The sequence below is a fragment of the Pseudomonas sp. zfem005 genome, assembly GCF_032621735.1.
Lineage (GTDB): Bacteria > Pseudomonadota > Gammaproteobacteria > Pseudomonadales > Pseudomonadaceae > Metapseudomonas > Metapseudomonas solani.
Map to the genome: position 1 here is coordinate 55,676 of NZ_JAVYJE010000017.1, position 54,905 is coordinate 110,580.

The 54,905-nt window shown below is 65.8% G+C and carries 53 protein-coding genes and 1 tRNA gene (2 of these 54 running past the window's edge); 35 read left to right on the forward strand and 19 right to left on the reverse strand.

Annotated elements, in window-relative coordinates; translation table 11 throughout:
- From RTW82_RS29200 to RTW82_RS29275, 16 genes are all read left to right on the forward strand, one after another.
- Positions 1 to 1,311, forward strand: partial view of a hypothetical protein gene (locus RTW82_RS29200; RefSeq protein ID WP_316927274.1) — the 3' portion only. 129 nt of this gene lie to the left of the window's left edge; only the last 1,311 of its 1,440 coding nucleotides appear in the window; its start codon lies beyond the left edge, outside the window; it ends in the stop codon at positions 1,309 to 1,311.
- A gap of 9 nt (positions 1,312 to 1,320) precedes the next feature.
- On the forward strand, positions 1,321 to 2,079 hold the full coding sequence (locus RTW82_RS29205) for a phage baseplate protein (protein ID WP_021218488.1): 759 nt from the start codon (positions 1,321 to 1,323) through the stop codon (positions 2,077 to 2,079).
- Positions 2,076 to 2,393 (forward strand): phage baseplate plug protein, encoded by a 318-nt coding sequence (locus tag RTW82_RS29210; RefSeq protein WP_316927275.1) that lies wholly within the window; start codon positions 2,076 to 2,078, stop codon positions 2,391 to 2,393. The genes RTW82_RS29205 and RTW82_RS29210 overlap by 4 nt, the downstream gene beginning before the upstream one ends.
- Entirely contained in the window at positions 2,390 to 3,250 is an 861-nt protein-coding gene (locus tag RTW82_RS29215; protein ID WP_316927276.1) for a phage protein, read from the forward strand. The genes RTW82_RS29210 and RTW82_RS29215 overlap by 4 nt, the downstream gene beginning before the upstream one ends.
- Entirely contained in the window at positions 3,243 to 3,884 is a 642-nt protein-coding gene (locus RTW82_RS29220) for a Gp138 family membrane-puncturing spike protein (protein ID WP_316927277.1), read from the forward strand. Before RTW82_RS29215 ends, RTW82_RS29220 begins: the two co-directional genes overlap by 8 nt.
- Positions 3,885 to 3,894: 10 nt before the next feature.
- The gene (locus RTW82_RS29225; protein WP_031287383.1) at positions 3,895 to 4,248 is read left to right on the forward strand and encodes a hypothetical protein; all 354 of its coding nucleotides are present in this window, start codon (positions 3,895 to 3,897) and stop codon (positions 4,246 to 4,248) included.
- Positions 4,249 to 4,313: 65 nt separating this feature from the next.
- Positions 4,314 to 5,459 carry a baseplate J/gp47 family protein gene (locus RTW82_RS29230; protein WP_316927278.1) on the forward strand — a complete coding sequence of 382 codons (1,146 nt, stop codon included), beginning with the start codon at positions 4,314 to 4,316 and terminating at the stop codon, positions 5,457 to 5,459.
- The gene (locus RTW82_RS29235) at positions 5,456 to 6,094 is read left to right on the forward strand and encodes a DUF2612 domain-containing protein (protein WP_316927279.1); all 639 of its coding nucleotides are present in this window, start codon (positions 5,456 to 5,458) and stop codon (positions 6,092 to 6,094) included. The genes RTW82_RS29230 and RTW82_RS29235 overlap by 4 nt, the downstream gene beginning before the upstream one ends.
- Positions 6,091 to 7,725 (forward strand): phage tail protein, encoded by a 1,635-nt coding sequence (locus RTW82_RS29240; protein ID WP_316927280.1) that lies wholly within the window; start codon positions 6,091 to 6,093, stop codon positions 7,723 to 7,725. The genes RTW82_RS29235 and RTW82_RS29240 overlap by 4 nt, the downstream gene beginning before the upstream one ends.
- On the forward strand, positions 7,725 to 8,222 hold the full coding sequence (locus RTW82_RS29245) for a DUF4376 domain-containing protein (protein ID WP_316927281.1): 498 nt from the start codon (positions 7,725 to 7,727) through the stop codon (positions 8,220 to 8,222). The genes RTW82_RS29240 and RTW82_RS29245 overlap by 1 nt, the downstream gene beginning before the upstream one ends.
- A gap of 241 nt (positions 8,223 to 8,463) precedes the next feature.
- Positions 8,464 to 10,425, forward strand: coding sequence for a hypothetical protein (locus tag RTW82_RS29250; RefSeq protein WP_316927282.1), 1,962 nt, complete (start codon positions 8,464 to 8,466; stop codon positions 10,423 to 10,425).
- A gap of 333 nt (positions 10,426 to 10,758) precedes the next feature.
- The gene (locus RTW82_RS29255; protein WP_316927283.1) at positions 10,759 to 12,132 is read left to right on the forward strand and encodes a hypothetical protein; all 1,374 of its coding nucleotides are present in this window, start codon (positions 10,759 to 10,761) and stop codon (positions 12,130 to 12,132) included.
- Complete coding sequence (locus tag RTW82_RS29260; protein ID WP_316927284.1) at positions 12,129 to 12,626, forward strand: phage tail protein; 498 nt, start codon at positions 12,129 to 12,131, stop codon at positions 12,624 to 12,626. The genes RTW82_RS29255 and RTW82_RS29260 overlap by 4 nt, the downstream gene beginning before the upstream one ends.
- 18 nt (positions 12,627 to 12,644) lie before the next feature.
- Positions 12,645 to 13,289, forward strand: a complete 645-nt coding sequence (locus RTW82_RS29265) for a glycoside hydrolase family 19 protein (protein ID WP_316927285.1) — start codon at positions 12,645 to 12,647, stop codon at positions 13,287 to 13,289.
- Positions 13,286 to 13,669, forward strand: coding sequence for a hypothetical protein (locus RTW82_RS29270; RefSeq protein WP_316927286.1), 384 nt, complete (start codon positions 13,286 to 13,288; stop codon positions 13,667 to 13,669). Before RTW82_RS29265 ends, RTW82_RS29270 begins: the two co-directional genes overlap by 4 nt.
- Complete coding sequence (locus RTW82_RS29275; protein WP_316927287.1) at positions 13,666 to 13,926, forward strand: hypothetical protein; 261 nt, start codon at positions 13,666 to 13,668, stop codon at positions 13,924 to 13,926. Before RTW82_RS29270 ends, RTW82_RS29275 begins: the two co-directional genes overlap by 4 nt.
- Before the next feature lie 37 nt (positions 13,927 to 13,963).
- Here RTW82_RS29275 and bamE read toward each other — a convergent pair whose 3' ends face one another.
- Positions 13,964 to 14,473: an outer membrane protein assembly factor BamE gene (bamE, locus tag RTW82_RS29280; protein ID WP_316927288.1), complete on the reverse strand. Its 510-nt coding sequence runs from the start codon at positions 14,471 to 14,473 to the stop codon at positions 13,964 to 13,966.
- A gap of 316 nt (positions 14,474 to 14,789) precedes the next feature.
- On the opposite strand from bamE, the gene mgtE reads away from it, so the two are divergent.
- Positions 14,790 to 16,232, forward strand: a complete 1,443-nt coding sequence (gene mgtE, locus RTW82_RS29285) for a magnesium transporter (RefSeq protein ID WP_021218504.1) — start codon at positions 14,790 to 14,792, stop codon at positions 16,230 to 16,232.
- Between the two features lie 128 nt (positions 16,233 to 16,360).
- On the opposite strand, the gene RTW82_RS29290 is transcribed toward mgtE, so the two are convergent.
- Positions 16,361 to 16,687 carry an Arc family DNA-binding protein gene (locus RTW82_RS29290; protein ID WP_031287390.1) on the reverse strand — a complete coding sequence of 109 codons (327 nt, stop codon included), beginning with the start codon at positions 16,685 to 16,687 and terminating at the stop codon, positions 16,361 to 16,363.
- Between the two features lie 524 nt (positions 16,688 to 17,211).
- Here RTW82_RS29290 and phnN point away from each other — a divergent pair.
- Positions 17,212 to 17,781, forward strand: a complete 570-nt coding sequence (gene phnN / locus RTW82_RS29295) for a phosphonate metabolism protein/1,5-bisphosphokinase (PRPP-forming) PhnN (RefSeq protein ID WP_316927289.1) — start codon at positions 17,212 to 17,214, stop codon at positions 17,779 to 17,781.
- A 1-nt stretch (position 17,782) separates the two neighbouring features.
- On the opposite strand, the gene RTW82_RS29300 is transcribed toward phnN, so the two are convergent.
- The 4 genes from RTW82_RS29300 to RTW82_RS29315 form a co-directional block, all read right to left on the reverse strand.
- Positions 17,783 to 17,968, reverse strand: coding sequence for a PA3371 family protein (locus RTW82_RS29300; RefSeq protein WP_316927290.1), 186 nt, complete (start codon positions 17,966 to 17,968; stop codon positions 17,783 to 17,785).
- A 31-nt stretch (positions 17,969 to 17,999) separates the two neighbouring features.
- Positions 18,000 to 18,176: a hypothetical protein gene (locus tag RTW82_RS29305; protein WP_316927291.1), complete on the reverse strand. Its 177-nt coding sequence runs from the start codon at positions 18,174 to 18,176 to the stop codon at positions 18,000 to 18,002.
- 9 nt (positions 18,177 to 18,185) lie between these two features.
- Positions 18,186 to 18,422, reverse strand: coding sequence for a hypothetical protein (locus tag RTW82_RS29310; protein ID WP_148304211.1), 237 nt, complete (start codon positions 18,420 to 18,422; stop codon positions 18,186 to 18,188).
- A 228-nt stretch (positions 18,423 to 18,650) separates the two neighbouring features.
- Positions 18,651 to 19,118 carry an Lrp/AsnC family transcriptional regulator gene (locus RTW82_RS29315; RefSeq protein WP_184487916.1) on the reverse strand — a complete coding sequence of 156 codons (468 nt, stop codon included), beginning with the start codon at positions 19,116 to 19,118 and terminating at the stop codon, positions 18,651 to 18,653.
- 199 nt (positions 19,119 to 19,317) lie between these two features.
- On the opposite strand from RTW82_RS29315, the gene RTW82_RS29320 reads away from it, so the two are divergent.
- Both RTW82_RS29320 and RTW82_RS29325 read left to right on the forward strand, forming a co-directional pair.
- A complete protein-coding gene (locus RTW82_RS29320) occupies positions 19,318 to 22,785 on the forward strand; it encodes an indolepyruvate ferredoxin oxidoreductase family protein (RefSeq protein ID WP_316927292.1) in 3,468 nt (1,155 codons plus the stop codon).
- A 74-nt stretch (positions 22,786 to 22,859) separates the two neighbouring features.
- Complete coding sequence (locus RTW82_RS29325) at positions 22,860 to 23,915, forward strand: Glu/Leu/Phe/Val dehydrogenase (RefSeq protein WP_316927293.1); 1,056 nt, start codon at positions 22,860 to 22,862, stop codon at positions 23,913 to 23,915.
- Between the two features lie 51 nt (positions 23,916 to 23,966).
- Here the strand turns inward: RTW82_RS29325 and RTW82_RS29330 are convergent, their stop codons facing one another.
- On the reverse strand, positions 23,967 to 24,482 hold the full coding sequence (locus tag RTW82_RS29330) for a GNAT family N-acetyltransferase (protein WP_410478875.1): 516 nt from the start codon (positions 24,480 to 24,482) through the stop codon (positions 23,967 to 23,969).
- Positions 24,483 to 24,562: 80 nt separating this feature from the next.
- On the opposite strand from RTW82_RS29330, the gene RTW82_RS29335 reads away from it, so the two are divergent.
- A tRNA-Arg gene (locus tag RTW82_RS29335) sits at positions 24,563 to 24,639 on the forward strand.
- Between the two features lie 57 nt (positions 24,640 to 24,696).
- Here the strand turns inward: RTW82_RS29335 and RTW82_RS29340 are convergent.
- Complete coding sequence (locus RTW82_RS29340; protein WP_316927294.1) at positions 24,697 to 25,197, reverse strand: DUF2165 domain-containing protein; 501 nt, start codon at positions 25,195 to 25,197, stop codon at positions 24,697 to 24,699.
- Between the two features lie 367 nt (positions 25,198 to 25,564).
- Between RTW82_RS29340 and pqqF the strand changes: the two genes are divergently transcribed.
- The 4 genes from pqqF to nahK all read left to right on the forward strand — a co-directional run bounded on the left by pqqF (position 25,565) and on the right by nahK (position 33,701).
- Positions 25,565 to 28,039 carry a pyrroloquinoline quinone biosynthesis protein PqqF gene (gene pqqF, locus RTW82_RS29345; RefSeq protein ID WP_316927295.1) on the forward strand — a complete coding sequence of 825 codons (2,475 nt, stop codon included), beginning with the start codon at positions 25,565 to 25,567 and terminating at the stop codon, positions 28,037 to 28,039.
- 277 nt (positions 28,040 to 28,316) lie between these two features.
- The gene (locus tag RTW82_RS29350; RefSeq protein ID WP_316927296.1) at positions 28,317 to 29,498 is read left to right on the forward strand and encodes a porin; all 1,182 of its coding nucleotides are present in this window, start codon (positions 28,317 to 28,319) and stop codon (positions 29,496 to 29,498) included.
- Between the two features lie 473 nt (positions 29,499 to 29,971).
- Positions 29,972 to 31,135, forward strand: a complete 1,164-nt coding sequence (gene nosP, locus RTW82_RS29355) for a nitric oxide-sensing protein NosP (RefSeq protein ID WP_316927297.1) — start codon at positions 29,972 to 29,974, stop codon at positions 31,133 to 31,135.
- Positions 31,065 to 33,701, forward strand: a complete 2,637-nt coding sequence (gene nahK / locus RTW82_RS29360; protein WP_316927298.1) for a hybrid sensor histidine kinase/response regulator NahK/ErcS' — start codon at positions 31,065 to 31,067, stop codon at positions 33,699 to 33,701. The genes nosP and nahK overlap by 71 nt, the downstream gene beginning before the upstream one ends.
- A 163-nt stretch (positions 33,702 to 33,864) precedes the next feature.
- Here nahK and RTW82_RS29365 read toward each other — a convergent pair whose 3' ends face one another.
- From RTW82_RS29365 to RTW82_RS29390, 6 genes are all read right to left on the reverse strand, one after another.
- A complete protein-coding gene (locus tag RTW82_RS29365; protein ID WP_316927299.1) occupies positions 33,865 to 34,530 on the reverse strand; it encodes a response regulator transcription factor in 666 nt (221 codons plus the stop codon).
- Between the two features lie 49 nt (positions 34,531 to 34,579).
- Entirely contained in the window at positions 34,580 to 35,125 is a 546-nt protein-coding gene (locus RTW82_RS29370) for a PQQ-dependent catabolism-associated CXXCW motif protein (RefSeq protein WP_316927300.1), read from the reverse strand.
- A 107-nt stretch (positions 35,126 to 35,232) separates the two neighbouring features.
- Positions 35,233 to 36,030, reverse strand: coding sequence for an ABC transporter permease (locus tag RTW82_RS29375; protein WP_021218531.1), 798 nt, complete (start codon positions 36,028 to 36,030; stop codon positions 35,233 to 35,235).
- Positions 36,027 to 36,758: an ABC transporter ATP-binding protein gene (locus tag RTW82_RS29380; RefSeq protein WP_316927301.1), complete on the reverse strand. Its 732-nt coding sequence runs from the start codon at positions 36,756 to 36,758 to the stop codon at positions 36,027 to 36,029. The genes RTW82_RS29375 and RTW82_RS29380 overlap by 4 nt, the downstream gene beginning before the upstream one ends.
- Entirely contained in the window at positions 36,755 to 37,723 is a 969-nt protein-coding gene (locus RTW82_RS29385; RefSeq protein ID WP_316927302.1) for a YVTN family beta-propeller repeat protein, read from the reverse strand. The genes RTW82_RS29380 and RTW82_RS29385 overlap by 4 nt, the downstream gene beginning before the upstream one ends.
- Positions 37,724 to 37,746: 23 nt before the next feature.
- Positions 37,747 to 38,961: an ABC transporter substrate-binding protein gene (locus RTW82_RS29390; protein ID WP_316927303.1), complete on the reverse strand. Its 1,215-nt coding sequence runs from the start codon at positions 38,959 to 38,961 to the stop codon at positions 37,747 to 37,749.
- A gap of 156 nt (positions 38,962 to 39,117) precedes the next feature.
- On the opposite strand from RTW82_RS29390, the gene RTW82_RS29395 reads away from it, so the two are divergent.
- The 3 genes from RTW82_RS29395 to RTW82_RS29405 are packed head-to-tail and all read left to right on the forward strand — an operon-like array spanning position 39,118 to position 41,142.
- Entirely contained in the window at positions 39,118 to 39,240 is a 123-nt protein-coding gene (locus RTW82_RS29395) for a hypothetical protein (protein ID WP_316927304.1), read from the forward strand.
- Positions 39,237 to 40,487, forward strand: coding sequence for a HAMP domain-containing sensor histidine kinase (locus RTW82_RS29400; protein WP_316927305.1), 1,251 nt, complete (start codon positions 39,237 to 39,239; stop codon positions 40,485 to 40,487). The genes RTW82_RS29395 and RTW82_RS29400 overlap by 4 nt, the downstream gene beginning before the upstream one ends.
- A 19-nt stretch (positions 40,488 to 40,506) precedes the next feature.
- Entirely contained in the window at positions 40,507 to 41,142 is a 636-nt protein-coding gene (locus tag RTW82_RS29405; RefSeq protein WP_173172407.1) for a response regulator transcription factor, read from the forward strand.
- A 731-nt stretch (positions 41,143 to 41,873) separates the two neighbouring features.
- Here the strand turns inward: RTW82_RS29405 and RTW82_RS29410 are convergent.
- From RTW82_RS29410 to exaA, 3 genes are all read right to left on the reverse strand, one after another.
- Positions 41,874 to 43,190 (reverse strand): PAS domain-containing methyl-accepting chemotaxis protein, encoded by a 1,317-nt coding sequence (locus tag RTW82_RS29410; protein ID WP_316927306.1) that lies wholly within the window; start codon positions 43,188 to 43,190, stop codon positions 41,874 to 41,876.
- 135 nt (positions 43,191 to 43,325) lie between these two features.
- Entirely contained in the window at positions 43,326 to 44,006 is a 681-nt protein-coding gene (locus RTW82_RS29415) for a pentapeptide repeat-containing protein (RefSeq protein ID WP_316927307.1), read from the reverse strand.
- Positions 44,007 to 44,063: 57 nt separating this feature from the next.
- Positions 44,064 to 45,935 (reverse strand): quinoprotein ethanol dehydrogenase, encoded by a 1,872-nt coding sequence (exaA, locus tag RTW82_RS29420; protein ID WP_021218540.1) that lies wholly within the window; start codon positions 45,933 to 45,935, stop codon positions 44,064 to 44,066.
- 309 nt (positions 45,936 to 46,244) lie between these two features.
- On the opposite strand from exaA, the gene pedF reads away from it, so the two are divergent.
- Genes pedF through RTW82_RS29440 form a run of 4 tightly spaced genes read left to right on the forward strand, consistent with a single transcriptional unit; the run spans position 46,245 to position 49,282 of the window.
- Entirely contained in the window at positions 46,245 to 46,682 is a 438-nt protein-coding gene (gene pedF, locus RTW82_RS29425; RefSeq protein ID WP_021218542.1) for a cytochrome c-550 PedF, read from the forward strand.
- 5 nt (positions 46,683 to 46,687) lie between these two features.
- Positions 46,688 to 47,566 (forward strand): ABC transporter substrate-binding protein, encoded by an 879-nt coding sequence (locus RTW82_RS29430; protein ID WP_316927308.1) that lies wholly within the window; start codon positions 46,688 to 46,690, stop codon positions 47,564 to 47,566.
- A gap of 31 nt (positions 47,567 to 47,597) precedes the next feature.
- Positions 47,598 to 48,353 carry a quinoprotein dehydrogenase-associated SoxYZ-like carrier gene (locus tag RTW82_RS29435; protein ID WP_271658523.1) on the forward strand — a complete coding sequence of 252 codons (756 nt, stop codon included), beginning with the start codon at positions 47,598 to 47,600 and terminating at the stop codon, positions 48,351 to 48,353.
- Between the two features lie 2 nt (positions 48,354 to 48,355).
- A complete protein-coding gene (locus RTW82_RS29440; RefSeq protein ID WP_316927309.1) occupies positions 48,356 to 49,282 on the forward strand; it encodes a quinoprotein relay system zinc metallohydrolase 1 in 927 nt (308 codons plus the stop codon).
- A gap of 569 nt (positions 49,283 to 49,851) precedes the next feature.
- Here the strand turns inward: RTW82_RS29440 and RTW82_RS29445 are convergent.
- Entirely contained in the window at positions 49,852 to 50,640 is a 789-nt protein-coding gene (locus RTW82_RS29445; RefSeq protein WP_316927310.1) for a helix-turn-helix transcriptional regulator, read from the reverse strand.
- A 151-nt stretch (positions 50,641 to 50,791) separates the two neighbouring features.
- On the opposite strand from RTW82_RS29445, the gene RTW82_RS29450 reads away from it, so the two are divergent.
- From RTW82_RS29450 to RTW82_RS29460, 3 genes are all read left to right on the forward strand, one after another.
- Positions 50,792 to 51,607, forward strand: coding sequence for a carbon-nitrogen hydrolase family protein (locus RTW82_RS29450; protein WP_316927311.1), 816 nt, complete (start codon positions 50,792 to 50,794; stop codon positions 51,605 to 51,607).
- A gap of 115 nt (positions 51,608 to 51,722) precedes the next feature.
- Entirely contained in the window at positions 51,723 to 53,045 is a 1,323-nt protein-coding gene (locus tag RTW82_RS29455; RefSeq protein ID WP_316927312.1) for an APC family permease, read from the forward strand.
- A 128-nt stretch (positions 53,046 to 53,173) separates the two neighbouring features.
- A complete protein-coding gene (locus RTW82_RS29460; protein ID WP_316927313.1) occupies positions 53,174 to 54,250 on the forward strand; it encodes a trifunctional transcriptional activator/DNA repair protein Ada/methylated-DNA--[protein]-cysteine S-methyltransferase in 1,077 nt (358 codons plus the stop codon).
- Positions 54,251 to 54,417: 167 nt separating this feature from the next.
- Here the strand turns inward: RTW82_RS29460 and RTW82_RS29465 are convergent, their stop codons facing one another.
- Positions 54,418 to 54,905, reverse strand: partial view of an MFS transporter gene (locus tag RTW82_RS29465; RefSeq protein ID WP_410478874.1) — the end only. It continues 901 nt past the right edge of the window; only the last 488 of its 1,389 coding nucleotides appear in the window; its start codon lies off the right edge, out of view; it ends in the stop codon at positions 54,418 to 54,420.

A 54,905-nucleotide genomic window follows, 5' to 3' on the forward strand; every position in this document is an offset into this window, starting at 1 on the left:
ATCACCGACAACTCCCTCACGCAGAACATCACCAACCTCTACAGCTATGTAGACACCCTCAACGAGGTGCAGGAAACCGCCGCCAAGGCGAGCGACTCGCTGCTGTCCGTCGCCTCGGGAATCGGCGGCTTCGTCAGCACGATCGCCGGCTATATCGGCTCTGCCCTGGAGAGCCTGGATGGGCTCAAGAGTGGGCAGGACTCCCTCGGCGTGGTCAGCGAAAGCGACGTCAACGAAGCCCAGCGCTACGAGAAGGCCATGGACGGCCTCGACAAGATGCTGGAGGCGGTGAAGGTACGTGTCGCCCTCGGCATCGCGCCGCAGCTGAGTTATCTGGCCGAGGGCTTCCTGAGCCTGCTCGATGCCAACAAGGAGCTGATCGCGGCGGGCCTCACCCGAACCATGGAGATCGTGGGGGAGGGCCTGGACGCCCTGGTCAACTTTGGCCGCGCGGTGGACGCCGTCGTGCAGTCCACCGTCGGCTGGGAGGCGACCCTGATGATGCTCGGCGCCGCTCTGGCCTGGGTCGGCCAGGCCACCATCCTGGCCTTCGCCGCCAACCCGGTGACCTGGATAGTCGCCGCCCTGATCGGCCTCATCGCGCTCGTCGACGACTTCATGACCTACCTGGACGGTGGTCAGTCGGCGCTCGGTGAGTTCTGGGCGCCGTTCAAGACCGGCCTGGAAGGCATCAATGAAACGCTGGGCGCCTTCAAGGAGGTTTTCGCAGCGTTCTGGGCGGAAAACGGCGAGACCGTGACGGCCTTCGGCAATGATCTGTTCACCATCATCGGCGCCAGCGTCATGCAGCTGGTCGCCATCTTCCAGATGTTCTTCGCCGCGATAAACGGCGACTTCGAAGGCGTCAAGGCAGCCTTCAGCAGCTGGTTCGAAGCGCTCAAGGCGCAGTTCGAAATCATCGGGGGCTTTATATCCAAAGCCGCTTCCTACATCGGTTTGGGAGGCGAAGAGGAGGGCGAGGCTGGAGCAACACCTCAGCCTGGTCCTGGGCGCGCGATGAAGGGGCCTGGCACGGGTGGCCTGTCCGCACTGATGGCCAACGGGCCTGGCCTCGTGGACGGAGCCAGCCAGTTGTCCGCTGGTGTGCAGGGCGCTCAGAGCCAGGCTGCGGCGGGTGTCGGCGTCCTGGCGATGCCGGCTCAGCCGGTCAGTAACAGCTACAGCCAGACGGTGACCGTAAGCGTGGCGGGGGACAACCCGCGCGAGATCGGCCGCGAAGTGGCCGAGCAGGTCGCACGCAACCAGCAACGCCTGACCACTCACAACAACAGCAGCGAAATTAGGCAGTGAGGTGAATCAATGGTCATGCTGATCAACCGCCGTATCGGAACCTTGAGGCTCGATGCGGTGATAAGCGAAACACACAAATCCGACCTCAAGATCACCGAGAACCCAGTGGAAAGCGGTGCCAACATCGCCGACCACGCCTATGTGCAACCGCGCTCCCTGATTATCAAGGGCACCGTGGTGGAGCACTACGACCCTTTAGCCAACCTGCCCATCGACAGCATGCCGGGAGTGCGCAGCGGGCGAGGGTTCCTCGACAACATCCTGCCTGGCCTGCTCTCACCCCGCACTTCGCAGGGTGAGAGCCGTGCCAAGCGCGAACTGAAGAGCTGGTTGGAGCCCCTGGCGGACGGCACCAAGGCCCGTCCCCTGGCGCCCTGGATGCTGGAGTCCCAGCCGCTGTCGCGCTTCGACAGCTCGCCCAGCCAGTCACGCCTGCAGCAGATCTATCAGTGTCTGCTGGATACCCAGAAGGCCGGCGAATTGCTGCAGGTACAGACCGGCTTCTACCTGTACAAGAACATGCTGCTCAGCACCATTGCAGCCACACAGACACTCGACGGCTCCATCGATCTGGACCTGACCCTGCGTGAGGTCCTGGTGGTGGAAACCCGCGTCATCAATGGCGTGGTGACCCCGGCCGCCGGTACCGAACGCTCCGGTCGCAGCGATACCCAGGCAGCGGCGAAGAAGCCCCAGGGCAAGACCACGCCCAAGGCGGACAAGCGCAATGAAAGCCTGATGCATGCCGTATTTGGGGTTATCAGATGAAACGAATCCCCATCAGCAGCGAACCGCTGCAGGAGCAGAGCTTCGATTTCGCCGGGCAAAGCCTGCGCCTGACTCTGCGCTACAACAGCATCGGCGATCACTGGGCCTTCGACCTGCTGGACGAGTCCGACAACACCTGGCTGGCCCAGGGCCTGACCCTGGTGGTCGGCGTGCCGATGCTGTGGCGCAGCACCCTGCCGTTCTTCCTCTGGCTCGACGACCTCAGTGGCGTCGGGCTCGACCCCATGGGCGGGAAGGACATGGGCAGCCGTTGCCTGCTCTACATCGGCGAGAAGTCGGAGGTGCAGCCATGAGGCAGTTCGGCCGGCAATACCGCCTGGTGCTGGGCAGCGAGGAAAACGGCCTGGTGATCGACAGCCTGCGGGTCACGTTCGAGTTCACCAAGGACATCGACAACACCCCCAATAAGGCCGAGATCCGCATCTGGAACCTCAACCGCGAGCACCGCGAATGGCTCTACGGCAGCGATTTCCGCAAGGTCTGGCTGTGGGCCGGCTACAGCGAGCTGCGCCTGCTCTACGCCGGTGACATCACCGCCGTGGCGCTGGAGCGCAAGGAGCTGGACAACATCATCGTGCTCACCTGCAACACCGGTGACACGGACATGCGCGAGGCGCGGGTGAGTACCACCCTGGCCGCCGGCAGTACCGCGAACGACCATGTGAAGGTCGCCGTGGCCAGCATGACCGGCACCACGCCCGGGCAGGTCGTCCTGCCCAAGCAGCGCCCGCTGCCTCGGGGCAAGGTGCTGTCCGGCCTGAGCCGCGACGTGCTGAGCGAAGTGGCGGCGGAGCAGGGCGCCGACTGGTCGATCCAGGATGGCGACCTGCTGCTGCTTCCTGCCGGCTACGTGCTCGACGACCAGGCGGTGTTCCTGTCCCAGGAGACCGGGTTGATCGGCGCCCCCAAGGAGATCAAGGGCGGCGGGCTGGAACTGACCTGCCTGATCGACCCGGCCCCCCGGATCGGCGGCACGGTGCGGCTGAAATCCATCGAGCCGCGCTACGACGGCGACTACAAGATCGTCACCATCAACAGCAAGGGCGATGTGATGGAAAAGGACTGGTACTGCGTGCTGTCGGTGATCGGCGGCGAGTTCCAGAAGAAGGACGCCGCCAAGACCGACAAGGGAGGCAAGGGTAATGGGTAACTACGACTGGCAGACCCCGTCGATGGACAAGGCCAACCGCTCCACCATCGACGCCCGCCTCAAGCGCCTGCACACCGCGCTGCCCGGCCGCATTGTCGCCTTCGACGCCGCGCGCCAGGTGGCCAGCGTGCAACCGATGATCGAGCAGCAGCTCATGGATGGCTCGCGCCAGGCCCTGCCGCTGCTGCCGGACGTGCCGGTGCAGTTTCCCCGGGGCGGCGGCTTCGTGCTGACCTTCCCGGTCAAGCCGGGCGATGAATGCCTGCTGGTGTTCAACGAACGCTGCATCGACGGTTGGTGGCAGTCGGGCGGCTCCTCGGAGCCGCTGGACTATCGCCAGCACGACCTGTCCGACGCCGTGGCGATCATGGGCATCAGCTCGCTGCCCCAGGTCGTCCCGACCTTCGCCACCGACGCGGTGGAACTGCGCCGGCTGGACGGTTCTGCCTATGTGCGCCTGGACGAAGGCGGCACCCTGACGCTCGACGGCGCCAAGGTGCTGATCAAGTGCCCGGTGGTGTTCGAGGCCGGCATGACCGGCAAGGGCGACGTGGTCTCCAACGGCATCAGCCTGGAGCGCCACCTGCACGGCCAGGTCATGGCCGGCACCGGCGTCACCGGCGTGCCGCAATGAGGACATGACAATGAGAGTGAGACGAATAGACAAGGACGGCGACTGGACCTTTGGCCAGGGCCGCAACAACTACGCCGACGGCAGTGAGTGCGTGGCGCAGCGCGTATGTACGCGCTTGCGCTCCTTCAGCGGCGACTGGTTCCTCGACCTGGAACACGGCCTGCCCTGGCTGCCCCGCATGGAGCGGCCTGCGGACCTGGCGCAGATCGAGGTCGACATCAAGCGCTGCATCCTGACCACCGAGGGCGTGAGCGAGATCCTGGACTTCCAGATCAGCGAAAGCCCCGACGACAGGCGCCTGAGCATCGGCGTGACCCTGCGTGACAGCCTGGGTACCAGCCTGAGCACCAGCGTGCAGCGCTGAACGGCCGCAACCGCCGTCATACCGAAGCCCCACCTCGCGTGGGGCTTTTTCTTTGGAGAACCAACATGGGACAACTGACCAACAAGGGCTATGTCGGTGAACGCCTGGACAGCATCCTTGCGGATCTGGACCAGGGTTTCCGCGCCATCTACGGCAACGACATCGACCTTGCCCCCGACAGCCCGGACGGCCAGATGCTCGGGCTTATCGCCCAGATCCGCGCCGACCTGGAGGAGCTGGGCGAGGTCACCTACCGCGCCCTGGACCCGGACCACGCCAGCGGTGCCTGGCTGGAACAGCGGGTCGCCTACGCCGGCCTGACCCGGCGCCAGGCGCGCTACAGCTACTTGCGCGGTGTGGCCCTTACCGGCCGCGCCGGCACCCTTATTCCCGCCGGCTCCGTGCTGCGGGACATCAACCGCGGCCGCTGGCTGCTGGTCGCCGACATCACCCTCGGCACCGATGGCTCGGCCCGCGCCGACCTGCGCAGTGAGCTGCTCGGTGCCTTCAACCTGCCCGCCAACAGCGCGCTCACCATCGAGACGCTGGTGCTGGGCTGGGACACCGCCACAAGCCTGGCCGCCGCCGAAGTGGGCGCGGAAGAGGAGACCGACCCGGAACTGCGGGCGCGCTTCTACCGCAGCCGCTCCCGCCCGGCGCAGAACAGCCTCGACGGCCTGGTGGCGGCGCTGCTGCAACTGGCCGACGTGCGCCAGGTGGTCGGGCTGGAAAACACCGGCTCCACCGTGGATGCCGACGGCGTGCCGGGCCACAGCCTCAACCTCATCGTCGATGGCGGCGAGGAGCAGGCCATCGCCCAGGCGATCTTCCTGCGCAAGCCCGCCGGCACCGGCCTCATGGGCCAGCAGTCGCGCACCGTGGTGGACGGGCAGGGCGTGAGCCGCCTGATACGCTTCGACCGCCCGGCGATGGTCGACTGCAAGGCCTTCGTCCAGCTGCGCCGGGATGCCGAATTCACCGCCATCGACGTTGCCGCGATCAAGGCCCAGCTGGCCCATCTGGACTTCCGCATCGGCCAGGACGTGCAGCTCTCCCGGCTCTACAGCCCGATCAACACGGTGCAGGGCTTCTGGGTCGAGCAGCTGAAGATCGGCCGCCGCAGCGGCGCCCTGGCGGCGGACAACATCGTCATCGGCGTCCGTGAACGGGCACGCTTCGCCCAGGCTGACATCGAAGTGGTGGTGCTATGAGCTACGACCGCCTGCTGATCTGGCAGTACCAGGGCAAGCCCCGGGCCGCCGCCACCGCCGAACTGCTCTCGCGACAGTTCGGCGATACCTGGCAAGGGCTGGCGGCGCTCCCTGAAACACTGGACATCGACAACGCCGAAGGCGTGAACCTCGACCTGGTCGGCAAGCATGTCGGCCAGGGCCGGGTGCTGCCCGGCCTGGCGCCGCGCAGCCTGTTCGGCTTCTTTGAAGTGGCCGGCGCCAAGGGCTTCGGCAAGGGCAAGTGGTACCGCATGGGCGACCCGCTGGGTGAGTCGGCGGTGCTCGATGACGACGACTACCGCTTCCTCATCCGCTGCCGCATCGCCCGCAACTACCAGCTCGGCACCATCGAGGACATCAGCGCGGCGCTGCGCTTCATCTTCAACAGCGAAACGGTGGTTTTCGACCAGTACGACATGAGCCTGACGGTGGTCATCCGCACCGACCAGGTCAGCGACTTCAAGCGCTATGCGCTGAACACCCTGGACATCCTGCCGCGCCCGGCCGGTGTCCGCATCCAGTTCTACGTCGCAGTGCCCCAGCGGGCATTCGGCTTCCGTGGCGCCCCCGGCGCCCTCGGCTTCAACCAAGGAAAATTCGCGAGGTTCCTATGACGCAATACACCCGTCCCGACGAACTGGTCTTCGCTTCCGGCGCCAAGCCGGGCGAGCTCCAGAGCTTCCCCGACATCCCCCGCGGCTGGGGGGTGACCTTCGACCAGACCACCGGTGTTCCGCCGATGGAATGGTTCAACGCCCTGTTCAAGCGCAGCGATGAAGCCGTGCGCTACCTGCTGCAACGCGGCATCGGCGAGTGGTCCACCAGCGAGGACTACCCGACCGGCGCCCACGTGCAGGAGGGTGGCAAGGTGTGGAAGGCGAAGGTGGCGAACGTTGGTAAACGGCCGTCGATCAACCCCACCGAGTGGGTGGAGACGGCGCTGACCCGTGATGCCCTGAAGACACTGATTCAGGAGCAGCTAGGGGGCGGGACCCTTAACTTTGGCCAATGGCTGTGGAGCGCATCGACTTCGGGCGCACCGGCCAACGGCTACCTCGCGTTGAACAATGCAACTCCGGCCAATGCCACTGCGCTGCTGATCGCCAAGTCCAGCACCGAAGGTCTGGACTATAGCCGGGGCCTCAGCATCTTGCGGGCTGGGGACACCATCTGCTTCCAAAGCCGTGATGGCGGTGCCGTGGTTCATCGTTTCCGCGTTACCGGGGACCTGGTAGATAGCGGGACCTATCGCTCGGTGCCGGTGGTGTATGTCGGTGGGGCGGGTGGCGTGCCGGCGGCGAATGCTTCGCTGCAGGTATTGCTGACGCCGGCGGGGGCTTCGGACATCGGCATGCCGCTGATGTCCGTCCAATGGTGGATCAGTCGCGCCAGTATCCCGGCTGGCTGCGCCCCGGCGGACGGGCAACTGTTGAACCGTGCGCTGTATCCGGACGTTTGGGCGGCCATTCGCGATGGCAAGGTGCCCAAGACCACCGAGGCCACCTGGAGCAGTGATCCCTCCCAGCGCGGCATGTTCACCGAAGGTGACGGCAGCACCACCTTCCGGATGCCGGATTACAACGGCAAGGCGGTGGGGTCGTTGGGGGCTTTGTTCCTGCGGGGGGATGGGGCGTTGTCGAGCGGCATTTCTGGCTCGATTCAAGAGGATGCCATTCGGAACATAACGGGGGCAGGAGCCAAGATAGTTGGCTCAGCCCCGACGGGAGCGTTCAGTGCAGAGAGTACTAGCAACGGGCCGTCTGGAACAGGCGCCAGCACGCTTTTGAGTTTCGATGCATCACGTGTCGTTCCCACCGCAGCTGAAAACCGCCCGCTCAACGTAACCGGCTGCTGGATCGTCAAGATGGGTAGCGGAGTTACCAGCGCCGGAGCAATCGATGCAGCAGCGATTTCTTCGACCTATGCGGCCCTGGTTACGCGCGTAGAAGCTCTGGAAGCGCGCCCGAGAACGCTAGGCGATGGACAGAGTTGGACAAATGTACTGGTAAACAGAGTCTTGGCGACCACTTATACCAACGCAACCGGGCGCTCAATACAGCTTTACCTAGTGGCGACTGGCGTACCCATGTCGTACCTCGGCGTGACTGTCAATGGTCAGACGCTTGGCGGCCCTTCAATTGCAAACATGTCCTTTGGGCATTGTTTGTCATTAACCATTCCGGCTGGAGCGACCTACTCGGTCAACTCAAGCACATCAATGACACAATGGTGGGAGCTTCGTTGATGAAATTCTTAAGAAACCCTAGTACTCGTGAAATTTTTTCCTTCCCTGCAGATGGCTCCGAGGATGCATTTATCCCAGGTGGCCTGGAGGTGATGACCCCCGAAGACATTTCGGTGCACTGCAATCCGGTCTACCAGCCAACGCGAGTGGAGGTCGACGCCGAGCGCGACAAGCGTATCGACGGGGGGATCAGCTTCAATGGTGCGCACTTCCAATCCAGGCCAATCGACCGCGAACGCATCATCGAAGCTGCTCAACTGGCTTTAATGGCAATGACAGGCGGTGCCAAGTCGGATGATCTGCGCTGGATGGAGCCAGAACAGGATTTCACTTGGATCACGGCAGACAATACCCTCATGCCCATGGATGCCCATACTATTTTGGCTTTCGCCACGGCCGTGGCAGCGCGTACTCGGGCACTGGTCTTGGCAGGTCGTCGTCTGAAGGACATGGAGGCAGTCCCCTGCGACTACACGAGCGATAAGTGGTGGCAGTGATAGGTTCGACTGACTGATGTAACGCTTATTTGCGGCCCGCATTTTGCGGGCCGTTTCTTTTCCGACTGACTCGTTGTCGGTTTGTATCGAAGGCATGGCGTTCGTTGATTCGTTTTCGGTGGGGCACCTGACCACCTTTATTTCCGGGCGGTAGACCGAACCTGCAAAAGGGGAGGCGCCGTTCAACCACTTGGTAACCGCCGGTGGTTTTCTAGCAAACGAATTGAACGAGGTTTTATCCATGACTCAATACAATCGCCCCAATGAGACGGTCTTTGCTTCGGGTGCCAAACCCGGAGAACTGGAAAGCTTCCCTGACATCACTCGAGGTTGGGGGGTGACTTTCGACCAGACCACCGGCATCCCGCCGATGGAGTGGTTCAACGCCTTGTTCAAACGCAGCGATGAAGCGGTGCGTTATCTGTTGCAGCGTGGTATCGGCGAGTGGTCCGCCACGGAGGACTACCCGATCGACGCCCATGTGCAGGAGGGTGGCAAGATCTGGAAGGCGAAGGTGGGCAGTGTTGGAAAGCGGCCGTCCCTCAACCCGACCGAGTGGGTCGAGACGGCGCTGACTCGAGAGGCTCTGAAAACGCTGATCCAGGAGCAACTGGGTGGCGGCACCATCAACTTCGGCCAGTGGCAGTGGAGCAGTGCCACTTCGGGTGGCGTAGCCAACGGTTACCTGGCGCTGAACACCACCAACCCGGCCGACGCCACATCGTTGCTGATCGCCAAGTCCAGCGCCGAAGGCCTGGACTACAGCCGCATCGTGGCCCTCTTGCGGGCTGGCGACACCCTCTGCGTCCAGAGCCGTTCAGGTGGCGCGGTCGCTCACCGCTTCCGTGTCACCGGGGATCTGGTGGACAGCGGGACCTATCGCTCGGTGCCGGTGGTTCACGTCAGTGGTGCCGGAGGTACGCCGACGGCCAATGCGCAGCTTCAGGTACTGATGACACCGGCTGGCGGTACCGTTCCCGCGGCAAGCACGACGGATTCGCAAACCGATTTCAACGCGGTACTTGAACCCGGCTGGTATCCCCGGTTGCTAGGGGGCGCTGCTGGTTCGAGGAACGCCAACCATCCTGATGGTCAGGCAAGCATGCTGAAGGGCAGCGGGGTAACGAACTACTACTGGCTCCTGGTCGCGCGCTATTCCGCAAACCTGATCCAGATTGCATTGCCCTATGTGAGTGGCGCCGACGTTTCGCTGGTGACGATGAAGTTCCGCCTTCTTGGCGGCGGTGTCTGGTCCCCTTGGCGTTCGGTTTTGCACGCAGACAATACGCTGGGAACCGGTTTGCCTGCGGCCTCGGTCATGTGGTGGTCGCTCCGCGGCTCCATTCCTGCAGGTTGGGCGCCTGCGGATGGCCAGTTGTTGAGCCGAGCTCTCTATCCCGATATCTGGGCAGCCATCAGTGAAGGGAAGTTGCCCAAAGCGACCGAAGCACTCTGGAGCAGCGATCCGTCGCAGCGAGGCATGTTCACTGAGGGCGATGGGAGTACCACGTTCCGTATGCCCGACTACAACGGCAAGGCGGTGGGATCGTTGGGGGCATTGTTCCTGAGGGGCGATGGAACGTTGTCCACAGGGACGCACGGTGTTGTGCAAACGGATGCTATGCAAGGTCACTGGCACAATCTGGATATTGGTGGCGTTGCCGGTACAACAGGGCTCAGCGCGACAAACGTTGCCATGTCGAATGGTGTTACTTCGGGGGTTGGAGCAATCCGCAGCCCGATTGGCGATGGAGTAAACGGTGCGCCTCGGGTTGCTTCGGAAACGCGTCCTCTCAACGTAACTGGCTGCTGGATCATCAGGATGGGAGGGGGGGTGACCAACGCCGGAACCATCGATGCGGCGGCAATTTCTTCGACATACGCAGCGTTGGTGACGAGGGTAGAGGCGCTTGAGGCGCGTCCACGCACTCTGGGCGATGGGCAGTCTTGGCAGGATGTAACTGCCAGCCGTTCTGCTGGCGTCACGTACACGAATACCAGCGGGCGACCCAAGTTCGTAAGTGTGTTTGCCGCAAACGGTGCAGCTACACGTGGCCTTCACGTAGGCGGGCTGTTGGTTGCGCAACTGACGCCTATATCAAGTGGAACCATTTCCTCCACCGTGTATGCCATCGTTCCAAATGGCGTTAGTTACTCGCTAACAGCAGGCGCAAGTATCAATACTTGGATGGAGCTGGGCTAATGAAGTATTTTCGCGATGCAAGGGCGCCGAAGTATTCGCTTACGAAAAGTGCTGCCTCTGATGCAGCATCCAGATGCCGAATCAGGGAGAGCTGTTTTAGCGTCTGATTTAGTGCCTGTTTCCGGCCCGCCTTTCGCGGGCCGCTCTCTTCACTGACCGATCGTTGTCGGCTTGTATTGAGAATATGGAGTTCGTCGATTCGTTTTCGGTGGGGTGACTGACCACCTTTATTTCCGGGCGGCAGACCGAACCCGCAAGAGGGGAGGCGCCGCTCAACCACCTGGCCTATTGCCGGGTGGTTTTCTAGCAAACGAATCGAACGAGGTTTTATCCATGACTCAATACAATCGCCCTAACGAGACGGTCTTCGCCTCGGGGGCCAAACCCGGGGAGCTGGAAAGCTTCCCTGATATCGCCCGTGGCTGGGGCATTGCTTTCGACCAGACCGACGGCATTCCGCCGATGGAGTGGTTCAACTCGCTGTTCAAACGCAGTGATGAGGCAGTGCGTTATCTATTGCAGCGCGGAATTTCCGAATGGTCCGCTACCGAAGATTATCCTGTTGGTGCCTATGTCCAAGAGAGTGGGAAACTCTGGCGCTGTATCGCTGCAAATACCGCAAAGCGGCCGACCTTGAATGCGGCTTTTTGGGATGCGTTGAAAGTTACCAAAAGTGAATTGGACGAGGCCTATGCTTCCCAGGCTCATACCCACAGTTTCAGCTCCATCACCAATAAGCCAACGTCCGTAGATGGTTATGGTATTCAGGACGGTGTGACCTTCAAAAGTATCGGACTGCCTTTCCACGCCCTTTCGCTTCCGGTGGTTGCTACTGACGATGGCCGTGTCTTGCTTACCGCACAGGCCGCAACAGGGGCGGGAGGCAAGGTTGTGATTCCAGCGGGGCTTTCCCTGAGTCTTGCGGCGGAAGTCGATAGCACTAAAACCGGAATCCCAAGGACGTTCTTGACCGTTGCATGGAGCAGCCCCGACCTTGCCGTTAACTCGGAGTACTTCCTGCGCGCACAGGTTATCAATAGTCTCCTGTCGATCTACGTTCAGAAGGGAAAGTTGAGCGATACGACTCCTGTTTCACTGAAGGGAACTGCAAACGCCGAGTCCGGTGGTGGATTTCCGTCCACAGTGCTGGATGTCTGCCTGGCTCGTATTGTTACCGGTGCAGCGGGAAGTGTTCCGCTGGTTCAGCGTATCTATCACCGGAAAAGCTCAAGTTGGACTGTCTCGTTGAACGGTACCGGTACGCTGTATTTACCTATGGATCCCCATGTTAAAACGGCATCGGGGAGTGCCAGTTGTCTGATGCCGCCTGAAAGTGGCTTGGCATATATTATTTTTTCTGGCTCCGGTTGGGCCGGGACCTCTAGTGTCTATGGTGTTCCGGGAAATACAGCGGTAACTACTGAAGGATTCTGGAATAGTTCTACTCCGATGATCTTGTCCAGTAATGGTGCGGTGGGTGATGTCTTCCAGTCATCGATCAATGCTGGGTTTGAGCATGCCAGTGCGCGATCAATGTGGCAGTCCTATCAGGTAGAACACACCTATGGGTCTCAAGTTGCATCCAGTGATGAGCTATTGCTGAGTATGGGTATAAAAGCTCTGCAGAGTTCTGACTACGAAAATGGGATAGCAGTCAGCTATTCCAATTGCACAAACGCTGTTTTCACCTGGAGTGTGTACAAATGAAGGTGATTGAAGGACTTCATGTTTATGGCGATGAGCTACGTGTACCGAGTCCATCCGAGTGCCACCGTTGGCAAGACGGTGAATGGGTGCTTGATAACGCGCTGGTCGTAGCTGCCAAAGAAAGACGCCTAAGCAAACTCTGTGAGGCGATAGATCGTGCCGGTAACTCGGTACTCGAGAGCGTGGTCGGTAGCCCCCTGCGTTTGGCCGAGTATGAGGTCGCTGCAACGGAGGCGCGAGCATTCAAGTCGGCTGGCTACCCGACCGATTCTGTACCTCGCTCGGTAAGCGCATGGTCAATCGAAGGGCGTAATCCCGAGCAGGCCGCCAACGAAATCATCGAGAAGGCGCAACGAGGTGAAATGACTATTCATGCCTTGCGTGAAATCAGGCTTGTGAGCAAGTCGAAGGTACGCCAGGCAATGGCGGATGGTCGTGAGGATGAGGCGAAGCTTCATGTGAAGCAGGCCATTGAAGACATGTCTCGAGTGTGAGCTCAGATTGGTGCGCCTATGACAGTGAATGCACTTGACCGATTGAGTGGGGCCTTTAGTGCCCTGAATACAAACGCCCGCCCCGAAGCGGGCGTTTTCATTTCTGCCCTCGAACAGGCATTGCTGCGCTTCTCCATCACCAGCCCCACCCGCCAATCCGCCTTCCTGGCCCAGTGCGCCCATGAGTCCGCCGGCTTCTCCCGCTTCGCGGAGAACCTCAACTACAGCGCTTTGGGGTTGGCGGCCACCTGGCCGGGGCGGTTTCGTGGAGCGGATGGGCAGCCCAATGCGTTGGCGCTGGCTTATCAGCGGCGGCCGGCTGTAATCGCCAGCTACGTCTATGCCAATCGCATGGGCAATGGCGACGAGGAGTCCGGTGATGGCTGGCGCTTCCGTGGGCGGGGTCTGTTGCAGATCACCGGGCGCGGGATGTATCAGCGTTGCGGTGATGCCCTGGGGCTGCCGCTGCTGGAGCAACCGGATCTGCTGCTGCAGCCGGAGCAGGCGGTGTTGTCCGCCGCCTGGTTCTGGCAATCCAATGGTTTGAATGCTCTGGCCGATGCCGGGGATTTCGAGGCCATCACCCGCCGTATCAATGGTGGGCTGAATGGCCTGGCAGAGCGCAAGGCGCTCTGGCTGAAGGCCCGGGAGGCGCTGGAATGAACCTGCTTGCTTCCTGGAAGTGGCTGGCGTTGCTGCTGATGGTGGCGCTGTTGATCGGGCTGGGCGCCTGGTGCGCTACCCGCGTCTATCGCCCGCAATTGGAAGAGCTGAGGCAGCAGCTGGCCGAATCCCGGCGCGGCGCCGAGGCGAGTCTGCTGGTGCTGCAAAAGCAGAACGCTGCTGTGGTCGAGCTCGAGGCTCGTGCTGCGGAGAGAGTCCGCCAGAGCGAGTTGCTCCAGGCGCAGGCCAACCAGGCTGCGCGACAAGACTACACGGCGGCGGCCCGGGTGATGCTGGAGCCATCGCCGGTAGGCGTCGATGCCTGTGAGGCGGCGCGCCGGGCATTTGCCGAAGAGCTTCGCCGGGAGCGTGCGCCATGAGAGTCGTCTGGTTGCTGCCATTTGCGCTGTTATCCGGCTGCTCCACCGGGGTGCAGCCTGCCCCTGAGCTGGTCGAGGTCAAGGTGCCGGTGCTGGTCGCCTGCAAGGTGGTCGCTCCTGCGGTGCCGGCGTTTGCAGTCGAATCGCTGGCGCTGGATGCAACGATCGATCAACAGATGAAAGTCCTGCGTGCCGAGCGCTTGCAACGCATCGGCTACGAGCGCGAGCTGTTGGCCGCGCTCCAGGCCTGTCGCTGAGTACGACGGGCTTCTATTCCTTCCTTTTGGGCGCGCTTCAGCGCCCGCCTTTTACGCAGTCATGCTCGTCGAATGTGACGAGCTGGCTGCGTCCTTTTCCCTTCTTCGCGACATAGTGATAGCGGGTCTGGCCATTGGTGCTGCTGACCTTGTCGGGCTTGCCCAGCATGCTTTCCACATCGCGCCGGGTCATGCCCGTCCTCACCTGTTTGCGCAACATCGCCTGGCGTCGCTCCTGGCCGACGATGCGGTTGCCGCAACCATCCTGCCTTTCCCCCACTACTTCTATTTCCCTGGGCTTCTCGGCCTGTTCCTTCCGTGCGTTTCGCGTTATCCGTTCGATCTTTGCCGGTGGCAGCAATGCCGGGCTGTCTTGCATGGCCTCGACTCGTTCCCGCACCTCCACCAATTCGTCGTCCGGGCAACCCAGCTGGGTGAAGGTGACATGCCCGTGCGCGTCCTCGCATCGGTAGATGGAGGCCTCCAGCGGCGGGCTTTCGAGCGCGATGTAGAGCAGAAGGGGCAAGGTGCAGAGCGATGTGCGCATGGCGATGTCCTCCGTGACGGTTGCCCTCGAAGGTATCTGCTTTAATTTCTTCCTAACGGTGTCTCAACAAGGGGCGCCGACGTCGTATGGAAGGTGAAAGCGATCTCAGCTTTGCAACGCAAGCGATTGTTCTAGCCACGATTTTGTAACGCGCAAAATGACCCTCCGGTGTTATCATTGCGCAGTCAGCCTCGCCGAGGCTTTTGGACACCCCTCATGGACTTACCCAGTAGTTACTCAAGACCGCATTTGCACGATCGCGTATTGACTGATTGACCCTCCTTGGCGTGCGCCGCCACTGGGGGTGGAGCGCGCTATGACCGAAGTAGAAGTAAAAAAGTCGCAAGATAGCCTGCAGGACCGCCTCGCTCAGGTGGTCGATCTGCTGCATCGCCACAAGCTGGTGGAAGACCTGACCCATCGTCAGGAAGGCCAGCACCAGGATCTCGTCGAGAACCTCGTCCACCGTCAGAATCTTGCCGAGCTGCAGCGTAAGCTCGATGAGTTGCACCCTGCAGACATCGCCCACATTCTCGAAGCCCTGCCGCTTGGCGACCGTCTGACCGTCTGGCAGCTGGTCAAGGCCGAGCGCGACGGCGACATCCTCCTCGAAGTCTCCGACTCGGTTCGCGAAACGCTGATCGCCGACATGGACGATCACGAGCTGCTCGCGGCCGCCAAGGAGATGGACGCGGACGAGCTGGCCGACCTCGCGCCCGAGCTGCCCCGTGATGTGATCCACGAGCTGATGGAGACGCTCGACGCCCAGCAGCGTGAGCGCGTGCGTTCGGCCCTGTCCTATGAAGAGGACCAGGTCGGTGCGTTGATGGACTTCGAGATGGTCACCATCCGTGAGGACGTGACCCTGGAAGTGGTGCTGCGCTACCTGCGTCGCCTCAAGGAGCTGCCGGGCCATACCGACAAGCTCTTCGTGGTCGACTACGACGGCATCCTCAAGGGCGTGCTGCCGATCAAGCGCCTGCTGGTGAACGATCCGGACAAGCAGGTGGCCGAGGTGATGGCCAGCGATCCCGTGAGCTTCCATCCGGACGAAGATGCCTATGACGCCGCCCAGGCGTTCGAGCGTTACGACCTTATTTCCGCCCCCGTGGTGGACAAGAACGGCAAGCTGATCGGCCGTCTGACCATCGACGAGATCGTCGACCTGATCCGTGAGGAGAGCGAGACGGAGGTCCTCAACATGGCCGGTCTGCGCGAGGAGGAAGACATCTTCGCCTCGGTGTGGAAGTCGGTCGGCAACCGTTGGGCTTGGCTGGCCGTCAATCTGGTCACCGCGTTCATCGCCTCCCGTGTGATCGGCCTGTTCGAAGGCTCGATCGAGAAGCTGGTAGCGCTGGCGGCCTTGATGCCGATCGTGGCAGGTATTGGCGGCAACTCCGGCAACCAGACCATCACCATGATTGTCCGCGCCATGGCGCTGGACCAGGTCAGCACCGGCAATACCAGCCGCCTTATGCGCAAGGAACTGGGCGTGGCGCTGGTCAACGGCCTGGTGTGGGGTGGAGTGATCGGCCTCGTCGCCTATTACCTCTACGACAGCTGGTCCCTCGGTGCGGTAATGACCGGAGCGATGACGCTCAACCTGCTGCTCGCGGCCTTGATGGGGGTGCTGATCCCGATGACGCTGGTGCGGCTCGGGCGCGATCCGGCCATGGGCTCCAGCGTGATGATCACCGCCATGACCGACAGCGGCGGGTTCTTCATCTTCCTCGGGCTTGCGACCGTCTTCCTGCTCTAGCCCTCGCGCTCACAACACAAGGCCCCGCATCAGCGGGGCCTTTTGCTTTTGGGGCTAGGGATGGGCAAACGCCGGGCAAGAAAAAGCCGCCTCAGGGGCGGCTATCAATCAGTCGACGTGCTGCGAACTCAGGCTTCTTCGGCGGCGAGTTCAGCATCGTGAGCGATCAACGCAACCAGCGCATTTTGCTGGCGACGGGAAAGCTGGCGGAAGCGTTGCAGCAGTTCGCGCTCGTGCAGCGACAGCTCGGGGCTGTCGAGGCGCATGGACAGACCTTCATCCAGGGCGCCTTCCTGAAGCATGCTCTGCTCCAGGCGAGCGATGATTTCGGAGTTCATGCTGCGGTGGTGATTACGCGCCACATCGGCGATGCGCTCGCGCATGCCTTCGGGCAAACGTACGACGAACTTGTCAGCGGTGCGGCTGGAATAGATAGCCTGTTTCATAGGGCGCATACATTTAAACCGGTTAGTTCAGGGAGCGATGCTGGCAATGAGCTACGTGATTGTCACCGGTTTGACCATCTTTAGCATCAGTCGTTCAACCATTCATCGCGATCGGCGTCATTATGACCTTGCAGTCACCTAAACGGTTCCTTGACGTCAAATCTGTGTCGCATTGTGCGCCGGGTAGCGGCTTTTTGCCAGCACCAGTTGTCCGAAATGCGAGTCAATATGCAAAAGGCTCACATATGAATGCTGTAGGGGGTAAAAATTCCCCGCCTCGCTGAAGATCGTGGAGATTTCGTGCGCGAGGCCACATCCAGCGCTCTAATTCGGGCTTCTGGCAGATTAAAAGCGCGATCTTGCAAGCGTAGTCCCCCCTATCGGAGTAAGCACTGGCATTTCGCTACTGTGCGACGTCCGGTATACAGCGCCAGCGCATTCGGCCTCTCCAATCTGCAATGCTTTCCGGGTAAGGTGGCGAGCGCCATGGCAGTGCCGTGGCGCTCGCAATGACCAGGCTCCCAGGTGCATAGATGAAAGGCAGGCTGTTCTATCTCATCGGACCTTCCGGCTCAGGCAAGGACAGCCTGCTCGATGCCGCACGCGCACCGCTCGCCGATAGCGGCTGCCATATCGTGCGCCGGGTCATCACCCGTTCGGCTGAGGCGGTGGGGGAGGCGGCCCAGGCGGTCAGCCCCGCGCAGTTCACGGAGATGGAGCGAGACGGCGCTTTCGCCATGAGCTGGCACGCCAATGGGCTGTCCTATGGCATTCCGCAGCAGATCGACGAATGGCTGGAGGCGGGCGAGGACGTGCTGGTCAACGGTTCGCGCGGCTACCTGTCGGAGGCTCGCCGTCGCTACCCCGATCTGCACGCCATCCTGCTGACGGTGGAGATGGATGTGTTGCGCCAGCGCCTTCAGGCCCGGGGACGCGAGACGGCTGCCGAGATAGAGGCTCGCCTGGCACGCAACGCCCGTTTCAATGCGTCGCTGCAGGAGGAGAAAGGAGCGGCTCTGTCCGTCCTGGACAACTCAGGCCCGCTGGAGGAAACGCTGGGGCGTCTGCTGCAACTGCTCGATCGCCCGCGCAATACAGCCTGACTCAGCGCAACACCGGGTCGAACTTCACCCGCTTGCCCACCATCAGCGCCGCCACGAAGAGTACGGCGCTGGTCGCCAGCGCCACCTTCACCGCTGCTGCCGGCCAAGCGGCCTGCCAGGGCTCCAGCCACAAGGTCAGGGTGAACACCAGGCTGAGGATCAGGAACAGCACGGCTGACTTCGACATCTCTATCTCCTTGCCGGATGGGGACGCGTAACTAAAAGAAGGGGTCGTAGTAATTGGCGATGCGCTCATCCCTCTTGCGCTCCGCCTTCTGTTCATCCGCCAATCCCTGGTCGGTGATGCGATCGATCACCCAGAGCGCCCCGCACGCGACTGCGGCCAGCAGCAGGATCAACCCCGGAAACACCATTCCCCACAGGCTCATATCCATGGCCATCGCTCAGAACGACAGGCGCTGGGCAGGGCGGGGCTGCCATTCGCTGCTCTGCAGGCGGCTGACCTTCGGCTGTTGGTCGCCGGACTGGGTGGCGTACTCGAACTGCACCGGCGTCGGGCGGATGCGCTCGACCAAGTGCTTCACGGCCTGTTGCTGCTGGCTGCTCTGCAGAGCGGCGAACGCGCTGGCGGCCAGGAGCGTCAAAACGGTTGCTGCGAGGAGGGTGATGACACTGTTCATGATTGTTGGGCTCGCATCCAGAAATCTCATGACTGGAATAGAGCAGGTGTCATGCCAAGCTTCGTTGTTTTAAAACTCCTTTTAAATCAATTGGTTAGACTTATATTTCGGCGGTATGTCCGTGCACTTTGCAAGGCGCCCGTTTTTCCACATTGCAAATTGCACGGAGCCTTTTCGCCGCTTCGCTTGCAGGCCATCCAGCCGCTCTGGAATGGGCGGCTCAGCGGGTCAATCCAGAGGCAGCTCGGTGGTGCGCTTGACCTCGCTCATGGCGATGTTCGAGTGCGCCTCCAGCACGTGTGGCCGCTGCAGCAATTGGTCCCGCAGGAAGCGCTCGTAGCTGCCGATATCCCGCGCCACCACCTTCAGCAAGTAATCCGAGCCGCCAGCCATGGTGTAGCACTCCAGCACCTCCGGGTAGCCGACGATGGCTTCCTCGAACTCGGTGAGGTTGTTACGCCCGTGGGCCGAGAGCTTGATGTTGACGAACACGGTGATGGAAAAGCCCAGCAGCTTGGGGTTGAGCAGGGCGACCTTGCGTTCGATCAGCCCGTCTTCCTGCATGCGGTTGATCCGCCGCCAGCAGGGGGACTGGGACAGCTCCACCTTCTCGGCCACCTCGGCGGCGGAGAGGTCGGCGTTGTGTTGCAGCAGGCGGAGGATCTTGCGATCGATAGGGCTCAAAGGGTTCTGCATGAATCAGTCCGTCATTTTGTTTTTATTGGATCAATCATGCGCAGTATTGGCATTCGAGCCCGAAAATAGAAAGAAAAAAGCAGAACCCTTCAGTCAGATTATTAGGCATGCGTCCCGGGCAGCGATCCTGCTGCGGGGCAGAAAGATGGCACTAACCGTAGCCGTCCTTGGTCGCCATAAAAATAAAAGGAGCGCCCGCATGTCTCTGGCCGAGATCCGCCTGGATGACAAATACCGGCTTGCAACCGGTCATCTGTACCTCACCGGCACCCAGGCGCTTACCCGCCTGCCGATGCTGCAGAAGCAACGCGATACGGCCCATGGCCTGAACACCGCCTGCTTCATCTCCGGCTATCGCGGTTCGCCACTCGGCAACCTCGATAAAAGCCTCTGGGAGGCCAAGTCCTTCCTCCAGGAAAACCACATCCATTTCCAGCCGGGCGTCAACGAAGAGCTCGCCGCCACCGCCGTGTGGGGCAGCCAGCAGACCAGCCTGTTCCCCGGCGCGCGCTACGACGGCGTGTTCTCCATGTGGTACGGCAAGGGCCCGGGTGTGGACCGCTGTGGCGACGTCTTCAAGCACGGCAACTCCGCCGGCGTCGCGCCCCATGGCGGCGTCCTGTTGCTGGCCGGTGACGACCACGGCTGCAAGTCCTCCAGCATCGCCAACCAGAGCGAGCACGCCTTCATCGCCGCCTCCATCCCGGTGCTCAACCCGGCCAACGTCCAGGAGATCCTCGACTACGGCATCATCGGCTGGGAGCTCTCGCGCTACAGCGGCTGCTGGGTGGCACTCAAGACCATCGCCGAGAACGTCGACTCCTCCGCCGTGGTGGACGTCGACCCGCTGCGCATCGAGGTGAAGATCCCCACCGACTTCGTCCTCCCCGAAGACGGCGTGCACATCCGCTGGCCCGACCCGCCTCTGGCCCAGGAAAAACGCCTCAACACCTACAAGATCTACGCCGCCCGGGCCTTCGCCCTGGCCAATGACCTCAACCAGGTCAAGCTCGACTCGCCCAACCCGCGCCTCGGCATCATCACCACCGGCAAGTCCTACCTCGATGTGCGCCAGGCCCTGGTGGACCTCGGCCTGGATGATGAACTCTGCGCCAAGGTCGGCCTGCGCGTGCTGAAGATCGGCATGAGCTGGCCGCTGGAGCCGGTCTCCGTGCACCAGTTCGCCCAGGGCCTGGATGAAATCCTCGTGGTCGAGGAAAAGCGCAGCATCATCGAAGACCAGCTCACCGGCCAGCTCTACAACTGGCCCGTGGACAAGCGCCCGCGCGTGGTCGGCGAGTTCGACGAGGAGGGCAACTCCCTGCTGCCCAACCTCAGCGAGCTGACCCCGGCGATGATCGCCCGCGTCATCGCCAAGCGCCTGGCACCCATCTACTCCAGCGAGCAGATCGAATCGCGCCTGGCCTTCCTCGCCGCCAAGGAAAAGGCCCTCGCCGAGCCCAAGCACAAGACCGTACGCACCCCGCACTTCTGCTCCGGCTGCCCGCACAACACCTCCACCAAGCTGCCCGAAGGCAGCCGCGCCCAGGGCGGCATCGGCTGCCACTACATGACCCAGTGGATGGACCGCAACACCGACACCTTCACCCAGATGGGCGGGGAGGGCGCCACCTGGATCGGCCAGGCCCCCTTCACCGACACGCCGCACATCTTCCAGAACCTCGGCGACGGCACCTACTTCCACTCCGGCCAACTGGCTCTGCGCGCCGCCGTGGCTGCTGGCGTCAACATCACCTACAAGATCCTCTACAACGACGCCGTGGCCATGACCGGCGGGCAGCCCATCGACGGCGAGCTGCGCGTCGACCAGCTCAGCCAGCAGGTCTTCGCCGAGGGCGTGAAACGCATCGCCCTGGTCACCGACGAGCCGGAGAAATACCCCACCCGCGCCACCTTCGCGCCCATCGTCAGCTTCCACCACCGCCGCGAGCTGGATGCCGTGCAGCGCGAGCTGCGCGAGTTCAATGGTGTCTCGGTGATCATCTACGACCAGACCTGCGCCACCGAGAAACGCCGCCGCCGCAAGCGCGGCAAGCTGGTGGACCCGGCCAAGCGTGCCTTCATCAACCCCGCCGTGTGCGAGGGCTGCGGCGACTGCAGCGTCAAGTCCAACTGCCTCTCCGTACTGCCCCTGGAAACCGAACTGGGGCGCAAGCGCGAGATCGACCAGAACGCCTGCAACAAGGACTTCTCCTGCCTCGAAGGCTTCTGCCCCAGCTTCGTCACCGTTCACGGCGGCGAGCTGCGCAAGCCCGAAGCGGTCGGCAGCGGCGCTCTCTTCACCGTGCTGCCGGAGCCGCGCCAGCCTGGCCTGGAGCGCCCCTGGAACATCCTCCTGCCGGGTGTCGGCGGCAGCGGCGTGACCACGGTCGGTGCATTGCTGGGCATGGCCGCGCACATCGAAGGCAAGGGCTGCAGCGTGCTCGACCAGGCCGGCCTGGCGCAGAAATTCGGCCCGGTCATCACCCACATCCGTATCGCCGCCAAGCAGGACGACATCCACGCCGTGCGCATCGCCGCCGGTGAAACCGACCTGCTGCTCGGCTGCGACCTGGTGGTCGCCGCCAGCGAAGAGGCCCTGGCCAAGCTCAACGAGCGCATCGCCACCGCCGTGGTCAACAGCCACGAGGCCGCCACTGCCGAGTTCACCCGCAATCCGGATGCCCAGGTCCCCGGCCAGGCCATGCAGCAGGCGCTGATCGAGGCCGTCGGCGCGGAGAAAACCCACTTCATCGACGCCACCCGCCTGGCCACGCGGCTGCTCGGCGACAGCATCGCCACCAACCTGTTCATGCTCGGCTATGCCTACCAGCGTGGGCTGGTGCCGGTCTCCGCCGAAGCCATCGAGAAGGCCATTCAGCTCAATGGCGTGGCGGTGAAACTCAACTGCGAAGCCTTCCTCTGGGGCCGTCGTGCCGCCCATGACCTGCCCGCCGTGGAGAAGCTCGCCGCACCGGAAGTGGCCCAGGCCAAACCCTGCGAAACCCTCGACGAGATCATCCGCTTCCGCGTCGACTACCTCACCGCCTACCAGGACGCCGCCTACGCCAAGCGCTACAGCGACCTGGTGGCGCGCGTGCGCCTGGTCGACAGCAGTGCCGGCCAGGAACTCACCGAAGCCGTCGCCCGCTACTACTTCAAGGTCCTCGCCTACAAGGACGAATACGAAGTGGCGCGGCTCTACAGCGCCGATGATTTCCGCAAGCAGCTCGAGGCCCAGTTCAGCGGCGACTACCGTCTGCAGTTCCACCTGGCGCCGTCCTGGCTGGCCAAGCGCGACCCGAGCACCGGGCAGCCCCGCAAGCGCAGCTTCGGGCCCTGGATGCTCAAGGCTTTCGGCCTGCTGGCGACCTTCAAATTCCTCCGTGGCAGTGCGCTGGACCCCTTCGGCTACAGCGAAGAACGGCGCCTGGAGCGCGAGCTGATCGGCCGCTACGAAGACAACCTCGAAGCCGTGCTCGCCCACCTGCGGGGCGACAACTACCGCGTCGCGGTGGCCATCGCCGAACTGCCGGAGCAGATCCGTGGCTATGGCCACGTCAAGGAAGCCGGCCTGGCCAAGGCCCGCGAGCACGAGGCGCAACTGCGCGCCCAGCTCCTGGCCACCCAGATCAACGTGGTGCGGCTGTTCGACTCGGCTGCCTGACGCCTTCCCATCACCGGCCTTCCCTTGGGGGGAGGGCCGGCGTTCACCCAGACAAACGCACACAGAGGTACACCATGTCCGTCTTCTCTCACGTCGAATTCGATGGCCACGAACAGGTCGTCTTCGGTCACGACAAGGCATCCGGCCTCAAGGCCATCATCGCCATCCACAACACCCACCTCGGCCCCGCACTCGGCGGTTGCCGCATGTGGAACTACGCCAACGACGAACAAGCCCTGCGTGACGTGCTGCGCCTGTCCCGCGGCATGACCTACAAATCCGCCCTCGCCAACCTGCCCCTGGGCGGCGGCAAGGCGGTGATCATCGGCGACCCCCACAACGGCAAGAGCGAAGCGCTGTTCCAGGCCATGGGCGATTTCGTCGACACCCTCGGCGGGCGCTACATCACCGCTGCCGACTCCGGCACCGGCCCAGCGGAAATGCAGATCATGGCCGAGCGCAGCCGCCACGTGGCCGGTGCCAACCAGCGCGAAGCCTTCGACGGCGGCGTGCGCAGCGGCGACCCGTCACCGTCCACCGCCTATGGCGTATTCATCGGCATCCAGGTGGCGGTCAAGCACCGCCTGCGTCGCGATGACCTCAAGGGCCTGCGCGTCGCCATCCAGGGCGTCGGCCAGGTCGGCTTCCACCTCGCCCGCCTGCTGCGCGACGCCGGTGCCGAGCTCTGGGTGACCGACATCGTCGACGCCAACGTGCGCCGCGCCGTCGAACAACTGGGCGCCAAGGCCGTGCTGCAACATGAAATCTACGGGCTCAATGTCGACGTCTTCGCGCCCTGCGCCATGGGCGGCATCATCAACCCGCAAAGCCTGGAAGCGCTGCGCGTGCCTATCATCGCCGGGGGTGCCAACAACCAGCTGGCCGACGCGCAACTGGCCGAGGAGCTCAAGCGCAACGGCTGCCTCTACGCACCCGACTACGCCATCAACGCCGGCGGCATCATCGACGTCTACTTCGAGCGCAGCGGTGGCAGCGCGGCGGAGCTGAAGGCCCACATCGAAGGCATCGGCAACACCCTGCGGCAGATCTTCATCCGCGCCGACGAGGAAGGCCGTACCACCACCGAGGTCGCCGACCGCCTCGCCGAAGAGCGCTTCGGTCGCGTCTGACCAGGCGGCGGGAAGGGCGGCCGCAACACGTCGCCATTCCCGTAAGCGGCGTCAGATATCGAGGTACAGGCTGATCCCGTGGGGCTTGTAGCCCAGGGATTCATAGAAACGATGGGCCGCCTCGCGGCTCTGCCCGCTGGACAGCACCAGCTTGTAGCACCCCCAGGCACGGCCGCGTTCGGCGGCCTTGTCCATCAGCGCCTGGCCGATGCCCAGGCCGCGCGCGCCCTTGTCCACCACCACGTCTTCAACGATTGCCGAGCGCGCGAAGTTGTGCGCCAGGTGCTCCACCAGAATCACCGTGCAAGTGCCCAGCAGGCGCCCATCACGCTCCGCCACCACCACCTCGCGGCCACTCGGCAACTCGCTCAGGCGCAAGGCCAGCAGCGCAGGGTCGGGGCGCGATTCGTCCTCACCCAACTGGTGCAGCAGGGCTGCCAGCGCCGGTGCATCCGCCGGGCTGGCGGCGCGCAGGGTAACGGTGGTGAACGGCGAATCGGGCAGGTTCTGCGGAAGCGGCTGGGGCATGACGGAGGTCCCTCTGATTTTTGCAGAAGTATGGTGCAGTGCCGTGGCAGTGGCATGACAAAACGCGCAAGCGCCGTTAACATGCCGCCCGTTCCCCGGCGGCCTCTGCCAGGGACGCTGTCTCAGTAGCTCAATTGGATAGAGCATCCCCCTCCTAAGGGGAAGGTTGGTGGTTCGAGCCCACTCTGGGACACCATGAATAACGAAGCCCCGCACAGCTCACGCTGGCGGGGCTTTTTCATGGCCGCAGGGCTCAGGCCTCGCCGCCGTCATTGGGCAGCGTCAGGTAGATCAGCACCGCCAGCAGGGTGATGAAGAAGCGGAAGGCGTCCGGCACGCCGTTCCATTGTTCGGACATCCACATGCCGAACCATTCCCCGCCCACCGACATGAATGCCACCTGCCAGGTGAGGAAGCCAAGGGTCAGGCCGGCTATGGCCCAGCGCTTGGCCGCGCGGAAGCCGGCGTCGCTGGCCCGCAGTGCGCGCAGCAGGTGCAGGCCGCCGAGCCAGCAGAGCAGGGCGGTGGCGGTTTCCAGGGCGATGATGCCCATGTAGCCGGCGTGGTGCAGCCAGGGCGCCTCGATGGCGCGGTACATCAACTGGTTGCCGGGGAAGGTGGTGTCCATGAGGAACACGTGGTGGACGAAGGCGAAGTTGGTGGCGTAGTCGGTGACGTTGTTGAACGCCACCAGCGAGGCGAAGAAGGCCATGGCCAGCACCATGACGGCTTTCGAGAGGCGGATCATTGTCATTGCTCGGTTTCCTGAAAGGGCGAACGGCATCGCGCAGGCGTCCGCCCCGCCCACGCAAGCAGCGGGCAGGGGAAGGCCGGGCCGCTCGCGGCGACGGGTTCGGTTCTGAGAGTGTCCTGGGCAAGCCAGGTATTCGGGTGCGCGAGGCGCAGCGTGCGGAAATCGGGACTGGAGGACCTGAGGCCGGCGCCACACCGGGAAGCGTGGCCGCCCGGCTGGATGGAGCCCGCACGGGAAGGAGCGCGGATTCTGGACGCAGGCACCGCTGCACGTCAATTCACCTGGGGCCCGGCACCACTCGCCGAAAGAACCATTGCCCTGTCGGCCGGTCTTGAGGATGCTGAGCGAAATTTTCCAAGGTGCCCGGATGACCTCCGCCCCCGATCCCACGAGCCGCTCCCTGGTACTCGACAACGGCCTCACCGCGCTGCTGCGCCATGTGCCCGGCGCGCGTCAGGCCGCGGCGGTGGTGCGGGTGGCGGCCGGTAGCCACGACGAGCCCGCAGCCTGGCCCGGGCTGGCGCATTTCATCGAGCACCTGTTGTTTCTCGGGGGCCGTCGCTACCCGGGCGACCAGCGGCTGATGCCATTCATCCAGGCCTGCGGTGGGCGTCTCAATGCCAGCACCCAGGCCCATCACACCGACTACTTCTTCGAGCTGCCGCCCGCCGCGCTGGACGACGGCCTGGCTCGCCTGCTGGATATGCTCGCCATGCCCCGGCTGGAGGTCGAGGCGCAACTGCGCGAGCGCGAGGTGTTGCAGGCCGAGTACCAGGCGCGCGCCGCCGATGCCTCGACCCTGGCCCAATCCGCCCTGGCTGCGGCACTGGCGCCGGGGCACCCGCTGGCGGATTTCCACGCCGGCAACCGCGCCAGCCTGGCGGTGGAAGACCCGGTATTCCAGGGCGACTTGGCGCTGTTCCATCGCAGTCACTACCAGGGCGCGCGCATGCGCCTGGTGCTGCTGGGCCCCCAGCCGCTCGATGAGTTGGCCGAGCTGGCGCGGCGACACGGCGCCCTATTGCCCGCAGGGGCTCCGGCCGCTGAGCGCCAAGTACCGCCCCTGTTGCCCTTGTTCAGCCACAGCCTGCGCATGTGCCTGCCCGGTGCGCCCCGTTACTGGCTGGCCTTCGCGCTGGAAGGCCAGCCCGCCACGCTGCCCCAGGCGGTGGACCTGTTGCGTGAGCTGCTGCAGGACGAGGCCGATGGCAGCCTGCAGGCCTGGCTCGGCGAGCAGGGGCTGTGCGACGGCCTGCAGCTGTCGGTGCCCCACCTCGACCAGGGCCAGGCGTTGCTGATGCTGGACATCGCCCTGGCCGACGGCCACCTCGACAGCCGTGCCCGCCTGGAGGCGGCGCTGTTCCACTGGCTCGCGGCCCTGCGCGAGCAGGAGCCCTGGCAGGACCTGCTCGCGCGCCACCAGATGCGCACCGGCCATTCCCGACCGGCGCCGCTGGAGCAGGCACGCAGCCTGATGGAACGTGACCCCGGGCAAGCGCCGCTGGACGCGCGCAGCCTGCATCGGCTGCTGGCCCAGTTGGCGCCACCCCGGCTGGTGCGGCTGTTCGTCAGCGGGGAGCCGTTGCAAGGGCGGGTGGAGGTGGCCGGGTTCCAGCTCGAACTGGAGGAAGCCGGCATCCCGGCCTGGCCAGCGATCGACGTGCGCTGGCGTTTCGCCGGTGTGCCGGTCTTCAGCCCCTTCGCGGTTCCGGCTGCCCTGGGGGCGCTGGGCGAGATGCCGCTGATCCAGCACCCGGGCGATGCCGAAAGGGCGGCCCTGTTCCTGCGCTGGCGCCTGCCCGCCGGGCTGGCCACGGCGGGTTTCTACCAGGCCCTGCAGCGCGGGTTGCGATCGACCCAGAGCCGGGCGCAACAGCAAGGCATCAGCCTCGACTTCATCGAGCAGGGGCGAGATTGGCGGCTGGCCCTGCGCGGTGCCGCTGAAATGCTGCCGGCGGTGCTCGACGCGACCTTCAGGGTGCTGCTCGAACCGCCCCTGGCCGCCTGTGACCAGGGGTTGCGCCTGCACCGGGCCTGGCTCAAGCGCCAGGCCGCCGAATTGCCCATCCGCCAGTTGTTGCAGCACCTGCCGGATGTACTGGACGCCGCCGTGCCTCGCACCGAGGTGGCCCGGGCGGTAACGCCCGCCCGCCTGGCCGGGCACTGGGCACATGCCGCCTGGGATGTCATGGCCGTCGGCCTCGACGCCGGGCAGCGCGAACTCCTGCACGGTCTGCTGCGGCGGTTGCCGGGCCAGCGGCTCCCCCGCGATCACGCCCCGGCGGTGCTGGCGCCCAGCTACCGCTGGCACCGCCCGGACGCGGTGGAGGGCGAGGCCGCGCTGCTGCTGTTCTGCCCGCTGCCGGACCGGCACGCCCTTACCGAAGCCAGCTGGCAATGGTTGGCGCGTTGCCTGGAGGCGGATTTCTACCAGCGCCTGCGCAGCGAGCTGCAACTGGGCTACGCGGTGTTCTCCGGCTTCCGCCTGATCAATGGCCAGGCCGGTCTGCTGTTCGGGGTGCAATCGCCCAGCGCCACGGTGGCGCAGGTGCTCGGGCATATCGAAACCTTCCTTGCCGCGCTGGACCAGGCCCTGGGCGATGGCGAAGCCGCGCGCCAGGCCCTGCTGGCGCAATTGCGCGAGGGGGGCGAGGACGACGCCGAGCGCGTCTGGAACCTGCACCTGGCTGGCCACTCCCACGATTGGCCGCGCCGTGTCGCCGATGCCCTCGAACATGCCACCCGCGATGACCTGCGTGCCGCCCTGCAGGCCCTGCAACAGGGCCGCGGCGGCTGGCTGGTGCTGGCCAACGACGAGCGCCCCGGCCCGCGCTGGCACTGACGCCTACTCCCTTAGCGCCTCCGCCACACCCCCTCATCCCCTACCAAGGCAGCGGTACGACCCCCTCCCCAGGTCGTGCCGACGGCATCGTCCGCCCGTTGCGACTTGCGCGCCGCTACCCTCGGCGAGGCGGCCCGGGTCTTTCCGCCAGGGCCGTACAGGGCGCGCCAAAGCACCGGCGAAACGGCGCCAAGGCCGCATATGGCGGGTGTTCCAGCGTTTCGATAATCGCCTCCGTCACGGCTCGAGCGAGTCGTCCCACCCAGCGGAGAGCGCCATGTACAACAACAAGAACGTCACCATCGGATTCCTGCCCCTCGCCCTCACCACCGGCCTGGCCCTGGCTGTCATGGAACAGGCCAAGGCCGAGATCGTCCTCTACGACAAGGACGACACCACCTTCTCCACCGACGGCTACGTCAACGCCTTCTACGTCAACAGCGACGTCGACCGCGAAGGCGAGCAGTTCGACCGTCGCCAGTCGCGGGTGAAGATGGGCTTCCTGCCCAACTGGATCGGTTTCAACATGGGCAAGCAGGTGGATGACCTCAAGCTCGGTGCCCGCGCCTCCTTCTGGGTGACCATCAACGACAGCGAAACCAATGGCACCGACACCGCCATCGACGTCCGCCAGTTCTACGGCACCGTTGGCAGCGACTGGGGCGAGGTGCTGGTGGGCAAGGACTTCGGCCTGTTCGCGCGCTCCAACATCCTCCTCGACGAAATGCTCGCCGGTTACGGCCAGGTCAGCGACACCCTGGGCCTGGTGGACGGCGGTGGCGTCTCCTTCGGCAACATCGGCAGCGGCTACCCCTATCCGTTCCCCACCTCACAGATCACCTACCGCAGCCCCAAGAGCGACGGCTTGCGCCTGGCCGTGGGCATCATGGACCCGGTGGACACCAACGACGACAGCCCCACCGGCAAGGCCTACCAGGAAAACCCGCGCTTCGAATCCGAGCTCACCTACGAGTTCGAGCTGGGCGGCGCGCAGATCTACTCCTGGGTCAACGGCGGCTACCAGACCTCCGACAACACCGACCCGGCCGTGGACAGCGTCACCTCCAAGGGCCTGGGCTATGGCGTGCAGGCGAAGATGGGCGACTTCTCGGTGGTGGGCTCCGGCTTCCAGGCCAAGGGCATCAACCCCTTCTTCACCAACAACGCCGGCGAGGCGACCCTGCGTGAAGTGGACAGCGACGGCTACCTGCTGCAGGGCTCCTACCGCTTCGGCAAGAACCGCCTGGCGCTCTCCTACGGCAAGACCAAGGACGACGGCAACGGCGCGGTGAACACCGGCGCCGACTACGAAACCCGCGGCATCGCCCTGTTCCACGACGTCAACGACAACCTCAAGCTGGTGGCCGAATACAACCAGTTCGAAATCGACGGCCACGCCGGCTCCGCGCAGAACGAAGACACCGACACCGTCGCCCTCGGCCTGGTGCTCAACTGGTAAGGCCCCACCCTGCAATGCTCCCTTGTGTTTTGGCGGGATGGCGCATGCCTCCCGCCTTTTTTGCGTTCTATGGGGAGTGGTTTCGCGAATGAATTCGCTCCTACCCTGGCGGGCTTCAGAAAGCGTCATGCCACCAATGGACGCGACCGCTGCGTAGGGTGGAGGTCGCTTTTTACCTCCACCAGGCGGAGCCGGGCCGTGGCTCATCGTGATGCCTGATTCCCCTATCGAAGGCGCCCATCCTGCGAAGAACTCGCAGCCCCGCGTAGGGTGTGCCGCGCGCACCTCGAAGATCCCGCGCACACCCATCCAGGACCGAATGAGTGGCCGGGCCGCTCCCCGAGGCCGAACGCAATCGTCAGTGCCGCCTCATCCCTTCGAACGAGCCCGCCACTACCCAAGAAGGATGGGGCGGCCCCGGGTCGCTCCGTAGAATCCACAGCATCTGCAGGCCCATTCGCGAGAGGCGCCCCATGCAACAGCACCAGGACGAGGGCGTGGTCACCGCCATGTCCAGCGCCACCGAGGCCGAAGCCGTGGCCCAGGACCTGGCGCGCCAGCTGATCCACCCGCACCTGGGCTTCGTGCTGTTCTTCTGCTCGGCGGAGTACGACCTGCCGGCCCTGGGCGCGGCGCTGGAGCAGTATTTCGGCGGCATCGAACTGGTGGGTTGCACCAGCGCCGGCGAAATCACCCCCAACGGCTACGGGCGCGGCTGCGTCAGCGCGGTGGGCTTCGACTACCGCAGCTTCTCCATCGGCAGTGCGCTGATCGACGAGATGGAGCGCTTCAGCCTGATCGACGCCCAGCAACTGGTGGAGCGCCTGGTCAGCGACTGCCGCAGCAACTCCCTGGCGCCGATCAAGGACCACAGCTTCGCCCTGACCCTGCTCGACGGCCTCTCCAGCCGCGAGGAGGTGGTGCTCGCCGCCCTCAGCGCGGCCTTCGGCAGCATTCCGCATTTCGGCGGCTCGGCCGGCGACGACAACCACCTCACCCACACCCACGTCTACCACGGCGGCCAGTTCCACACCGGCGCCGCGGTGGTGGTGCTGGTCAACACCCAGCTGGATTTCGAAGTCTTCAGCACCCACCACATCCTGCCCAGCGACGAGAAGCTGGTGGTCACCCGCGCCGACAGCGCCAGCCGCCGCGTCTTCGAACTCAACGCCGAGCCCGCCGCCCAGGAATACGCCCAGTGGATCGGCGTGCCGCTGGCGGCACTGGACCACCGCCTGTTCGCCGCCCACCCGCTGGCGGTGCGGGTCAACGACCAGTACTACGTGCGCTCCATCCAGCGGGTCAACGACGACCTCAGCCTCAGCTTCTACTGCGCCGTGGAGAACGGCATCGTCCTCACCGGCATGCGCCCGGGGCCGCTGCTACCCAACCTCCAGGCCCTGTTCCAGCGCCTGGAGCAGCGCCTCGGCCCGCCACTGCTGACCATCGGCTGCGACTGCTTCCTGCGCCGCCTGGAAATCGAGAGCGACGGCGGCGTCGAGCAGACCGGCGAATTCCTCCGTCGCCAGCGCGTCATCGGTTTCAACACCTACGGGGAACAGTTCAATGGCATGCACATCAACCAGACCTTCACCGGTGTCGCCATCGGACGCCGCCCCGGCGATACAGGCCGCTGACCAGGCTGCGCGCATCGCCCAACTGGAGAGCGACAACCACAAGCTGCGGCGCATCAACGCCGCGCTGATCGAGCGGGTCGAGTCCAGCGCCGCCCGCCGTGACGACGCCTACGCCGCCTTCCAGCACTCGGTGGTGCTGGCCGAGCAGGTGCGCGAACGCACCGACGCGCTGAACCAGGCGATGTCCGAGCTCAAGGCCAGCAACCAGCTGCTCAGCGATGCGCGGCTGCGCGCCGAGACGGCCCACCAGCACCTGGTGGACGCCATCGAAAGCATCTCCGACGCCTTCGTGCTGTTCGACAAGGAGCAGCGCATCGTCCTGTTCAACAGCCGCTTCAAGTCCTTCTGGGCCCACAGCCGCGCGCGCATCATCAGCGGCACCCGGCTCTCGGAGATCAAGCGCCTGGCCGAAAGCACCGGGCTGATCGTCGAAGAGCAGCGCAGCAGCGACAACGAACACAGCCTCTACCGCCTGCAGGACGGTCGCTGGGTGCAGGTCAGCGAGCGGCCCACCCGCGAGGGCGGGCTGGTGATCCTCTACACCGACATCACCGAGCTCAAGGTCAGCGAAACCATGCGCCGCGAACAGGCCCTGGCGCAGAAGTCGCGGCTGCTGCAGCGCGCCGTGGACAACCTCTCCCAGGGCATGGCCATGGTCGGCGCCGAAGGCACCCTGGAGCTGTGGAACCACCGCTTCCTCGAGCTCTGCGGCCTGGCACCGATCCAGGCCCACCGGCCCTTCGCCGAGGTCATGGCCGACAGCGAGCTGGCGCTGCTGACCCCACAGACCCGCGACGCCAACGGCCGCCCGGTGCGCGAGCTGGAGCAGCGCCTGTTCGACGGCCGCATGCTGGAGGTGCGCACCCACGCGCTGCCCACCGGCGGCTTCGTCAACACCTTCACCGACATCACCGAGCGCTATCGCCACGCCGAGGCGCTGGCCGAAAGCGAACGCTGGATCCGCCTGATCACCGACCACGTGCCGGCGCTGATCGCCTACCTCAACGCCGAGCTGGTCTACGAATTCACCAACAAGGTCTACGAGGAGTGGTACCGCTGGCCCCGTGGCGGCATGCTCGGCCAGCGCCTGCGCGAGGTGCACAGCGAGGAGCACTGGCGGCGCCTGGAGCCCTATGTGGAACGGGCGCTGTCCGGCGAGAGCGTCACCTTCGAGGTGGCCGAAACCAACCTCAACGGCCAGGAGCGCTACATGCTGCGCTCCTACGTGCCCAACCGCCTGGCCAATGGCGAGGTGGTGGGCATCTTCGTGCTGATCCGCGACATCACCGAGCGCCGCCGCACGGCCGAAGCCCTGCACCTGGCCTACCAGAACCTGGAGCAGCGGGTGCGCGAACGCACCGCCGAGCTCACCCAGCTCAACGACCAGCTGCTGCGCGAGATCGGCGAGCGCAGCCAGGTGGAACTGCGCCTGCGCGAAGCCAAGCGCGAGGCCGAGCAGGCCAACCTGTCGAAGACCAAGTTCCTCGCCGCCGTCAGCCACGACCTGTTGCAACCGCTCAACGCCGCGCGGCTATTCACCAGTGCCCTGCAAGAGCAGCGCGAGCAGGCGGTGAGCACGGCGCTGGTGCGCAACATCAGCAACTCGCTGGATGACGTGGAAAGCCTGCTGGGCACCCTGGTGGACATCTCCAAGCTCGACGCCGGGGTGATCAAGCCCGACATCGCGCCCTTCGCCGTCGCCGAGTTGCTCGACAACCTCGCCGTGGAGTTCCGCCAGGCGGCCGCCAGCGAAGGGCTCAGCCTGCACTTCGTGCCCAGCTCGGCGCTGGTGCGCAGTGACATCCAATTGCTGGCGCGCATCCTGCGCAACCTGCTCAGCAACGCCATCCGCTACACCCCCAGCGGCCGCGTGCTGCTGGGCTGCCGGCGGCACCGGCAGAGCCTGTCCATCGAAGTCTGGGACAGCGGCATCGGCATCGCCGAGGACAAGCTCAAGGAGATCTTCCAGGAGTTCAAGCGCGGCGATTCGCAGCGGCCCAAGCAGGACCGGGGCCTGGGTCTGGGCCTGGCCATCGTCGACAAGATCGCCGGCATGCTCGGCCACCGCATCCAGGTGCGCTCGCGCCTTGGCCACGGCTCGCGCTTCAGCATCGAAGTGCCCCTGGCCAAGCGCGCGCCCCGGGCGCGGGTCGAGGCGAGCACCCCGGAAATGCTGGTGGAGCGCCTGCGCGGCTCGCGGGTGTGGGTACTGGATAACGATGCAGCCATCTGCGCCGGCATGCGCACCCTGCTCGAAGGCTGGGGCTGCCAGGTGGTGACCGCACTCTCGGAAGAAGACCTGGCCCGCCAGGTGGACAACTACCACGCCGACGCCGACCTGCTGATCGCCGACTACCACCTTGACAACGGCCACAACGGCGTCGATGCCGTCGCCAGCATCAACGCCCGCCGCGGCACCGCCTTGCCCGCCCTGATGATCACCGCCAACTACAGCAACGAACTGCGCCAGCAGATGCGCGAGCTCGGCCACACCCTGATGCACAAACCCGTCCGCCCGATGAAGCTCAAGGCCGCGATGAACCACCTGATCGAGCGGGGCGGGTGAGTCGAGGCGGGGGCGCTTGGGCGTCGCGGGTTGCACCCGCCCTACGGTCTGCCAGCCACCGGGAAGTCCGGGCATGTGTAGGGTGGAGGTCGCTTTTTACCTCCACCGGGCGGAGTCTCCGCCTACCCGAGAAGCCGGGGTGTCGCGTTAGCTTCCACCGCCCTCAACGCCGCAGATACGCCGCGAAATCGATATCCCCCGCGCAGAGGATCGCCTGCACGCGGTTGTGCACGTTGAGCTTGCGCAGGATGGCGGAGACGTGGGCCTTGACCGTGGTTTCGGCGATGTCGAGGTTGTAGGCGATCTGCTTGTTCGATTCGCCCTTGGTCATGCGTTCCAGCACCAGCAGCTGCTTGCGGGTCAGCGCCTGCAGCAGTTCCGGGGGGATGCCGTGCTCGTCCTGGTGGTTGCGCCGGGGCGAGCTCTTCTGGGTGCGGATGATGTCCGAGGGCAGGTAGACGTTGCCGTTGAGGATCTGTTCGATGGCGTCGGTCATCTGCGCCCGTGGCGAGGACTTGGTGATGAACCCCACCGCGCCGTAGGTGATGGCCTGCAGCACGATCTGCTTGTCCTGCTCGGCGGAGACGATCACCACCGGGATGGTCGGCGCCTCGTTGCGCAGGTTGATCAGGCCGTTGAGGCCGTGCATGCCGGGCATGTTCAGGTCGAGCAGGATGAGGTCGAGGTCTTCGTGTTCCTGGGTCAGGCCCAGGGCGCTGTCGAGGTCGGCGGTCTCCATCACTTCGCTGTCGGGGAAGCCGTCGCTGATGACGTTGTGGATGGCCTCGCGGAACAGCGGGTGATCGTCGGCGATCAGGATCTTGTACATGGCCATTCACCTCATTGTTCTGATTATGGAGGGGCTGTCGGGCGCGGATTCAGGGCAGGGGCACGGGCTCGGCGGGTTGCAGCGGCAGGCCGGCCTGTTCCCAGGCGTCGATGCCGTCACGGTACCAGTAGAGATTGCGGTAGCCCAGTGCATGGGCGCGCCGTTGCGCGTTCCAGCTCAACCAGCAGTCGGAACGGCAGTAGAACACCAGCGGCCAGTGCAGGTCGCCCTGGCTCGCCTTCTTCAGGTTGTCGGCGAAGTAGGCCTGCCAGCGCGCGTCCAGCTCGCCGTTGCCGGTGTTGGCCAGCCACAGGCTGCCGGGCAGGTTGGCGTGGGGCTCGTCGGCGATGAAGCGGCCTTCGAGGAACTGGCGGCGGTAGACGTCGATGAGTTGCGTGCGCGGGTCGCGTTCCAGCAGCTGGCGCAGGCCGGGGGTGTCCAGGGTGCGGGCGTGGTCGGCCTCGGCGGGCGTGGGGCTGCGGTAGCGGTCGGTGCGGTAGCCGTCGGCGGAGAACAGCGATGGCTCGGCGTCGGCCCGGGCGGCGGCCGAAAACAGGAGGGGCAGGCACAGCAGTGAGGCGATGAGGACTCGCATGGCAGGCATCTCTTTATTCTTATGGCCCGCATTACAAGCCAGCCGCGCGCCTTTGGAAATCCTACGTTGGAGAGGGAAACCCGTACCAAAGTAGTAGTTTTCCCGCCTCAGCCGGCTCGGCGCAGCGCCGCGTGCTGCGGGTTGAAGCTGGCCACCGCCGCCACCGCGAAGACCAGCGTCAGGCCCAGGCACACGCCGAGCGCCAGCGGGTTGAGCCGCTCGTACAGGGCGAAGCGCACCAGCTCCACCGCGTGGCTGAAGGGATTGGCCGCGCACAGCCAGTACAGCCACTCGCTGGCCTCGCGCATCTTCCACAGGGGGTAGAGCGCCGAGGAGAGGAAGAACAGCGGGAAGATCACGAAATTCATCACCCCGGCGAAGTTCTCCAACTGGCGGATGAAGTTCGACAGCAGCAGCCCCAGGGCACTGAGCAGCAGCGCCGCCAGCAGCAGCGCGGGCAGGGCGGCGAGCAGGCCCCAGGCCGGCGGTTGCACGCCATAGAGCCAGGCGATGGCGAGAAAGGCATACACCTGCAGCAGCGACACCAGCGCCGTGGCCAGCAGCTTGGCGCCGAGCAGGAAGGGGCGCGGCAGCGGGCTGGTGAGCAGCACGCGCATGCTGCCCATCTCGCGGTCGTAGACCATCGACAGCGAGCCCTGCATGCCGTTGAACAGCAGGATCATGCAGGCCAGCCCCGGGACGATGTAGGTCTCGTAGGTGATGTAGGTGGCGTAGGGGTCGATGATGGCGATGCCCAGCGCCGCGCGGAAGCCGGCGGCGAACACCAGCAGCCACAGCAGCGGCCGCACCAGGGCGCTGAGAAAGCGCGAGCGCTGCAGCACGAAGCGCAGCCACTCGCGCCCGACGATACCGCGCAGGCATTGCCAATAAGCACCGGCGTTCATGCCCGCGCCCTCGGCCGGGTGAGCTCGCCGAAGGCACCGGCCAGGCCGCCGCCATGGGCCGCACTCAGCTCGCCGGCGGTGCCGGAGGCCACCAGGCGGCCCTGGTCGAGCACCAGCAGGGCGTCCTCGCCGCGTACTTCGTCCAGCAGGTGAGTGGTCCACAGCACGCTCAGGCCTTCGTCGTCGCACAGTTGGCGCACATGGTGGTTGAGGGCCTGGCGGCTGGCCGGGTCGAGGCCGACGCTGGCCTCGTCGAGCAGCAGCAGGCGTGGGCGGTGGAGCAGGGCACGGGCGATTTCCACGCGCCGGCGGTGGCCGCCATTGAGCGCGCGCACGCTGTCACGGCGGCGTTCGCCCAGGCCCTGGCGCGCCAGCTCCTGGTCGATGCGCGCGGCCGCCAGCTGGCGCGGCATGCCGTGCAGGGCAGCGTGGTAGCGCAGGTTCTGCTCCACCGAGAGGTCGAGGTCCAGGGTGCTCTGCTGGAACACCACGCCGAGCTGGCGCAGGGCCAGGCGCGGCTGCCGGCGCAGGGAATGGCCGGCGACGCGGATATCGCCGCGCTGCAGGTCGTAGAGGCGGCTGAGCAGCGCCACCAGGGTGGACTTGCCGGCGCCGTTGGGCCCCAGCAGCGCGGTGAAGCGGCTCGGCTCCAGGGCGAAACTCACCTCATCCAGTGCGCGGCGCGGGCCGTAGTCGAAGCCAACGCCCTCCACCTCCAGTGCGTTCATGGCGCCACCACCACGCCCCAGGGGTAGCGGCCGACCTTGATCGACCGGGTCACCTTGAGGCTGTCGACGTCGATCACCGAGACGTCGCCGCTGATGCCGTTGGTGGCCAGCAGGGTCTTCTCGTCGGGGCTGAAGGCCAGGTGCCAGACGCGCCGGCCCACCAGCAGGTAGTCGAGCACCTCCAGGGTTTTCGCATCCACCACCGCCACATGGTTGGCCGGGCCCAGGGCCACGAAGGCGTAGCGGCCGTCGCGGGTCAGCTTGACCCCCACTGGCTGCACCTTGTCCGGGTGCACGCCCTTGATCTGAAACTTCAGGGTCTTCTGGATGCTGCGCGTGGCCACGTCGACCACGGTGACGGTGCCGCCGATCTCGGCCGAAGCCCACAGGCGCTTGCCGTCGTGGTCGAACTCCACATGGCGCGGGCGCTGGTCCACCAGGGTGTTGTCCACCAGCGTCTGGGTCGAGGTGTCGATCCAGTGCAGCATGTTGGTGGTCTCGCTGGTGTTGATCGCCCACTTGCCGTCCGGGCTCACCGCCATGCCCTCGGGCTCCACGCCGACGTCGATCTGCGCCAGCACCTGGCTGCTCTGGGTGTCGACCACCGTGACCAGCGCATCGTCCTCGTTGGAGATGTACAGCCAGCGGTCGTTGGGGTGCAGGGCGAACTGCTCGGGGTCGGCGCCGGAGGGTAGCTCCTTGATGATCTGCCGCGTGGCCAGGTCCATCACCTGCACGGTGTCCGAATCGCTGGCGCAGATGTACAGCTGCCGGTTGTCGCTGGACAGCGCCAGGCCGCGCGGGCGCTTGCCCACCGGCAGGCTGGCGGTGACCGTCAGGCTGTCCATGTCGATCACGCTGACGGCGTTGTCCTTCTCGTTGGAGACGTAGGCGGTTGCGGCGAAGGTGGCGCCGCTGGCCAGCAGCAGCGCGGCGCCGAGCAGGGTGAGGGGGAGGCGGGGCATGGCGGGGTCCTTGTTCTGGGCGTTCATGGCGTGGCTTCCAGGGCAACCTCGGCCAGCCGGCAGCGGCTCTCCGGCGCGTCGTGGCCGAGGGTGTCGAGTTCGCTGAAGGGGTGAAGAAAACCTTCCTGGGGCGAGGTGCTGATCAGCGCGCGTGGCTGGATCAGCTCGATGGGCTGGCGCAACTGGCCGTCCCAGGGGCGGTAGCTCAGCTTGCGGCCCTTGAAGCCGTCCAGGGGCAGGTCCGGCGACAGCTCCAGGGTGCGGATCGCGGCGGCATCGGCGGCGCCCAGGCGGGTGACGGCGCTGGCGATGCTGCGCGTGGCCACCCAGGCGGCGAAATCGCGATCGTTCATCCAGCGCCCCGTGAGGTCCTCGAAGCGCTTCTGCAATTGCGCCGCACCGTAGGTTTCCACCGTCTTGTGCCAGCCGGTGGGCACCAGGCCCTGGGTGCCGGCCACCGGGCGAGGCAGCCAGGTGTTGTAGGGCAGGTACTCGCCGAAATCGCCGTGCTCGTCGGCCACCAGCACGCCGTCATAGTCGTCGGCCTGGGTGAACAGCGGCATGTCGGCCTGGGCGCTGCGGCGCTGCTCGTTGTCGAAGGTCCAGGGCTTCTCGCCGATGATCGTCAGGCCGAAGCGCCCGGCAGCGCGACGCAGGGCGGCGGCGTAGGCCTGGTCCTCGGGGCGCGGGCCGACCACCAGCAGCCAGCGCTTCCATTGGCGCAGGGCGAGGAACTGCACCAGGGCGTCGGCGAGCATGGCGCGGCTGGGCAGGCTGTGCAGCACGTTGGGCAGGCAGGCGTCGGTGCGCAGCGCATCGTCGGCGGCGCCGGCGTTGAACAGCAGGCTGTCCGGCAGCGCCGCCGACAGCTGGCGCAGCAGGGGCGCCGGTGCGTTGACCACGAACAGGCGCAGGCCCTGGTCATGCTGTTGGCGTGCCGCGTCCAGCAGTTCGGCTTCGCTCTCGGCATTGGCCGCCAGCAACTGGTAGCGCTGCTTGAGGAAGCGCCCGGTGCTGTTGTTGTCGGTGGTCGCCAGCTCGGCGCCGCGCAAGCCGGTGTCGCGGGGCTCGGGGATGACGTTGGACAGCAGCGGCCCCGGGTCGGGGCTGTAGCCGAGGTAGCCGATGCGCACCTCCAGCGGCTGGCGCGCCTCGGCGGCGACGGCGTGGTTGGCCAGCAGCGCGGCGGCGGCCAGGGCCAGCAGGTAGGTCAGGGCATAGGGCGCAAGGTGGCGCATGGCGGGGGCTCCCGTTCTTGTAGCGCCAGCCTAGGGCCGCCCCGGGCCTGGGGAAATATGCAGAAAGTAGCGCCGGGGCAGTACCAAGGTAGTAGCCCGACCGCTCGCCCAAGGCCCTAGCATGGAGGCACAAGAACGAGACCGGGAGGCCCGGCCATGCGTGTGCTCAAGACCCTGTTGCTGCCCGTGCTGCTGATCCTCAGCCTGATCGGCGTGGATGGCTTCCGTACGTCCCCCGCTGCGCCCCCCCCAGCGTTTTCATCGGGCCTCGGGCGATGAGCACCCTCGGCCGCATCAACCTGCTGGTGGTGCTGTTCTTCGCCGCAGTGGCACTGGTCTGTACCGGGGTGCTGCTGCGCCAGGCCAGCCAGGACGTGCAGCGCGAGATGGTGGCCGCGCGCGCGGTGGTCGAGTACCTGCACGAGGCCGCCCGGCGCGACCCCAAGGCCCTGGAGTCGGCCCTGGCGCGGGGCCTGCGCCATGTGCGCATCCACTGGCAGGGCGAGACGCCCCCGCAACTACGCGGGTTCGACACCTGGCTCGGTGCGCGGCTGTTCCCGCCCGCCGAGCAGTACGGCGAGCCGCTGCAACTGGACGATGGCCGCCGCGTGCTGATCAGCGTCGACCCGGCGGACGAGATGGACGAGGTGGAGGACTCCCTCATCCAGTTGCTGGTGCTGTTCGGCCTGGCCCTGGGCCTCAGCCTGCTGGCCATCCGCGTCGCGGTACGCCGGGGCCTGCGGGTACTGGACGAGCTGCGCGCCGGCTTCGACGAGATCGCCCGGGGCCGCCTGGCGGTACGCCTCAACCAGCCTTCGCTGCACGAGGCACGCCTGCTGGCCGGCCACTTCAACGAGATGGCCAGCACCCTGGAGCAGGTGCGCAACGACAACGCCGAGCTGACCCGCGACCTGCTGGCGCTGCAGGAGCACGAGCGCAAGCACCTGGCCCTGGCCCTGCACGACGACATCGGCCAGTACCTCGCCGGCATCCGCGCGCAGCTGCTGCTGTTGCGCTCCATGACCGGCCAGGCGCCGGGCGCCGGTGCCACCCTGCGCAGCCTGGAGGACAACTGCCAGCGCATGCAGGACAGCTTCCGCGCGCTGGTGCGTGACCTTTACCCCGTGGTGCTGGAGCGCCTGCACCTGGGCGAGGCCATCGAGCTGCTCACCGAGCAGTGGCGCAGCGCCCAGGGCGTCGATTGCCAGTTGCGCCTGGGCGAGGACCTGCCGGTGCTGCCCACCGCCGACCAGGCCCATCTCTACCGCCTGTTGCAGGAAGCCCTGACCAACATCGCCCGCCACGCCGATGCCAGTGCGGTGAGCGTGCGCCTGGAGCGCCGCGGCCGGCGCTTGCGCCTGCTGGTGGGCGACAACGGCCGGGGCGCCGTGCAGCCGCCACGGCCCGGCATCGGCCTGCGTTCCATGCTGGAGCGGGCGCGCTGCCTGGGCGGCGATCTGCGCCTGCGCACCCGCGCCGGCGGCGGCTGGCTGGTGCGCTTGAGCATTCCCCTGGGCGAAGCCTGAACAACCTGGAGAACCTGCGATGAAGATTCTGCTGGTGGACGACCATTCCGTGGTGCGCCAGGGCTACGCCAGCCTGCTGCGCGGCCTGCTGCCCGAGGTGGAGGTGAGCGAAGCGGCCAGCGGCGAGCAGGCCCTGCAACTGGTGCAGGACAGCATTCCCAACCTGGTGGTGATGGATCTCTCGCTGCCGGGCATCAGCGGCCTGGAAACCACCCGCCGGCTGCGCCAACGCCTGCCGCAGTTGCGCGTGCTGTTCTTCAGCATGCACGACGAGCTGCCCCTGGTGCGCCAGGCCCTGGACGCCGGTGCCGCCGGCTACATCACCAAGAACTCCGCGCCCGAGGTGCTGGTGGAAGCGGTGCGGCGCATCCTCGCCGGGCACGCCTACATCGAGCAGCCCCTGGCCACCCAGCTCGCCTGCCACCCGGCGCACCAGGCCGGCGACCCGCGTCTCTCCGGCATGACCCAGCGCGAGCTGGAAATCTTCACCATGCTCGCCCGCGGCATGCCCGCACGCAGCATCGCCGAGCACCTGTGCATCAGCGCCAAGACGGTTTCCAACTACCTGACGATGCTGAAGAACAAGCTGCAGGTCAGCTCCCAGGCGGAGCTGGTGCACCTGGCCATCGATACCGGGGTACTGCGGGTCGGGTGATGGGGTCGTACACCGTTGCAAGCGGTGCATACAGGCGCATTCAGGGGTGTGTAGGGGTGTGTAGGGGCGACTTCAGTCGCCAAGCGGCGCGCAGCGCCGCCAGTGTGGGAGCAAATTCATTGGCTTTGTCTGCGTGAGCTGCTGTGGTTTTAATGCAGGCGCTCAAGCACGGCCCTTTCCGGGCGCCCGAAGGTTTGTGCCACCTCCACCGCATGGGTTTCGCTCCGCTCTACCCATCCTACGAAAGTCCGTGCGCACCACGTGGCAATGCTCTGGGCGAAGAAAGTTGGAGCAGCCGCCAACGCCCCTCCAGGAGGCCGAACGCAGTCGTTGCGCCGGGGGACGAGCGGCATGGATGCCGCGAGAGGCGCGCCAGGCCATGGATGGCCCATCGCGCCGGCCCCCAGACGCCGCTTGCGGCGAACGCACTTCAGTGCGGCCCGAAGGGCGAGCGTAGCGAGTAACGGCGATGGAGTGAGGGAACCCGACGCAGTCGGGCCGGATGATGGGGCAAGTTTTTTGGTTCCTTTTCACCGGGCTGGCGTTCCAGCGACTGGAAAAGGGACTCGCCCAGGTGGGCGAAACCAGAAGTACCAACAAAACTCGGCAATCAGCTGGACAAAAATCTTCTAGAAACACTTAACGCAGACAGAGCGAATTCATTCGCGATCAGACCCACCCGGACATCGCGGCTGCAACCGCTCCCACAGCCCCCGCCAGGCTATTCCACCTCAGGTCTTCAGCTGGCTGGCGAACTGCCCCACGGCGCTGACCACGCGCTGGGCGCCGTCCTGGATTTCGACGATCACCGAGCCGGCTTCGTTGGCCAGGTTCAGCCCCTGCTCGGCGTGGTGGCGGCTGCTGGACATGCTGTCCACCGCCGCCTGGGCCAGGCTCTGGTTCTGCTGCACGACCTCGACGATTTCCTCGGCCGCCTGGCTGGTGCGCCCGGCGAGCTGGCGCACTTCGTCGGCGACCACCGCGAAGCCGCGGCCCTGTTCGCCCGCGCGGGCCGCCTCGATGGCGGCGTTGAGGGCCAGCAGGTTGGTCTGCGAGGCGATGCCGCTGATGGTCTTGATGATCGAGCTGATCAGTTGCGACTGCTTGTCCAGCGCCTCGATGCCTTCGGCCGCGTCCTGCACCTGGCTGGTGATCAGGCGCATGACGTTGACCGTCTGGCTGACCACCGAGGCGCCTTTCTGCGCCGTGGCGTCGGTCTGCTGGGAGGTGCTGTAGGCGATGTTCGCCGCCTCGGCCACGGCCTGCTCCTGGTTCACCTGGTCGGTGATCACGGTGGCGAACTTCACCACCTTGTAGAGCTGGTCGTTGGTGTCGTGCACCGGGTTGTAGGAGGCCTCCAGCCACACTTCGCGGCCGTGGGCGTCGATACGCTTGAAGCGCCCGACCACGAACTCGCCGCGCAGCAGCTTGGCCCAGAACTCCCGGTACGCGGGTGAGCTGGATTCCTCCGGATCGCAGAAGACGCTGTGGTGCTTGCCCTTGATCTGCTCCAGGCGGTAGCCCATGGCATCGAGGAAGCGCTGGTTGGCGTTGAGCACCTCGCCCTTGAGGTTGAACTCGATGACGGCGGTGGAGCGCAGCAGGGCATTGATCAGGCCCTCGTGCTCCTTGGCCGTCTCGATGGCACGGGTGTAGTCGTTGGCGCAGATCACGACACTCTCGATCTGCCCGGTCCCTTTGCGGATCGGTTGCCAGATGCAGTGCAGCCAGGCCTCGCGGCCGTCGCCCCGGAGCAGCCGGTACGCGCCGGTGAAGTGCTCGCCGTTGGCCAGGCCCTGGCGCATCTTCTGGTAGTTGGGGTCGCGGTTGAAGGTCTGTGGGATGAGCTCTTCGAGCGTGCGGCCGATGACATTCTCAGTGCGGTACTGCAGCACATTGAGGAAGTTATCGTTGACGAACAGGATGCGACCCTGGAGGTCGATCTCCATCACCAGCATTTCCTGGAAGATGGATTCCTTGATCTGCTGGGCCCGGGCATTTTCCTCCCGAAGCTGTTCCAGCTCCTTTTTCAAGCGTGTGTTGAACATGGTCGGAACCCGTTGGCTGAGAGTATTGAACCACTTGGTCAGCGCATCGGCCCTGTCGGTACTTTCTTAAGCTCGACAAACGAGAAATTCGACGGGGCGCGGCTCGAAAAAGTGTAGACGCGCTCCGCCTGGTCTTCATTTTTCCCAGTCGACGGGGCATTCCCGGCAGCCTTCCATGTTCACCCCCTGGAACGACGCGTAGTGGCGACGGGCGCCGCTGAGGTCGGCGTTCTCCAGGTTGGCGTCGCCCAGCTTGGCTTCCTGCAGGTTGGCGTCGTTGAGGCGGGCGCCCTTGAGATCGGCGCGGCTGAGCCAGGTCATTTCCAGGTCGGCGGCGCTGAGGTTGGCGTCGTGCAGCCTGGCGCCGGAGAGGCGGGCGAACTCCAGGTAGGCGGCGGTCAGGTCGGCGCCCTTGAACTGCGCGCCCTGGCCGAACAGGCCCCAGCCCTGCACCGCCACCAGGCGGGCGCCGCTGAGGTCGGCCAGGCGCAGGTTGCTCTGCTGCAGGCTGGCGCGGGTCAGGTTGCTGCCCACCAGTCGGGCTTTCTCCAGGTTGGCCAGGTCGAGGTTGGCGTGGCGCAGGTCGGCGCCGGAAAGATCGGCCCCGGCCAGGTTGATCTTGTGCAGGTCGAGGTTGCGCAGGTCGGCATTGCGCAGGTCGGCGCCCGGGCATTGGCTTTCCGGCTCCAGGCGGCAGCCGCCGATCACCCGGACGGCATCCTCGGGGGTGGCCTCGGCTTGCGGGGCGGGGGCCTGGGCCCAGGCGAGCCCGACGACCAGCATCAGCAGGGGAAGGAACATGGGCAGGTAGTTCATGACGGCTCCTGGTGCGTGGCAGGGGAGTCGGCGCGCCCGCAGGCGCGCCGGGGAGGGTCAGCGGCTGGCGGTCTTGTTGTCCCAGCTCGGCAGCTTGAACACCCAGAACGAGCCGCCCTGGGCCACCGGCTTGGTCAGCTCTGCCATGTCGCCGCCCCACAGCGGCACGGCGCCGCCGTAGCCGACGGTCACGCCGATGTACTGCTCGCCGTCCTGTTCCCAGGTGATGGGCGGGGAGACGATGCCGCTGCCGGTCTGGAACTTCCACAGCTCCTTGCCGGTTTTCGCGTCGAAGGCCTTGAAGAAGCCGTCGCCGGTGCCGGTGAACACCAGGTTGCCCTTGGTGGCGAGAACGCCGGCCCAGAGCGGCAGGTGCTCGTTGTGCTCCCACACCACCTTGCCGGTGGTCGGGTCCATGGCGCGCAGGCTGCCGACGTGGTCGTCGTACATGCGCTTGATGCGGAAGCCCATGCCCAGGTAGGCGGAGCCTTTCTTGTAGTTGACCTCCTCGGTCCAGTAGTCCTCCTTCCAGTTGTTGGCCGGCACATAGAACAGGCCGGTGTCCTGGCTGTAGGCCATGGGGTTCCAGTTCTTGCCGCCGAGGAAGGGCGGGGAGACCTCCACCGCCTTGCCGTGCTTCTGGCCCGGCTCGGGCAGGGGCGGGCGCTGGCCTTCGTTCTCCACCGGGCGGCCGGTCTTCAGGTCGATGTGGCTGGCCCAGGTGATGTTGTCGACGAAGGGGAAGGCGTTCTGCAGCTTGCCGTTGGTGCGGTCCACCACATAGAAGAAGCCGTTGCGGTCGGCGTGGGCGGTGGCTTTCACCACCTTGCCGTCCTTGCCCTTGTAGTCGAACAGCACCAGCTCGTTGTTGCCGGAGAAGTCCCAGGCGTCGTTCGGGGTGTGCTGGTAGAACCACTTCACCTCGCCGGTGCTCGGGTCCACGCCCACCTGGCCGGAGGTGTAGAGGCTGTCGTAGTCGTGGGGGTTGCCGCCCTTGGCGGTGCGCGCCCAGGTGTTCCACGGGCCGGGGTTGCCCGCGCCAACGATGATGGTGTTGGTCTCGGCGTCGAAGCTGGCGCTCTGCCAGGGGGCGCCGCCACCGTGGCTCCAGGCCTCGACCTTGCCGGTGGGGGAGTTCTTGTCGTCCGGCCAGGAGGGCGCCTTCACATCGCCCGTCGGGGTGCTGTCCTTGCCATTGAGGCGGCCCATGTGGCCCTCGACGAAGGGGCGCATCCAGACTTCCTCGCCGGTGTCCGGGTCGCGGGCGTAGAGCTGGCCGACCACGCCGAATTCGTCACCGGAGCTGCCGTGGATCAGCAGCGTCTTGCCGGTCTTCTGGTCCTTGATCAGGGTCGGGGCGCCGGTCATGGTGTAGCCGGCGGTGTGATCGCCGAACTTCTTGTTCCACACCACCTTGCCGGTGTCCTTGTTCAGCGCCACCAGGCGGCCGTCCAGGGTGCCGAAGAAGATCTTGTCGCCGTAGATGGCGGCGCCGCGGTTGACCACGTCGCAGCAGGGGCGGATGTCGTCGGGCAGGCGGTGGTTGTAGACCCACAGGCGCTTGCCGGTCTTGGCGTCGAGGGCGAACACGCGGGAATAGGAGCCGGTGACGTAGACCACACCGTCGCGCACGATCGCCTGGGATTCCTGGCCGCGCTGCTTCTCGTCGCCGAAGGAGTAGGACCAGGCCGGCACCAGCTTGAACACGTTCTGGTCGTTGACCTGGGCCAGGGGGCTCCAGCGCTGGGCGTTGGTGCCCATGCCGTACTGCAGCACGTCCTTGACCGAGACATGGTCGTTGGCGATGTCTTCCCAGGTCACGTTGGCGGCGAAGGCCCCGGCGCTGGCGGCGAGGCCACCGGCGAGCAGGAGGCCCTTGATGGCGAGGCTGAGCGGGCTGGCAGGTTGGGGGTGCGATCTTGTTGTCATGTGTGCGGTTCCCGTGGTCGTTGTGGACCAGTGCGCCACCTGGCGTCCTGGCGCTTCGAATACTGGAAGCGCCACCGCCTGCGGGATACGGAAAAACTCCCGCGCTTGCCGGGAAAACTTCCCAGTGCGGGCATGACTTGGAAGTGCTGCCAAAGCGCCTCGATACACCTCCGCCCGGCCTGCTACCAAGGGAGTAGGGCGCGGCCACCAAAGCAGCATTCGGCCGTTGTCGACGGCTCCTTACCATCCTCGTCACCACGCTCCTGCCGAGCGTTCGCCTTGCCCAGCATCTCGAAGAGGATGGAAGTCATGAATAACAAGAACGCCCTGCGTGGCCTGATGTTCCTTGCCGGTCTGAGTCTCACCGGTCTTGCCCTGGCCCATGGCGATGTCGTGCCGCAGGCCGTCAACACCGATGGCCTGGAGCCCCTGGGCAAGGAATGGCGCGACACCAACCCCTACCGCGCGCCCTATGAGAAGAACGCCCTGGCGGTGGAGATCGGTTCCTCGGCCTACAACCAGAACTGCGCCCGTTGCCACGGCCTGGAAGCCAAGTCCGGTGGCATCGCCCCCGACCTGCGCCTGCTCGAAATCAGCGCCGATGGCGACGAGTGGTTCAAGGAACGGGTGATCAACGGCGCGGTGCGCGATGGCGCGGTGTACATGCCGAAGATGGCCGACTTCCTCAGCCAGGAAGCGCTCTGGGCCATCCGCTCCTACCTGGAAAGCGTCCACGTCGAAGAGTGATCGCCATGCGCCTGCTCGCCCTGCTGTGCTGGTTGCTGTGCCTGCCGCTGGCGCAGGCGCAGGTCCGCCCCTATGACGACATCCTCGCCTCGGGGGTTCTCAAGGTCGCGCTCTACGAGAACTTCCCGCCCTACAGCTTCCAGCAGGACGGCCAGGCCCGCGGCGTCGACGTCGACCTGGCCAATGCCCTGGCCGCAGCGCTGGGGCTGAAGGCCGAGCTGATCTGGGTGACCCCCGGCGAGAAGCTCGACGACGACCTGCGCAACTACATCTGGAAGGGCCACTACCTTCGCCCCAAATTGCTCGCGGACCTGATGCTGCGCGTGCCCTACGACCGTGACTACACCGCGCGGCGCAACGACGTGGGCGAGTTGGTCAACGAACAGGTGGTGATCTTCGCCCCCTACCAGCGCGAGCGCTGGCACCTGGTGCACGACACCCGGCGCCTGCCGGCGGTGGACAGCATCGGCGTGTTCCGCCTGCACCCCATCGGCGTCGAGCTGGAGAGCGTGCCGTCCTTCTACCTGACCTCGGTGTTCAACGGCCAGCTCAGTGCCAACACCCGCCACTACCCGAGCCCGGCCGCCGCCTTCACCGCCATGCGGGGCGCCGAGGTGGACGCGGTGATGGCCCTGCGCGGCGAGCTGCAGTGGCTGCTGCACCAGGCCGCCGACCCGGCGCTGCAATCCTCCGACAACACCTACCCCAACCTCGGCCAGCCCCTGTGGGACATCGGCATGGCGGTGCACGAGTCCAACCGCCAGCTTTCCAACGCGCTGGACATGGAGGTGGAGGCGATGGTCCGCGATGGCCGGCTGGCCGCTATATACGCCCGCTACGGGCTGACCTACGAGCTGCCCGGCCTCTACCAGGACGTGCAATGAGGCGGGCCCCGGCCTGCCAGGGAGAACCACCATGCGCCACCTGAACACGCTGCTGCTGGGCTTGTGCCTGGGTGCCCAGGCCCTGGCCGCGCCCGACCCGGGCAAGGACCCGATGCCCTCGGTGATGTGGGACTTCCACCACCAGCGCATCCTCGACGGCGCGCCCTACGTCTTCGACGACCGCGTGCAGCTGCTGGCGCCGCCCTTCGCCGAGGACGCCCGCCAGGTGCCGATCCAGGTGGACGCCCGCGCGCTGCCGGGCAAGGTGACGCGACTCATGGCCTGGGCCGAGCTCAACCCCATTCCGCGGGTGTTCGACTTCCGCCCCGGCGATGCCGTATTGCCGGTGGTGGCGATCCGTATCCGCATCGAGCAGGCCACGCCGATCCGCGCGGCGGCGCTGACCGAGGACGGTGTGTGGCACATCGGCTCGGCCTGGATCGACGCCGCCGGCGGCGGCTGCACCGCGCCCAGCGTGGTGCGCGCGCAACCGGGCTGGGAGGACCGCCTGGGGCAGATCCACGCCGCGCGCTTTCCCCTGGGGGACGACGAACGCCTGCGCCTGCGCGTCGACCACCCGATGGACAACGGCCTGGTGGGCGGCATCCCCGAGTTCTTCCTCAACCAGGCCGAACTGCGCGACGCCGCCGGCAAGCCCCTGGCGACCCTGGAGCTGTTCCCGGCCGTGGCCGAGAACCCCACCCTCAGCCTGGACGTGAAGGGCCACGCAGGCGCGCGCCTGTGGCTGCGCGACAACAACGGCAACGAATTCGAAGGGGGGCTCTAGGCATGCGCCTGCTCGTGCTGGTGTTCCTCGTCGTGCTGCCGCTGCTGTCCCGCGCCGAGCTGGACTACACCCTGCAACCCCGGCAGATCGCCGAGGGCACCTGGCTGCTGGAAGGCAGCACCGACAACTTCGCGGCGGGCAATGGCGGCAACGTGGTCAACACCGCCTTCATCGTCACCGACGACGGCGTGGTGGTGATCGACAGCGGCCCCTCCAAACGCTACGGCGAAGCCCTGCGCCGGGCCATCGCCACGGTGACGTCGCAACCGGTGAAGCGGCTGCTGATCACCCACCACCACCCGGACCACGCGTTGGGCAACCAGGCCTTCGCCGACGTGCCCATCGCCGCCTTGCCCGGCACCACCGAACTGCTGCGCCAGCAGGGCGACGCCATGGCCGAGAACATGTATCGCCTGGTGGGCGACTGGATGCGCGGCACCGAGGTGCTGCTGCCTACCGAGGCGGTCACCCCCGGCACCTTCAGCATCGGTGGCCACCCGCTGCGCCTACTGGCCCTGCGCGGCCACACCGGGGCGGACCTGGCGATCCTCGACGAGCGCACCGGCGTGCTCTTCGGCGGCGACCTGCTGTTCTACCAGCGCGCCCTCACCACCCCCAACAGTCCGGGGCTGGACACCTGGCTCGCCGACCTCGACCAGCTCCAGGCGCTGCCCTGGAAACTGCTGGTGCCCGGCCACGGCCCGGTGGCCCGCGACGAGGAGATCTTCACCCAGATGCGCGACTACCTCGGCTGGCTCGACGGCCTGCTGCGCGAGGGCGCCAAACGCGGCGCGGAGATGAACGAACTGATCCGCGCGCCCATCCCCGAACGCTTCGCCGGCATCAGCCTGACCCGCTACGAGCTGGTGCGCAGCGTCAGCCACCTCTACCCGCGCTACGAGCGCGAGCGCCTGCCCCGGGCGGAGTGACTCATTCGCCGGAAACCGTTTCGCGAATGAATTGGCTCTGTCTGCGTTAGCTGTTGTGGTTTTAATGCAAGCGCTCAAGCCCGGCCATTACCGGGCGCCCAAGGGTTCGTGCCACCTCCACCGCATGGGTTTCGCTTCGCTCTACACCATCCTACGAAAGCCTGTGCGCACCACGTGGCGATGCGCTGGACGAAGAAAGGTGGGGCAGCCGCCAACGCCCCTCCAGGAGGCCGAACGCAGTCGTTGCGCCGGGGGACGGGGACGAGCGGCATGGATGCCGCGAGAGGCGCGCCAGGCCATGGATGGCCCATCGCGCCGGCCCCCAGAGCGACGATGGAGTGAGGGAACCCCGGCGAAGCCGGGGCCGGATGATGGGGCAAGCGTTTTTGGTTCCTTTTTTGGCGATTGAAAAAAGGGACTCGCCCGGGGGGGCGAAACCAGAAACATCACCAGAGCTCTGCAATCAGCTGAGCTCAAATCCTCTAGCAACACTTAACGCAGACAGAGCCAATTCATTCGCCTGGGAGCGCGTAGCGGTCCCCATTGCGCAGCATGGACTTCGCCGCACTCTACCTCCGCTGCGCCTTGAGGAACAGCGAGAACAGCTCCGATTGCGACTTGATCCCGAGCTTGGCGTAGATGTGCTTGCGGTGGACCTTCACCGTCTCCGCCGAGATGGCCAGCTTGCGCGCCACTTCCTTGCTGGAGCAGCCGCTGAGCATCAGCCGGGCCACTTCCAGTTCGCGGGCGGTGAGGGCGCTTTCCACCTGCTGGCCCACCTGTTCCAGCTGCACTTCCCAGTTCGGCGCCGGTTGCGGCGCGCGGGTCAGCAGTTCGCGCTCGAAGGCCAGGCGCTGGCGCATCAGCGCCGTCACCCAGGGTTCCACCAGGCTCAGCAGGGCGATCTGCTCGGGGGTGAAGGCCTGGCGCGAGCCGAGGGACAGGCACAGGGTGCGCCCGCCCTCCAGCGTCACGTTGAACTGCAGCTCGTCGGCCACCACGTTGAGGCGGTGATAGCGCTGGTAGTAATCCGTCTGCTCGAAGCATTCCGGCGCCACGTCGGCCAGGCGCAGTAGGCCGCCCCGGGTGCTCTCGCGGCTGTGGATGTAGAAGGGGTCGAGCAGGTAGAGACCGTCCAGGTAGTCCTGGAATAGCAGGTCCGGCTCGCCGTCCTCGCCCGGGCATTCGGCGAACACCTGGGGCCGGCCCTCGCTGAACAGCAGCGCCACCCAGCTGTCGTGGGGCACGTACTGGCCGAGGGTGCGCACCAGAGCGACCCAGAAACCCGGGGCGTCCAGGGCTTCGATCAGTTGCCCCACCGAGCGGTGCCAGGCGATGTCCTGCAGGCTCAACGTCATGCTTCTACCCCTGATGGGTTACCACGCGGGCGTAATTTCACCGGAAGCGTCGGCGGTTCCATACTTCGGGAACACCCGGGACCGACGCAGCGCGCATTCTGACCGGTTTGCGCAATCAGGTCTCGTGCCAAGACAAGAATCAGGAGTCCCCATGAAGGTCGAACTCGTCCAGCTGGCCGGTCGTGACGGCGATACCGCCCACAACCTCGCCCGCGCCCTGGAAGCCATCGCCGCCTGCGCCGCCGACACCGATCTGGTGGTGTTCCCGGAAACCCACCTGATGGGCTTCCCCACTCGCGAGAACATCGCCGCCGTCGCCGAGCCGCTGGATGGCCCCACCGTCCAGGCCGTGCAGCGTGCCGCCCGCGAGCGCGACGTCGCCGTGGCCATAGGCGTGGCCGAGAACGATGCCGGCACCTACTACAACACCACGCTGCTGATCACCCCTGACGGCATCGCCCTCACGTACCGCAAGACCCACCTCTGGGCCTCGGACCGCGGCATCTTCACCCCCGGCGACCGCTACGCCACCTGCCTGTACAAGGGCGTGCGCGTGGGCCTGCTGATCTGCTTCGACATCGAATTCCCCGAGAGCGCCCGCGCCCTCGGCCAGCTCGGCGCCGAGCTGATCATCGTCACCAACGGCAACATGGACCCCTACGGCCCCACCCACCGCACCGCGATCATGGGGCGCGCCATGGAGAACCAGGCCTTCGCCGTGATGGTGAACCGCGTGGGTGAGGGCGATGGTGACCTGGTGTTCGCCGGTGGCAGCGCCGTGGTCGACCCCTTTGGCCGCCTGCTGCTGGAAGCCGGGCGCGAGGAGTGCCGGCAGATCATCGAGCTGGAACTCGGCCAGATCGCCGCCGCGCGCAGCGACTACCGCTACCTCGACGACCGCCGCATGGTGCTGCCCGGCGAGATGCGCGAGCACGCCGACGGCCGCCGCGAGTTGCTGATTCCCTGATTGCCCATTTGATGGGCGCCCCCGAGGCGCCCGCATTGCCGCCTGCATTGGGCGGTCGCTCCACCTTCGCCGACTTCGGCTCTGCCATAACAACCAACAATTCGGAGTAGCAGTAATGGCTCGTCTTCAGCGCACCCTGTCGCTGGGGTCCGTGGTGCTGTTCGGCATCGCGTACATGACCCCGATCATCGTCCTCGGCACCTTCGGCATCCTCGCCGACGTCACCCAGGGCCTGGTTCCCGCCGCCTACGTGGCCGCCTCCCTGGCCATGCTGTTCACCGCGCTCAGTTATGCACGGATGGCCGCGGCCTTCCCGGTTGCCGGCTCGGCCTACACCTACGTGCGCAAATCCATCAGCCCCAAGCTGGGCTTCCTCGCCGGCTGGGCGGTGCTGCTGGACTACCTGTTCCTGCCCATGGCCATCTGGCTGATCGGCGCGGCCTACCTGCATTCGGCCTTCCCTGGTGTGCCCCAGGCCGTCTGGGTACTGGCCTTCATCGGCGTCACCACGGCCATCAACGTGGTCGGCCTGAAGCTGGCGAAGAACGTCAACGGCGCGCTGATGCTGGTGCAGTTCCTGGTGCTGCTGGCCTTCGTCGCGCTCTGCGTGCACTACGTGCTGGGCGATGCCAGCAAGCCGCTGTGGTCCTTGGCGCCCTTCGTCGGCGAGGGGCTCAACCTGCCGCTGGTGATGAGCGGCGCGGCCATCGCCTGCTACTCCTTCCTCGGCTTCGACGCGGTGAGCACCCTCACCGAAGAGACCCGCGACCCGAGCCGCACCATCCCCAAGGCGATCCTGTTGATCACCCTGGTCGGCGGCCTGATCTTCATCCTCACCTCCTACTTCGTGCAGCTGGCGCACCCGTCCATCGAGTTCCAGAGCGCGGATTCGGCGGCCTACGAGATCGCCCGCAACATCGGCGGCGATGTGTTCGTCTCGGTCTTCCTCATCGGCCTGATCGTCGGCCAGTTCACCTCGGGCCTCTCCGCCCAGGCCAGCGCCTCGCGCCTGCTGTTCGCCATGGGCCGCGACGGCGTGCTGCCGCAATCCCTGTTCGGCCGCCTCAGCGAGCGCTTCGGCACCCCGGTGGGCAGCATCGTGCTGTGCGGCGTGGTGGCCCTGCTGGCACTGGAGATGGACGTGACCACCTCCACCTCCTTCATCAACTTCGGCGCCTTCCTGGCCTTCAGCCTGGTGAACCTGTCGGTGATCTTCCACTACTGGCTGCGCAGCGATAAACGCGGCCCGCGCGAGGCGCTGCTGTTCGTGGTCAGCCCGCTGATCGGCATGGTCTCCACCCTGTGGCTGATGATCAGCCTCGACCACCTGGCCATCATCCTCGGCCTGTCGTGGCTGGCCCTGGGCGTGATCTACCTCGCCTGGCTCACCGGTGGCTTCCGTCGCCAGCCGCCGGAACTGCACTTCGAAGAGGCCTGATGGCCGCGCCGGGGAGGGCGGGCACCGTGCTCGCCCGCCCGGCGGAATAGACGCCCGATCCGAGGCGGCAAAGGTCGGTTTCCTGGCATAAAGTGGGCGCTCTTTTCCCCACGGTTCCGGAGCCGGCCATGGATGCCCCGCTGTTCGATTCGCTACCCGATGACGAGACCCTGTACCAGGCGCTGCTGGAGCGCGACCCGGCCTATGAGGGCTTCGCCTTCGTCGGGGTCAAGAGCACCGGGGTGTTCTGCCGCCTGACCTGCGCCGCGCGCAAGCCCAAGCGGGAGAACTCGGTGTTCTTCGGCAGCATCAAGGCCTGTGTCGAGGCGGGCTTCCGCCCCTGCCTGCGCTGCCGCCCGCTGGACCAGGTGGGCGCCCAGGAGCCGCTGGTCAAGGAACTGATCGCGCTGCTGGAGCAGGACCAGGAGCGGCGCTGGCTGGAAGGCGATCTGGTCGCCCTCGGCCACGACCCGTCCACGGTGCGCCGTGCCTTCAAACGCCACTTCGGCGTGACCTTCCTCGAGATGGCCCGCCTGCGCCGCATCGGCCAGGGCCTCGCCCAGCTCTCCGCCGGTGCACGGGTGGTGGACGCCCAGGTGACCGCCAGCTTCGATTCCGACAGCGGCTTCCGCAGCGCCTTCACCCGCCTGCTGGGTGAGCCGCCGTCGCAACTGCGCGGGCGCGAGCTGCTCAAGGCCGACTGGCTGGAAACGCCCCTGGGCGTGATGCTGGCGGTGGCGGATGCGCAATCCCTGCACCTGCTGGAATTCTTCGACCGGCCGGCCCTGGCCAACGAACTGAAGAACCTGCAGAAACTCACCGGCACCAGCATCGGCTTCGGCCGCTTCGCCCCCATCGACCAGATCGAGGCGGAGCTGTCGCGCTACTTCGCCGGCGAGCCGGTGGTCTTCGCCACGCCGCTGGCCATGGGCGCCTCGGCCTTCACCCGCAGCGTGTGGCAGGCCCTGCGCGAGATCCCCTTCGGCATCACCTGCAGCTACGCCGACCTGGCCCGCGCCATCGGCTCGCCCTCATCGGTGCGCGCCGTGGCCCGCGCCAATGGCACCAACCAGATCGCCATCGTCATCCCCTGCCACCGCATCATCGGCTCCGACGGCTCCCTCACCGGCTACGGCGGCGGGCTGTGGCGCAAGCGCTGGCTGATCGAGCATGAGCGGCGGATGGCGCGCGCGGTCCCGGGCTGAAGCCCGGGCTACTTGGCTGGCGCGTGCTTCCTCGTAGGAGCGAGCTCTGCTCGCGAAGACCTTGGCGGTGCTGCGCACCGCTTGGCGAATGAATTCGCCCCTACAAGGGCTGTGCCGTCGTAGGGCGGGTGCAACCCGCGTGGCGTGCACGCGGGTCGTGGGGGCGGTCAGGCCGGGTTGGTCTGGCCGATGTGGGCGTCGCGGCGGGGCTCGGCTTCGGCATCCGGGTCGCCGTTGTCCCGCTCGGCAGTGGAGAGTTCGCTGGCGCGGTGGCCGGTGATGCGCAGCAGGGCCAGGGTGCAGACCAGCGACACCACCGCGTAGAGGGCGGAGGCGATGGCGACGCCGACGATGCTGCCCGTGGAGTTGAGGATCCACTGGGCCAGCAGCGGGGTGCCGCCACCCACCAGCAACGAGCACAGCTGGTAGGCCAGCGACAGGCCGGAGTAGCGCACCCGGGTGGGGAAGGCGCGGGCCAGGATGCCGCCGATGGCGCCGTAGAACATGGCGTGGGGGATGGTCGCCAGGCACATGCCGACGGCGGCGATCCAATACACGTTGGTTTCCACGGCGAAGAACATCGCCGGCATCAGGATGAACTCCGGCAGCACCATGATCGCCACCGCCTTGCGCATGTCGATGCGGGTGGTCAGCA

What these genes read in the sequence shown, in the direction of transcription:
- RTW82_RS29205 (WP_021218488.1), top strand. Translation starts at nt 1,321, where the DNA reads ATGGTCATGCTGATCAACCGCCGTATCGGAACCTTGAGGCTCGATGCG.
- RTW82_RS29210 (WP_316927275.1), top strand. Translation starts at nt 2,076, where the DNA reads ATGAAACGAATCCCCATCAGCAGCGAACCGCTGCAGGAGCAGAGCTTC.
- RTW82_RS29215 (WP_316927276.1), top strand. Translation starts at nt 2,390, where the DNA reads ATGAGGCAGTTCGGCCGGCAATACCGCCTGGTGCTGGGCAGCGAGGAA.
- RTW82_RS29220 (WP_316927277.1), top strand. Translation starts at nt 3,243, where the DNA reads ATGGGTAACTACGACTGGCAGACCCCGTCGATGGACAAGGCCAACCGC.
- RTW82_RS29225 (WP_031287383.1), top strand. Translation starts at nt 3,895, where the DNA reads ATGAGAGTGAGACGAATAGACAAGGACGGCGACTGGACCTTTGGCCAG.
- RTW82_RS29230 (WP_316927278.1), top strand. Translation starts at nt 4,314, where the DNA reads ATGGGACAACTGACCAACAAGGGCTATGTCGGTGAACGCCTGGACAGC.
- RTW82_RS29235 (WP_316927279.1), top strand. Translation starts at nt 5,456, where the DNA reads ATGAGCTACGACCGCCTGCTGATCTGGCAGTACCAGGGCAAGCCCCGG.
- RTW82_RS29240 (WP_316927280.1), top strand. Translation starts at nt 6,091, where the DNA reads ATGACGCAATACACCCGTCCCGACGAACTGGTCTTCGCTTCCGGCGCC.
- RTW82_RS29245 (WP_316927281.1), top strand. Translation starts at nt 7,725, where the DNA reads ATGAAATTCTTAAGAAACCCTAGTACTCGTGAAATTTTTTCCTTCCCT.
- RTW82_RS29250 (WP_316927282.1), top strand. Translation starts at nt 8,464, where the DNA reads ATGACTCAATACAATCGCCCCAATGAGACGGTCTTTGCTTCGGGTGCC.
- RTW82_RS29255 (WP_316927283.1), top strand. Translation starts at nt 10,759, where the DNA reads ATGACTCAATACAATCGCCCTAACGAGACGGTCTTCGCCTCGGGGGCC.
- RTW82_RS29260 (WP_316927284.1), top strand. Translation starts at nt 12,129, where the DNA reads ATGAAGGTGATTGAAGGACTTCATGTTTATGGCGATGAGCTACGTGTA.
- RTW82_RS29265 (WP_316927285.1), top strand. Translation starts at nt 12,645, where the DNA reads ATGACAGTGAATGCACTTGACCGATTGAGTGGGGCCTTTAGTGCCCTG.
- RTW82_RS29270 (WP_316927286.1), top strand. Translation starts at nt 13,286, where the DNA reads ATGAACCTGCTTGCTTCCTGGAAGTGGCTGGCGTTGCTGCTGATGGTG.
- RTW82_RS29275 (WP_316927287.1), top strand. Translation starts at nt 13,666, where the DNA reads ATGAGAGTCGTCTGGTTGCTGCCATTTGCGCTGTTATCCGGCTGCTCC.
- bamE (WP_316927288.1), bottom strand. Translation starts at nt 14,473, where the DNA reads ATGCGCACATCGCTCTGCACCTTGCCCCTTCTGCTCTACATCGCGCTC.
- mgtE (WP_021218504.1), top strand. Translation starts at nt 14,790, where the DNA reads ATGACCGAAGTAGAAGTAAAAAAGTCGCAAGATAGCCTGCAGGACCGC.
- RTW82_RS29290 (WP_031287390.1), bottom strand. Translation starts at nt 16,687, where the DNA reads ATGCGCCCTATGAAACAGGCTATCTATTCCAGCCGCACCGCTGACAAG.
- phnN (WP_316927289.1), top strand. Translation starts at nt 17,212, where the DNA reads ATGAAAGGCAGGCTGTTCTATCTCATCGGACCTTCCGGCTCAGGCAAG.
- RTW82_RS29300 (WP_316927290.1), bottom strand. Translation starts at nt 17,968, where the DNA reads ATGTCGAAGTCAGCCGTGCTGTTCCTGATCCTCAGCCTGGTGTTCACC.
- RTW82_RS29305 (WP_316927291.1), bottom strand. Translation starts at nt 18,176, where the DNA reads ATGGATATGAGCCTGTGGGGAATGGTGTTTCCGGGGTTGATCCTGCTG.
- RTW82_RS29310 (WP_148304211.1), bottom strand. Translation starts at nt 18,422, where the DNA reads ATGAACAGTGTCATCACCCTCCTCGCAGCAACCGTTTTGACGCTCCTG.
- RTW82_RS29315 (WP_184487916.1), bottom strand. Translation starts at nt 19,118, where the DNA reads ATGCAGAACCCTTTGAGCCCTATCGATCGCAAGATCCTCCGCCTGCTG.
- RTW82_RS29320 (WP_316927292.1), top strand. Translation starts at nt 19,318, where the DNA reads ATGTCTCTGGCCGAGATCCGCCTGGATGACAAATACCGGCTTGCAACC.
- RTW82_RS29325 (WP_316927293.1), top strand. Translation starts at nt 22,860, where the DNA reads ATGTCCGTCTTCTCTCACGTCGAATTCGATGGCCACGAACAGGTCGTC.
- RTW82_RS29340 (WP_316927294.1), bottom strand. Translation starts at nt 25,197, where the DNA reads ATGACAATGATCCGCCTCTCGAAAGCCGTCATGGTGCTGGCCATGGCC.
- pqqF (WP_316927295.1), top strand. Translation starts at nt 25,565, where the DNA reads ATGACCTCCGCCCCCGATCCCACGAGCCGCTCCCTGGTACTCGACAAC.
- RTW82_RS29350 (WP_316927296.1), top strand. Translation starts at nt 28,317, where the DNA reads ATGTACAACAACAAGAACGTCACCATCGGATTCCTGCCCCTCGCCCTC.
- nosP (WP_316927297.1), top strand. Translation starts at nt 29,972, where the DNA reads ATGCAACAGCACCAGGACGAGGGCGTGGTCACCGCCATGTCCAGCGCC.
- nahK (WP_316927298.1), top strand. Translation starts at nt 31,065, where the DNA reads ATGGCATGCACATCAACCAGACCTTCACCGGTGTCGCCATCGGACGCC.
- RTW82_RS29365 (WP_316927299.1), bottom strand. Translation starts at nt 34,530, where the DNA reads ATGTACAAGATCCTGATCGCCGACGATCACCCGCTGTTCCGCGAGGCC.
- RTW82_RS29370 (WP_316927300.1), bottom strand. Translation starts at nt 35,125, where the DNA reads ATGCGAGTCCTCATCGCCTCACTGCTGTGCCTGCCCCTCCTGTTTTCG.
- RTW82_RS29375 (WP_021218531.1), bottom strand. Translation starts at nt 36,030, where the DNA reads ATGAACGCCGGTGCTTATTGGCAATGCCTGCGCGGTATCGTCGGGCGC.
- RTW82_RS29380 (WP_316927301.1), bottom strand. Translation starts at nt 36,758, where the DNA reads ATGAACGCACTGGAGGTGGAGGGCGTTGGCTTCGACTACGGCCCGCGC.
- RTW82_RS29385 (WP_316927302.1), bottom strand. Translation starts at nt 37,723, where the DNA reads ATGCCCCGCCTCCCCCTCACCCTGCTCGGCGCCGCGCTGCTGCTGGCC.
- RTW82_RS29390 (WP_316927303.1), bottom strand. Translation starts at nt 38,961, where the DNA reads ATGCGCCACCTTGCGCCCTATGCCCTGACCTACCTGCTGGCCCTGGCC.
- RTW82_RS29395 (WP_316927304.1), top strand. Translation starts at nt 39,118, where the DNA reads ATGCGTGTGCTCAAGACCCTGTTGCTGCCCGTGCTGCTGATCCTCAGC.
- RTW82_RS29400 (WP_316927305.1), top strand. Translation starts at nt 39,237, where the DNA reads ATGAGCACCCTCGGCCGCATCAACCTGCTGGTGGTGCTGTTCTTCGCC.
- RTW82_RS29405 (WP_173172407.1), top strand. Translation starts at nt 40,507, where the DNA reads ATGAAGATTCTGCTGGTGGACGACCATTCCGTGGTGCGCCAGGGCTAC.
- RTW82_RS29410 (WP_316927306.1), bottom strand. Translation starts at nt 43,190, where the DNA reads ATGTTCAACACACGCTTGAAAAAGGAGCTGGAACAGCTTCGGGAGGAA.
- RTW82_RS29415 (WP_316927307.1), bottom strand. Translation starts at nt 44,006, where the DNA reads ATGAACTACCTGCCCATGTTCCTTCCCCTGCTGATGCTGGTCGTCGGG.
- exaA (WP_021218540.1), bottom strand. Translation starts at nt 45,935, where the DNA reads ATGACAACAAGATCGCACCCCCAACCTGCCAGCCCGCTCAGCCTCGCC.
- pedF (WP_021218542.1), top strand. Translation starts at nt 46,245, where the DNA reads ATGAATAACAAGAACGCCCTGCGTGGCCTGATGTTCCTTGCCGGTCTG.
- RTW82_RS29430 (WP_316927308.1), top strand. Translation starts at nt 46,688, where the DNA reads ATGCGCCTGCTCGCCCTGCTGTGCTGGTTGCTGTGCCTGCCGCTGGCG.
- RTW82_RS29435 (WP_271658523.1), top strand. Translation starts at nt 47,598, where the DNA reads ATGCGCCACCTGAACACGCTGCTGCTGGGCTTGTGCCTGGGTGCCCAG.
- RTW82_RS29440 (WP_316927309.1), top strand. Translation starts at nt 48,356, where the DNA reads ATGCGCCTGCTCGTGCTGGTGTTCCTCGTCGTGCTGCCGCTGCTGTCC.
- RTW82_RS29445 (WP_316927310.1), bottom strand. Translation starts at nt 50,640, where the DNA reads ATGACGTTGAGCCTGCAGGACATCGCCTGGCACCGCTCGGTGGGGCAA.
- RTW82_RS29450 (WP_316927311.1), top strand. Translation starts at nt 50,792, where the DNA reads ATGAAGGTCGAACTCGTCCAGCTGGCCGGTCGTGACGGCGATACCGCC.
- RTW82_RS29455 (WP_316927312.1), top strand. Translation starts at nt 51,723, where the DNA reads ATGGCTCGTCTTCAGCGCACCCTGTCGCTGGGGTCCGTGGTGCTGTTC.
- RTW82_RS29460 (WP_316927313.1), top strand. Translation starts at nt 53,174, where the DNA reads ATGGATGCCCCGCTGTTCGATTCGCTACCCGATGACGAGACCCTGTAC.